55 protein-coding genes, 1 tRNA gene and 1 pseudogene (2 of these 57 only partly in view) are annotated in these 56,973 nt (G+C 66.0%); 26 read left to right on the forward strand and 31 right to left on the reverse strand.

Features of this window, described 5'->3' with window-relative positions; genetic code table 11:
- Positions 1-412 carry the 3' portion of a hypothetical protein gene (locus CLV54_RS07505; protein WP_100344294.1) on the forward strand. Its footprint begins 281 nt before the window's first position, so only the last 412 of its 693 coding nucleotides appear in the window; its start codon lies beyond the left edge, outside the window; its stop codon occupies positions 410-412.
- On the forward strand, positions 409-978 hold the full coding sequence (locus CLV54_RS07510) for an RNA polymerase sigma factor (RefSeq protein WP_245861467.1): 570 nt from the start codon (positions 409-411) through the stop codon (positions 976-978). Before CLV54_RS07505 ends, CLV54_RS07510 begins: the two co-directional genes overlap by 4 nt.
- Positions 979-1,064: 86 nt before the next feature.
- Here the strand turns inward: CLV54_RS07510 and CLV54_RS07515 are convergent, their stop codons facing one another.
- From CLV54_RS07515 to CLV54_RS07525, 3 genes are all read right to left on the reverse strand, one after another.
- Positions 1,065-1,661, reverse strand: coding sequence for a TetR/AcrR family transcriptional regulator (locus CLV54_RS07515; protein ID WP_157802869.1), 597 nt, complete (start codon positions 1,659-1,661; stop codon positions 1,065-1,067).
- A 28-nt stretch (positions 1,662-1,689) separates the two neighbouring features.
- On the reverse strand, positions 1,690-4,146 hold the full coding sequence (locus tag CLV54_RS07520) for an MMPL family transporter (RefSeq protein WP_245861469.1): 2,457 nt from the start codon (positions 4,144-4,146) through the stop codon (positions 1,690-1,692).
- 149 nt (positions 4,147-4,295) lie between these two features.
- On the reverse strand, positions 4,296-5,042 hold the full coding sequence (locus CLV54_RS07525) for an SDR family oxidoreductase (protein ID WP_100344296.1): 747 nt from the start codon (positions 5,040-5,042) through the stop codon (positions 4,296-4,298).
- A 137-nt stretch (positions 5,043-5,179) separates the two neighbouring features.
- On the opposite strand from CLV54_RS07525, the gene CLV54_RS07530 reads away from it, so the two are divergent.
- Entirely contained in the window at positions 5,180-6,019 is an 840-nt protein-coding gene (locus CLV54_RS07530) for a helix-turn-helix transcriptional regulator (protein WP_100344297.1), read from the forward strand.
- 222 nt (positions 6,020-6,241) lie between these two features.
- Complete coding sequence (locus CLV54_RS07535; protein ID WP_100344298.1) at positions 6,242-6,988, forward strand: SDR family NAD(P)-dependent oxidoreductase; 747 nt, start codon at positions 6,242-6,244, stop codon at positions 6,986-6,988.
- A gap of 93 nt (positions 6,989-7,081) precedes the next feature.
- Here CLV54_RS07535 and CLV54_RS17790 read toward each other — a convergent pair whose 3' ends face one another.
- On the reverse strand, positions 7,082-7,351 hold the full coding sequence (locus CLV54_RS17790; protein ID WP_211294469.1) for a hypothetical protein: 270 nt from the start codon (positions 7,349-7,351) through the stop codon (positions 7,082-7,084).
- A 103-nt stretch (positions 7,352-7,454) separates the two neighbouring features.
- Between CLV54_RS17790 and CLV54_RS07545 the strand changes: the two genes are divergently transcribed.
- The 4 genes from CLV54_RS07545 to CLV54_RS07560 all read left to right on the forward strand — a co-directional run bounded on the left by CLV54_RS07545 (position 7,455) and on the right by CLV54_RS07560 (position 10,793).
- Entirely contained in the window at positions 7,455-8,303 is an 849-nt protein-coding gene (locus tag CLV54_RS07545; protein WP_100344299.1) for an oxidoreductase, read from the forward strand.
- A gap of 49 nt (positions 8,304-8,352) precedes the next feature.
- The gene (locus CLV54_RS07550; RefSeq protein ID WP_100344300.1) at positions 8,353-9,225 is read left to right on the forward strand and encodes an aldo/keto reductase; all 873 of its coding nucleotides are present in this window, start codon (positions 8,353-8,355) and stop codon (positions 9,223-9,225) included.
- Positions 9,225-9,878 carry a TetR/AcrR family transcriptional regulator gene (locus tag CLV54_RS07555; protein WP_100344301.1) on the forward strand — a complete coding sequence of 218 codons (654 nt, stop codon included), beginning with the start codon at positions 9,225-9,227 and terminating at the stop codon, positions 9,876-9,878. Before CLV54_RS07550 ends, CLV54_RS07555 begins: the two co-directional genes overlap by 1 nt.
- Positions 9,879-9,947: 69 nt before the next feature.
- The gene (locus CLV54_RS07560; protein WP_100344429.1) at positions 9,948-10,793 is read left to right on the forward strand and encodes an SDR family NAD(P)-dependent oxidoreductase; all 846 of its coding nucleotides are present in this window, start codon (positions 9,948-9,950) and stop codon (positions 10,791-10,793) included.
- Between the two features lie 55 nt (positions 10,794-10,848).
- Here CLV54_RS07560 and CLV54_RS07565 read toward each other — a convergent pair whose 3' ends face one another.
- Both CLV54_RS07565 and CLV54_RS07570 read right to left on the reverse strand, forming a co-directional pair.
- Positions 10,849-11,223 (reverse strand): DUF2255 family protein, encoded by a 375-nt coding sequence (locus tag CLV54_RS07565; protein ID WP_100344302.1) that lies wholly within the window; start codon positions 11,221-11,223, stop codon positions 10,849-10,851.
- Positions 11,224-11,249: 26 nt separating this feature from the next.
- Complete coding sequence (locus CLV54_RS07570) at positions 11,250-12,227, reverse strand: aldo/keto reductase (protein WP_211294470.1); 978 nt, start codon at positions 12,225-12,227, stop codon at positions 11,250-11,252.
- Positions 12,228-12,291: 64 nt separating this feature from the next.
- On the opposite strand from CLV54_RS07570, the gene CLV54_RS07575 reads away from it, so the two are divergent.
- Positions 12,292-12,864 (forward strand): TetR family transcriptional regulator, encoded by a 573-nt coding sequence (locus CLV54_RS07575; RefSeq protein ID WP_100344303.1) that lies wholly within the window; start codon positions 12,292-12,294, stop codon positions 12,862-12,864.
- A gap of 528 nt (positions 12,865-13,392) precedes the next feature.
- Here CLV54_RS07575 and CLV54_RS07580 read toward each other — a convergent pair.
- Together CLV54_RS07580 and CLV54_RS07585 are read right to left on the reverse strand one after the other, a co-directional pair.
- A complete protein-coding gene (locus tag CLV54_RS07580; RefSeq protein ID WP_100344304.1) occupies positions 13,393-14,220 on the reverse strand; it encodes a helix-turn-helix transcriptional regulator in 828 nt (275 codons plus the stop codon).
- A gap of 10 nt (positions 14,221-14,230) precedes the next feature.
- Positions 14,231-14,992 (reverse strand): SDR family oxidoreductase, encoded by a 762-nt coding sequence (locus CLV54_RS07585; protein ID WP_100344305.1) that lies wholly within the window; start codon positions 14,990-14,992, stop codon positions 14,231-14,233.
- Between the two features lie 778 nt (positions 14,993-15,770).
- Here CLV54_RS07585 and CLV54_RS07595 point away from each other — a divergent pair.
- Together CLV54_RS07595 and CLV54_RS07600 are read left to right on the forward strand one after the other, a co-directional pair.
- The gene (locus CLV54_RS07595) at positions 15,771-16,409 is read left to right on the forward strand and encodes a TetR/AcrR family transcriptional regulator (RefSeq protein WP_157802870.1); all 639 of its coding nucleotides are present in this window, start codon (positions 15,771-15,773) and stop codon (positions 16,407-16,409) included.
- Positions 16,410-16,472: 63 nt separating this feature from the next.
- Positions 16,473-17,324: a mechanosensitive ion channel family protein gene (locus CLV54_RS07600; protein WP_157802871.1), complete on the forward strand. Its 852-nt coding sequence runs from the start codon at positions 16,473-16,475 to the stop codon at positions 17,322-17,324.
- A gap of 42 nt (positions 17,325-17,366) precedes the next feature.
- On the opposite strand, the gene CLV54_RS07605 is transcribed toward CLV54_RS07600, so the two are convergent.
- From CLV54_RS07605 to CLV54_RS07620, 4 genes are all read right to left on the reverse strand, one after another.
- Positions 17,367-18,866 (reverse strand): glycoside hydrolase family 43 protein, encoded by a 1,500-nt coding sequence (locus CLV54_RS07605; protein WP_211294471.1) that lies wholly within the window; start codon positions 18,864-18,866, stop codon positions 17,367-17,369.
- 33 nt (positions 18,867-18,899) lie between these two features.
- Positions 18,900-19,157, reverse strand: coding sequence for a hypothetical protein (locus tag CLV54_RS07610; RefSeq protein ID WP_100344309.1), 258 nt, complete (start codon positions 19,155-19,157; stop codon positions 18,900-18,902).
- A gap of 410 nt (positions 19,158-19,567) precedes the next feature.
- Entirely contained in the window at positions 19,568-20,767 is a 1,200-nt protein-coding gene (locus CLV54_RS07615; RefSeq protein ID WP_100344310.1) for an MFS transporter, read from the reverse strand.
- Positions 20,764-21,426: a GntR family transcriptional regulator gene (locus CLV54_RS07620; protein ID WP_100344311.1), complete on the reverse strand. Its 663-nt coding sequence runs from the start codon at positions 21,424-21,426 to the stop codon at positions 20,764-20,766. Before CLV54_RS07620 ends, CLV54_RS07615 begins: the two co-directional genes overlap by 4 nt.
- Before the next feature lie 124 nt (positions 21,427-21,550).
- On the opposite strand from CLV54_RS07620, the gene CLV54_RS17795 reads away from it, so the two are divergent.
- Positions 21,551-22,870 carry a glucose 1-dehydrogenase gene (locus tag CLV54_RS17795; RefSeq protein WP_211294472.1) on the forward strand — a complete coding sequence of 440 codons (1,320 nt, stop codon included), beginning with the start codon at positions 21,551-21,553 and terminating at the stop codon, positions 22,868-22,870.
- A gap of 148 nt (positions 22,871-23,018) precedes the next feature.
- Here CLV54_RS17795 and CLV54_RS07635 read toward each other — a convergent pair whose 3' ends face one another.
- Both CLV54_RS07635 and CLV54_RS07640 read right to left on the reverse strand, forming a co-directional pair.
- Complete coding sequence (locus CLV54_RS07635; protein WP_211294473.1) at positions 23,019-23,483, reverse strand: DUF1214 domain-containing protein; 465 nt, start codon at positions 23,481-23,483, stop codon at positions 23,019-23,021.
- A 151-nt stretch (positions 23,484-23,634) separates the two neighbouring features.
- A complete protein-coding gene (locus CLV54_RS07640) occupies positions 23,635-23,838 on the reverse strand; it encodes a DUF1254 domain-containing protein (RefSeq protein ID WP_100344314.1) in 204 nt (67 codons plus the stop codon).
- A gap of 108 nt (positions 23,839-23,946) precedes the next feature.
- Between CLV54_RS07640 and CLV54_RS07645 the strand changes: the two genes are divergently transcribed.
- Positions 23,947-25,254: a DUF1254 domain-containing protein gene (locus CLV54_RS07645; protein ID WP_100344315.1), complete on the forward strand. Its 1,308-nt coding sequence runs from the start codon at positions 23,947-23,949 to the stop codon at positions 25,252-25,254.
- Between the two features lie 272 nt (positions 25,255-25,526).
- Here CLV54_RS07645 and CLV54_RS07650 read toward each other — a convergent pair whose 3' ends face one another.
- Positions 25,527-25,766, reverse strand: a complete 240-nt coding sequence (locus tag CLV54_RS07650; protein WP_100344316.1) for a helix-turn-helix domain-containing protein — start codon at positions 25,764-25,766, stop codon at positions 25,527-25,529.
- A gap of 319 nt (positions 25,767-26,085) precedes the next feature.
- Here CLV54_RS07650 and CLV54_RS07655 point away from each other — a divergent pair, with 319 nt between their 5' ends.
- Positions 26,086-26,352, forward strand: a complete 267-nt coding sequence (locus tag CLV54_RS07655; protein ID WP_100344317.1) for a hypothetical protein — start codon at positions 26,086-26,088, stop codon at positions 26,350-26,352.
- Between the two features lie 124 nt (positions 26,353-26,476).
- Here the strand turns inward: CLV54_RS07655 and CLV54_RS07660 are convergent, their stop codons facing one another.
- Positions 26,477-28,885, reverse strand: a complete 2,409-nt coding sequence (locus tag CLV54_RS07660; protein ID WP_100344318.1) for a hypothetical protein — start codon at positions 28,883-28,885, stop codon at positions 26,477-26,479.
- Between the two features lie 127 nt (positions 28,886-29,012).
- Between CLV54_RS07660 and CLV54_RS07665 the strand changes: the two genes are divergently transcribed.
- The 3 genes from CLV54_RS07665 (at position 29,013) to CLV54_RS07675 (ending at position 31,583) form a co-directional block, all read left to right on the forward strand.
- Complete coding sequence (locus tag CLV54_RS07665; protein ID WP_100344319.1) at positions 29,013-29,624, forward strand: hypothetical protein; 612 nt, start codon at positions 29,013-29,015, stop codon at positions 29,622-29,624.
- Positions 29,621-30,664 carry a helix-turn-helix domain-containing protein gene (locus tag CLV54_RS07670; protein WP_100344320.1) on the forward strand — a complete coding sequence of 348 codons (1,044 nt, stop codon included), beginning with the start codon at positions 29,621-29,623 and terminating at the stop codon, positions 30,662-30,664. The genes CLV54_RS07665 and CLV54_RS07670 overlap by 4 nt, the downstream gene beginning before the upstream one ends.
- 64 nt (positions 30,665-30,728) lie before the next feature.
- Entirely contained in the window at positions 30,729-31,583 is an 855-nt protein-coding gene (locus CLV54_RS07675; protein WP_100344321.1) for a hypothetical protein, read from the forward strand.
- A 693-nt stretch (positions 31,584-32,276) separates the two neighbouring features.
- On the opposite strand, the gene CLV54_RS07680 is transcribed toward CLV54_RS07675, so the two are convergent.
- The gene (locus CLV54_RS07680) at positions 32,277-34,385 is read right to left on the reverse strand and encodes a hypothetical protein (protein WP_157802872.1); all 2,109 of its coding nucleotides are present in this window, start codon (positions 34,383-34,385) and stop codon (positions 32,277-32,279) included.
- A gap of 393 nt (positions 34,386-34,778) precedes the next feature.
- On the opposite strand from CLV54_RS07680, the gene CLV54_RS07685 reads away from it, so the two are divergent.
- Positions 34,779-35,630 (forward strand): hypothetical protein, encoded by an 852-nt coding sequence (locus tag CLV54_RS07685; protein ID WP_100344323.1) that lies wholly within the window; start codon positions 34,779-34,781, stop codon positions 35,628-35,630.
- A gap of 1,040 nt (positions 35,631-36,670) precedes the next feature.
- On the opposite strand, the gene CLV54_RS17475 is transcribed toward CLV54_RS07685, so the two are convergent.
- Complete coding sequence (locus CLV54_RS17475) at positions 36,671-36,814, reverse strand: hypothetical protein (protein ID WP_157802873.1); 144 nt, start codon at positions 36,812-36,814, stop codon at positions 36,671-36,673.
- Between the two features lie 139 nt (positions 36,815-36,953).
- Complete coding sequence (locus tag CLV54_RS07690; protein WP_211294475.1) at positions 36,954-37,481, reverse strand: Fic family protein; 528 nt, start codon at positions 37,479-37,481, stop codon at positions 36,954-36,956.
- Here CLV54_RS07690 and CLV54_RS17800 point away from each other — a divergent pair.
- Positions 37,366-37,677 (forward strand): hypothetical protein, encoded by a 312-nt coding sequence (locus CLV54_RS17800; RefSeq protein ID WP_211294490.1) that lies wholly within the window; start codon positions 37,366-37,368, stop codon positions 37,675-37,677. The genes CLV54_RS07690 and CLV54_RS17800 overlap by 116 nt on opposite strands.
- Before the next feature lie 14 nt (positions 37,678-37,691).
- On the opposite strand, the pseudogene CLV54_RS07695 reads toward CLV54_RS17800, so the two are convergent.
- Positions 37,692-38,342 (reverse strand): annotated as a pseudogene (locus tag CLV54_RS07695) (transposase); the annotation flags it as partial.
- A gap of 130 nt (positions 38,343-38,472) precedes the next feature.
- Between CLV54_RS07695 and CLV54_RS07700 the strand changes: the two are divergent.
- On the forward strand, positions 38,473-42,120 hold the full coding sequence (locus CLV54_RS07700; protein ID WP_100344325.1) for a DUF4365 domain-containing protein: 3,648 nt from the start codon (positions 38,473-38,475) through the stop codon (positions 42,118-42,120).
- Between the two features lie 127 nt (positions 42,121-42,247).
- Here the strand turns inward: CLV54_RS07700 and CLV54_RS07705 are convergent, their stop codons facing one another.
- The gene (locus CLV54_RS07705; protein ID WP_170061963.1) at positions 42,248-43,834 is read right to left on the reverse strand and encodes a recombinase family protein; all 1,587 of its coding nucleotides are present in this window, start codon (positions 43,832-43,834) and stop codon (positions 42,248-42,250) included.
- Positions 43,835-44,303: 469 nt separating this feature from the next.
- Between CLV54_RS07705 and CLV54_RS07710 the strand changes: the two genes are divergently transcribed.
- Entirely contained in the window at positions 44,304-44,570 is a 267-nt protein-coding gene (locus CLV54_RS07710; protein ID WP_100344327.1) for a hypothetical protein, read from the forward strand.
- 71 nt (positions 44,571-44,641) lie between these two features.
- Here CLV54_RS07710 and CLV54_RS07715 read toward each other — a convergent pair whose 3' ends face one another.
- The 3 genes from CLV54_RS07715 to CLV54_RS07725 form a co-directional block, all read right to left on the reverse strand.
- Positions 44,642-45,823, reverse strand: coding sequence for a tyrosine-type recombinase/integrase (locus CLV54_RS07715; protein ID WP_100344328.1), 1,182 nt, complete (start codon positions 45,821-45,823; stop codon positions 44,642-44,644).
- A gap of 4 nt (positions 45,824-45,827) precedes the next feature.
- Positions 45,828-46,067: a helix-turn-helix domain-containing protein gene (locus CLV54_RS07720; RefSeq protein WP_100344329.1), complete on the reverse strand. Its 240-nt coding sequence runs from the start codon at positions 46,065-46,067 to the stop codon at positions 45,828-45,830.
- Positions 46,068-46,249: 182 nt separating this feature from the next.
- Positions 46,250-46,323: transfer RNA gene (locus tag CLV54_RS07725), tRNA-Pro, on the reverse strand.
- A 93-nt stretch (positions 46,324-46,416) separates the two neighbouring features.
- Between CLV54_RS07725 and CLV54_RS07730 the strand changes: the two genes are divergently transcribed.
- Entirely contained in the window at positions 46,417-47,007 is a 591-nt protein-coding gene (locus CLV54_RS07730) for a GNAT family N-acetyltransferase (RefSeq protein ID WP_100344330.1), read from the forward strand.
- A gap of 174 nt (positions 47,008-47,181) precedes the next feature.
- On the opposite strand, the gene CLV54_RS07735 is transcribed toward CLV54_RS07730, so the two are convergent.
- Entirely contained in the window at positions 47,182-47,628 is a 447-nt protein-coding gene (locus CLV54_RS07735; protein ID WP_245861473.1) for an MSMEG_6728 family protein, read from the reverse strand.
- Between the two features lie 351 nt (positions 47,629-47,979).
- On the opposite strand from CLV54_RS07735, the gene CLV54_RS07740 reads away from it, so the two are divergent.
- The 4 genes from CLV54_RS07740 to CLV54_RS07755 all read left to right on the forward strand — a co-directional run bounded on the left by CLV54_RS07740 (position 47,980) and on the right by CLV54_RS07755 (position 52,056).
- Complete coding sequence (locus CLV54_RS07740; RefSeq protein ID WP_245861476.1) at positions 47,980-49,374, forward strand: DUF2252 domain-containing protein; 1,395 nt, start codon at positions 47,980-47,982, stop codon at positions 49,372-49,374.
- A gap of 155 nt (positions 49,375-49,529) precedes the next feature.
- Positions 49,530-50,627 carry a serine hydrolase domain-containing protein gene (locus tag CLV54_RS07745; protein WP_100344331.1) on the forward strand — a complete coding sequence of 366 codons (1,098 nt, stop codon included), beginning with the start codon at positions 49,530-49,532 and terminating at the stop codon, positions 50,625-50,627.
- Positions 50,628-50,686: 59 nt separating this feature from the next.
- Positions 50,687-51,037, forward strand: a complete 351-nt coding sequence (locus tag CLV54_RS07750) for a GntR family transcriptional regulator (protein ID WP_100344332.1) — start codon at positions 50,687-50,689, stop codon at positions 51,035-51,037.
- Positions 51,034-52,056, forward strand: a complete 1,023-nt coding sequence (locus tag CLV54_RS07755; protein WP_100344333.1) for a DUF1648 domain-containing protein — start codon at positions 51,034-51,036, stop codon at positions 52,054-52,056. The genes CLV54_RS07750 and CLV54_RS07755 overlap by 4 nt, the downstream gene beginning before the upstream one ends.
- A gap of 21 nt (positions 52,057-52,077) precedes the next feature.
- On the opposite strand, the gene CLV54_RS07760 is transcribed toward CLV54_RS07755, so the two are convergent.
- The 6 genes in view from CLV54_RS07760 to scpB are tightly spaced (at most 57 nt apart) and all read right to left on the reverse strand, a layout consistent with a single transcriptional unit that may run on beyond the window.
- Positions 52,078-52,563: a universal stress protein gene (locus CLV54_RS07760; RefSeq protein ID WP_100344334.1), complete on the reverse strand. Its 486-nt coding sequence runs from the start codon at positions 52,561-52,563 to the stop codon at positions 52,078-52,080.
- Positions 52,564-52,620: 57 nt separating this feature from the next.
- A complete protein-coding gene (der, locus tag CLV54_RS07765; RefSeq protein ID WP_100344335.1) occupies positions 52,621-54,150 on the reverse strand; it encodes a ribosome biogenesis GTPase Der in 1,530 nt (509 codons plus the stop codon).
- Complete coding sequence (cmk, locus tag CLV54_RS07770) at positions 54,140-54,829, reverse strand: (d)CMP kinase (RefSeq protein ID WP_100344336.1); 690 nt, start codon at positions 54,827-54,829, stop codon at positions 54,140-54,142. Before cmk ends, der begins: the two co-directional genes overlap by 11 nt.
- Positions 54,829-55,917, reverse strand: a complete 1,089-nt coding sequence (locus tag CLV54_RS07775; RefSeq protein ID WP_100344337.1) for a prephenate dehydrogenase — start codon at positions 55,915-55,917, stop codon at positions 54,829-54,831. The genes cmk and CLV54_RS07775 overlap by 1 nt, the downstream gene beginning before the upstream one ends.
- Complete coding sequence (locus tag CLV54_RS07780; RefSeq protein WP_100344434.1) at positions 55,914-56,714, reverse strand: pseudouridine synthase; 801 nt, start codon at positions 56,712-56,714, stop codon at positions 55,914-55,916. Before CLV54_RS07780 ends, CLV54_RS07775 begins: the two co-directional genes overlap by 4 nt.
- Positions 56,715-56,769: 55 nt before the next feature.
- A protein-coding gene (gene scpB, locus CLV54_RS07785) for an SMC-Scp complex subunit ScpB (protein ID WP_100344338.1) crosses the window boundary here: on the reverse strand, positions 56,770-56,973 show its 3' end. The gene runs 474 nt beyond the window's last position; 204 of the gene's 678 nt are visible here — the last part of the coding sequence; the start codon falls outside the window, past its right edge — the gene reads right to left on this strand; the stop codon is at positions 56,770-56,772.

Below are 56,973 nucleotides of genomic sequence, written 5' to 3' on the forward strand. Positions count from 1 at the left end.
CGACTGGGCTCAGAACCCCGACGGCGCCGTGCACATCACTCTGCCGGGCGGGGCGAGCTGCGAGCTCCGATTCGCCGTGAACTCCCTGCGCGACCACCCCGCGGACCCCGCGGTGCTCGCGCAGGCCCAGAACGCGCTCCGGACCTATCTGAACGGCGGCACGGTTCTCACGGATGCGAACATCGACGCGGTGCTGAGCGAGAACCGGACCGACAGGAACTGGGCGCAGGACGGCGACTCAACCGCCGTTCCGTTCGGACCCGGCACCCGGAACGACAACCCCGACGTCGATTACCACATCGCCGCACTGGAGGGGATCAGCAAGGCGATCCAGGCTCATGTGCCGGATCTCGGGACGGGTGGTATCGGTCTGCAGTCGCAGGAGAACTGCGACGCTGGTGTCGGACAGTGACCCGCAGCCGCGGAGACGACGAGGTGCGCCGCTTCACCGAGCTGATGGTGGAGGTCGGTCCTGCACTGCTCGCCTATTTCGAGCGACGAGTCGGACACGACGGCGCCGACCTGCTCGCCGAGACGATGGCAACCGCGTGGAAGCGCCGACGGAGCCTCCCCGCCGAGCCGGAACCCGCGCGGATGTGGCTGTTCGGCGTGGCCAGGAACATGCTCCGCAACGCCCACCGCACGGGGATTCGGCGGCAGCATCTCGCCGACAGTCTGCGTGCTCGAGCAGAGCACACCACGGCGAGCGACCCGTCCGAAGCGATCGAGATGCGCGATCTGATCGGCCGCCTCGACCCCGACCTTGCCGAGGTCGTGACCCTGGTCCACTGGGAAGGACTGTCACTGACCGAGATCGGCCGGCTCCTCGGAATCCCCGCATCGACCGCGCGAGGACGCTACCAGCGCGCACGGCAGACGCTGCGTGCTCAGCTCGAATCTCCCGCCCGGACTGCCGCCGCGCGATCTCGGCCTACACCAAGGCCGAACGTCTCCATCCCCATCGCGGAGGAGCCCTGATCGCGGGGCGTGGACCCTCCCGCGATCCGGCCACCCGGGACCATCTCGATCGACCGGCCGACCGCCACCGACATGATCGTGCGGAGTCAGCTATCCCTGCTCCCCAGCAGGCCGGCGAGCACGAACTCCGCCAATGCGTCGGCGATGGGCTCGTCCCTGTGATCGCCCGTACGCGTCCCGCCGAGCCGGTTGGCGAGCGGGGCCTGCACGATACCCGACAGAGCACCCGTGAGAACGAAGTAGAGGAGATGGACGGGGATGTCTCCCCACCCTCGTGAGCGCAGGGCTTCCTCCGCTCCCGGCAGCGCCTCGGTGACGGCGGGTCTGAGGTAGTTCTCGCAGAGGTAGTCGAGGCGTTCGGAATCACGGGTCGCTTCATCCCAGATCAGCCGGTAGAGCTGGGGACGCTGAGCCGCGGTGCGGTAAAGACCGCGCACCCGCCCGGCAATGGAGGACTGCTCGTCGGAATCGTCTTCGAGACTGCCGGGCTCGAGCTCGGCGATCGCGAAGTCGACGACGGCACGCCAGAAGTCGAGCTTGGAGCCGTAGCGGTCGTTGAGGAAGTTGTGGTTGACGCCGATCCTGCGCCCCAGCTCACGGACGGACGCCGCGTCGTAGCCGAGCTCGGCGAACGCGTCCAGGCCGCGACGAAGGATCTCCGCGTCTTTCATCCGAATGACCATTCCCGGCCTCCTCATATAGCTTTTCTCATCATGACGGCGAGGTGCGCGTCGTCGCATCGAACGTGCGCGTCGTTGTATCGAGTTTGGCCCCTTCGACGTCGAGGTCGGGGAGGATTCGGTCGAGCCATCGCGGCAGCCACCAGGCGGCTCGGCCGACGAGCGACATCAGCGCAGGGACGAGCAGGAGGCGGACGACGAACGCGTCGGCGAGGACGCCGGCGGCGAGGCCGATGCCGAGGGCTCGGACGACGATGGAGTCGGAGAAGATGAACCCTCCGAAGACGGCGACCATGATGAGACCTGCGGCTATGACGACGGTGCGGGCGGCGTGGAAGCCCTGCATAACGGCGTCGCGTGCGGGGGCGCCGTGGACGAAGGCTTCGCGCATACCGGAGGCGAGGAACAGCTGATAGTCCATGGCGAGTCCGAACAGGATGCCGATGAGGATGATCGGCAGGAAGCTCAGCACGGGGCCGGAGCTGTGGACGCCGAAGACGGTGCCCAGCCATCCCCATTGGAATACGGCGACGAGCACCCCGAAGGTGGCGAAGAGGGACAGCAGGAACCCGGCGGTCGCGATGAGCGGGACCAGGAAGGAGCGGAAGACCGCGATCATGATGAGCAGCGAGAGCCCGGCGACGACGACGAGATAGATCGGGAGCACGCTGGCGAGTTTCTCAGAGATGTCGATGTTGCCGGTGGCCTGACCTGCGACGCCGAGCGCGCCCTCGCTTCCGATCTTCAGCGCACGGAGGGAGCGTACGAGCTGCTCGGTCGAGTCGCTGTCCGGGCCCTCCCTCGGGACGACCTGGAATGCGGCGAGCCGATGGTCGTCGGAGATGCCGATCGGGGCGACCGCGACGACGTCGTCCTGGCCTCCGACAAGTCGTGCGACCTCGAGCTGCGCCGTCGCGGCATCGGCCTCGTCGAGGCCCGCCGGCAGGGTCGCAGTCACGAGGAGGGTGCCGTTGACCCCTGCTCCGAACTCGTCGGCGACGATGGCATGCGCCCGGTAGGTGGTGGAGTCCACCGGATCGGATGAGGCATCGGGCAGGCCGAGCCGCATCGACAGCGCAGGGAACGCGACGGTCAGGAGAACCCCGGCCGCCACGACCGCCGTCACGACCGCTCGCGTTGTTGACATCCGACGGTGGCGGACGCCCGGACGAGCGGCGGATGCATCCGTCCGACGGCGTCTGCCGAGTACACGCGTGCCGATCTTCCCGAGAAGAGCGGGGGTCAGCGTGACCGCGACCAGCACAGCCACGACCACGCAGCCGGCGCCAACGGTGCCCATGACGCCCACGAATGGGATGCCGGTGATGTTCAGGGCCAGCAGAGCGACCACGACGGTGGACCCGGCGAAGACGACGGCGTTGCCGGCCGTGCCGTTCGCGATGCCGATCGATTCATCCAGCTCCATACCCGCCCGCAGCTGGGTGCGGTGCCGATGGAGGATGAACAGCGAGTAGTCGATACCGACGGCGAGACCGAGCATAACGCCGAGAACCGGGGTGACGGAAACCATGTCGACCACACTGGACAGCGCCAGCGACGCGAGTACCCCAACGGCGACGCCGATCACGGCGTTGAGAATCGGCAGGCCGGCAGCGACGAGGCTGCCGAGCATCACCAGCAGCACGATCGCGGCGATGACGACACCGGCGATCTCACCCGGCCCGATGATCTCCGGAACCGTTTGGGCTATTTCAGACGAGAACTCGACCTCGACGCCGGGGATGGGATCGGCACTGAAGTGGTCCATGACCGCATGCCGCGACTGTTCGGACAGTTCCAGGCTCGGAACCGCGAAGGAGACACTGGCGATCGCGGCGGTGCCGTCGGCGGACACCGTGCGGATCTCCCGCGCGAGTGCCAACAGCTCTCCCCCCTCCTCGACGCTCCTCGCCTGTTTGTCGAGTTCGGTACGGTTCTGATCGACCGCATCCTGTTGATGCCGGAGGGCGGTGCGCCGGCTGTCCACCTCGTCCTGCTGCGCGATGAATGCCGCGGAGATCTGCGCGTAGCTGCCGTCCGCCTGCGCCGCTTCGATCGCCGCATCGAGCTGCTGCTGCGCCACCTCCAGCTGCTCCCGTCCTGCGGTCAGCTGGACCTGGGCCGCATCGAGTTGCGTGCGCGCATCGCCGATCTGAGCGCGGCCGTCCCCGAGGGACTGCTCCTGCTCGGAGCGTTGCGTCTCGACCGAGAACGGGTTGAGGACGGAGACGACGTCGGGCAGGTCCTCACCCGTCGCGAGGACGTCCGAGATCCGCGCCCGCTGGTCGGCGGTCAGGGCTTCTCCGTCTGTGCTGTGGAAGACGACCGTTCCCGAAGCTCCGCCGAAGTCCGGGAGCTTTTCGGAGAGCTCGGCGGCGACGCGAGCGGTCTCTGTGCCCGGCACGTCGAAACTGGAGCTCAGCGGGCCGCGCCCGAGGAGGAACCCGGTGGCGACGATGCCCAGCAAGAGCGCCCACGCCACCACCACCGACCATCCGTGCCGGGCAGAGAACCTGCCCAGTCTGTAAAGCGCACCTGCCACGCTCACGCCTCCTCTCGATCATGAGAACTATTCTGACACTTGTCAGAATAGCAGGGAAACGTGATCGAGGGATCCCGCTGATCTGTTCAGACGGCTCAGAGGCCGGGGTTGATGGCGGCGACCATCTGGTCGTAGGAGCCGTTGACCTCGGCGAACCGCATCCCCTTCACGGCGTCGACGAGGATCTCCTTCGCGTCGGACTGCTCTTGCAGGAGCGTGATCACCTCGTCGATGAACGCGTCGAGGGGCAGGAACGCCTCGAACTCGGTCTGTCCGGGGGTGAGCTCGGTGCGCACACCCGGCGGGACCAGCTCGACGACCTCCACGGACGATCCGGCGAGCTGCAGACGGATGGTCTCGGTGAAACGGTGGATGAACGCCTTGGAGCCGTTGTAGCTCGGCGAGATCGCCAGCGGCGTGTGGGCGAGGCCGGAGGACACGGTGATGATCGCGGCGTCGGGGCGGGTCTGCAGGTGCTCGATGAACGCGGCGATCAGCCGGATCGGGCCGAGCACGTTCGTGACGACCGTGTCCTCGGCGGCGGTGAGGAAAGCGGCGGTGTGCACATCCTCGACCGTCATGATGCCAGCCATGGCGATGACGGTGTCCAGCTCGGGATGCTGGGCGAGGACCTGGTCGCGGGCGGTGAGGATCGAGGCCGGATCGGCGGTGTCGATACGGACGGTGTGAAGACCGTGCTCGGTCGCGAGCTGCTCGAGCAGGTGAGTGCGGCGGCCGCCGATGATGACGGTGCTGCCGGCCTCTTTGAGGCGCAGAGCCAGAGCGAGGCCGATGCCGGACGTGGCGCCGGGGATGAAGATGGTGCGGGTGGAGATGTCCACGGGATGGATCCTTTCATTCGTTGTCAGGTCCACCTTCAGGCATCGCCCGGGCAGGCGGGAGAGGAGTGGTTATCGGAGGACTTCCGCTCCTCCCCTCCAGAGTGCCGCTGCCGGACGCGCGCCCGTATGGTAGATCTGTGGACCGTTTGCAACTCGCCGACTTCCTCCGTCACCGGAGGGGTGCCCTGCATGCCGAAGACGTCGGGATCGCGGCCGGGCCGCGTCGGCGAACGACCGGGCTGCGCCGAGAAGAGGTCGCCGCCCTCACGGGGATGTCGACCGACTACTACACCCGGTTGGAGCAGGCCAGGAGCACACAGCCATCCGAGCAGATGCTGAGCGCGCTCGCCCGTGCCCTCCGCCTCACCGCCGACGAACGCGATCACCTCTACCGGCTCGCCGGCCACAACGCACCGGCGCGGCGCGGCTTGGACGCTCACGTCTCACCCGCGCTCCAGCGGGTGCTGGACAGGCTGGACGACACTCCGGCGATGATCCTCTCCGGTCTCGGGGAGACCTTGCTGCAGAACCGGCTCGCCGCGGCCCTGTTCGGCGACCACTCTGCGCAGACAGGTCTCGCGCGCTCCGGCGTCTACCGATGGTTCACCGACCCGGCCGAGCGTTCCATCTACCCGCTCGCCGATCACCCCCACCAGAGCCAAGCCCAGGTCGCGAACCTGCGCGTCGCATTCGGCATCGCCGGCCCATCTTCACGCGCGGGCGAACTCGTCCGTGCATTGATGAAGGCCAGCGCCGAGTTCGCCGAACTCTGGGAACGTCACGAGGTCGTCACCCGCTTCGAGGACCACAAGACCCTCCTGCACCCCGAACTGGGCGAACTCGAGCTGGACTGTCAAGCACTGTTCACCGAGGACCAGTCCCAGGCACTCCTCGTCCTCACTGCGCCGCCCCGGTCGGAAGCATTCGAGAAGCTCCAGCTGCTGGCCGTGCTGGGCAACCAGCAGTTCACCTCCTGACACCGCGCGCATCCGAGCGGGCTGCTCGCGAGGCCACGCGCGGGCTGTCAGCACCGGTCCCGCCCGGCCGTTGCGCCCCGGCCTCCCGAGCAGGGAGGGACTCATAGTCCGCGGATATCCGCTCCTCTCGTGCCGTCGCCGGCCCGCTCGTACGGTGAGAAATCGAGCGACGAACCTACCCGGTAGTCGACCGGCCGCGGCGCTCACCACGAAAGGAAACTCATGACTGACATGACCGGCAAGGTCGTCCTGATCACCGGCGGCACCCGAGGAATCGGCCGCTCCGTCGGCCTCGCGTTTGCCCGAGAAGGCGCAACGATCGTCGCCTCGTACACGGCCGACGAGGCCGCCGCAGCGCAGCTCGGCACCGAACTGGACGCTCTCGGTGTGAAACACCTCACCGTCCGCAGCGACTCCGCCCGTCCCGAGGAGATTCGCAGCCTGTTCGCCCAGGCCAAGGAGACGTTCGGCCGGATCGACGTGGTGGTCTCCAACGCGGGGGTCGAGCTGATCGACACGCCCATCCTGGAGACCACCGACGCCCAGCTCGACCTGCTGCTGAACGTCAACATCCGCGGCACCTTCTACACCCTCCAGGAAGCCGCCAAGGCGGTCGAGGACGGCGGCCGGATCATCGCCACCGGGTCGACGATCGCCCTCAACGCACCCGCCGGCGCATCGCTGTACTCCGCCACCAAAGGCGCCCTTAAGCCCATGGTCCAGGCCGTCGCCCGCGAGGTCGCCACTCGCGGCATCACCGCGAACCTCATCACTCCCGGTGTCGTCGAAGGTGCCGGGGTCATCCGCGACCTGCCGCAGGAGACGATCGACCAGTACGCCGCGTTCAACCCCTTCGGTCGCCAGGCTCGCCCAGACGACATCGGCCCGGTCGCGGTCTTCCTCGCCTCGCCCGGCGCTGCGTTCATCAATGGCCAGGCGATCGCCGTCGACGGCGGCTCCTTCATGTGACCAGCGCATTCGTCGGCCCTCATCGGCGAATACACCGCGCCCGGCTGCTACCGAACCCGAACCGGCAGCAACCGGGCAGGGCCCGTCCCGCGTTCACCCCAACCTCGCGGCGCCCGGCAGAAGATCCGCCAAGCACGTGAAGGCATCGGCTTCGGGCACTTCGAGGACGAAGGAGAAGATCGCGCGATGGGTCTTGATCGTGTCCCGCCGCAGGACCAGGACGTCGGCTCCAGCGCGGATCCGTCCAGAATCCTGCGCTCGACGGAGCCGGTCGGCGGCGTTGGCGAAGATGGCCTGGCCGTCGACCCAGCGGGCAGGACCGGCGAGGAGGGCGACAGCCTCGGGATGACCGAGACGCTCCAACGGCTTGTCTACATCTGATCCGTGCTCTAAACTGAACTAGTCGTTCAGTTTAGTTAGTTGCCCGGCAGGAGCCTGCGGCGGCACATCGAGAGGACATACCCACATGAGTGTGTGGTTCATCACCGGCGCGAACCGTGGCCTCGGTGCGGAGATCGTCGAGAAGGCGCTTGCCGCCGGACATCAGGTCGTCGCGACCGCCCGCAAGCCCGAGCAGGTCGCCGAACGGTTCCCCGAGGCGGCTGAGAAGCTGCTCGCGGTCGCCCTGGACGTGACCGACGAGGCGCAGGCCAAGGCCGCGACGGCTGCGGCGCTCGATCGCTTCGGTCGCATCGACGTGCTCGTCAACAACGCAGGCCGCGGCCTCCTCGGCGCCGTCGAGGAGGCCAGTGACGCCGAGGTCCGCGCCGTCTATGAGACCAACGTCTTCGGGCTGCTCAACGTCACCCGCGCGGTGACCCCCGCACTGCGGGCACAGCGTTCCGGACACATCGTCAACCTGTCGTCGGTGGGCGGGTTCGTCGGCGCGCAGGGCTGGGGCGTCTACGCTTCGACCAAATTCGCCATCGAAGGCCTTTCAGAAGCCCAGGCGACCGAGCTGAAGCCCCTCGGCGTGCAGGTGACGCTCATCGAGCCGGGTTACTTCCGCACCGACTTCCTCGACGACTCGAGCCTGCACAGGGTCGAGGCAGCGATCGACGACTACGCCGACGGCCCCGCAGGGCAGATGCGCGAGATCGCTTCACAGGTCAACCACGGCCAACCCGGCGACCCGATCAAGGCCGCGCAGGTGATCGTGGAGACCATCGACTCCGGCACCGCACCACTGCGCCTCCAGCTGGGCGCGGACTGCGTCGCCGCCGTGGAAGACAAGCTCGGCTTCGTTCAGCACGAACTCGACGCCTGGCGCGACGTGTCGGTCTCGACCGGCTTCGACGAGGCGGCCTCAGCCTGACATCAGGACCCACCGACAACGACAACACCACGATCGAGGAGATATGAGTATGAGCGAGAGCGATGCGGACCAGGTCGCGCAGCACAGCGGGACCTTCGCCCTCGGAGGCGACCTCAGCGCGACCCGGCTCGGATTCGGCACCATGCAGCTGGCCGGTCCCGGCGTCTGGGGCCCGCCGAAGGATCACGACGAGGCGATACGCGTGCTGCGTCGCGCGGTCGAGCTCGGCGTGAACTTCATCGACACCGCAGACTCCTACGGGCCGAACGTCGCCGAGGAACTCGTCAAGGAGGCTCTTCACCCGTACGCCAGCGATCTCGTCATCGCCACGAAAGCGGGTTTCACCCGACAGGGACCCGGACAGTGGAGCGTCAACGGCAACCCCGCATATCTGCGCAGGCAGGCAGAGGGCAGCCTTCGCAGGCTCGGCGTCGACCGCATCGACCTGTTCCAACTGCACCGCATCGACCGCTCCGTCCCCTTGGAGGATCAGCTCAGCGAGCTCAAGGCGCTGCAGGACGAAGGCGCGATTCGCCACATCGGCCTGTCCGAGGTCTCCATCGCCGACGTAGAGACGGCATCAGAGATCGCCCCCATCGTGTCGGTGCAGAACGAGTACAACCTGGCGAACCGCTCCTCGGAGGCGCTGCTGGACTACTCGACGCGCAACGGCATCGGGTTCATCCCCTGGTTCCCGCTCGCGACCGGGGCGCTGGCACAGGGCGACGGACCGCTGGCCACGATCGCCAGGGAGAAAGGCGCCACGCCTTCGCAGCTCGCACTGGCCTGGCTGCTGAAGCGCTCGCCTTCGATGCTGCCGATCCCCGGCACCTCGAGCGTCGCGCACCTCGAGGACAACATTCGCGCCGCGGAGATCACGCTGACCGAGGCCGAATTCGACCGGCTGACCGAGGCCGTCTGATGATGAACAGCGCGGCCACCGAAGACGGGATCGTGGATCGTCCCCGCGGGGCGCGCAGTGACCGCCTCCACGCGCAGGTGATCGCCGCGACGCAGGAGCTGCTGCGCGAGGGCGGGCTGAACGCGGCGACGGTGGATGCGATCGCGCAGCGTTCCGGGGTGAGCAAAGCGACCATCTACAAGCACTGGCCCTCGCGTACCGCGGTAGCCGCGAAGGCGTTCGGACGGATGATGGCTGAGGCGCTGCCGCTGCCCGACACCGGCTCCACCCGCGAGGACCTGAGCGAGCAGGTGCGGCGGGTGAGCGCGTTCTACGACAGCGACCTCGGCGCCGTGTTCGCGCAGCTGATCGCGGCCTGCGTCGACGATCCGGCCGGTGCCGCCTATTTCCGGAAGTATTTCCTCGATGGCCGCCGCGCTGCGATCACCGATCTCTGGCAGCGTGGCATCGATCGCGGCGACGCCGACCCCTCGATCCCGATCGACGACGTCATCGACGTCCTCTTCGGGCCTTTGGTCTTCCGTCGGCTCACGGGCCACTACGCCTTGACCGACGAGCACGCCCGCACCCTCGCCCAGACGGCACTCGCCGGCCTCCTACCGATCGGCGACGGAATCGCAGCACGCACCGACCACAACGAGCAACTCGCATAACCGATGCCCGCCCACCAAACAGGCGAGGCGCACCGCATCACGAACGACATCGATAGCAGGGAGAACCTCATGACCACCACGGAACGCACATCCAAGACCTGGTTCATCACCGGCGCTTCGCGCGGTTTCGGCCGCGAATGGACCGAAGCCGCCCTCGACCGCGGCGACCGCGTCGCGGCCACCGCGCGCAACGTCGACTCACTCGGCGACCTCGTCGAGAAGTATGGCGACGCCGTCCTGCCACTGCGACTCGACGTGACCGACAAGGCCGCCGTCGACGTCGCGGTCGCCCACTCGATCGAGCGCTTCGGACATCTCGACGTCGTCGTCAACAACGCCGGCTACGGGCTGTTCGGCGCCATCGAAGAGGTCTCCGCGGAGGAGGCGCGCGCGCAGATCGAGACGAACCTGTTCGGAGCGCTCTGGGTCACAAAGGCGGTCGTCCCGCACCTGCGCGAGCGGGGCTCCGGCCACATCATCCAGGTGTCGTCTATCGGCGGCATCAACGCCTACGCCAACCTCGGCCTCTACCATGCCTCCAAATGGGGCCTCGAAGGCTTCAGCCAAGCGCTCGCGCTGGAGCTCGCCCCGTTCGGCGTGCACGTGACCCTCATCGAACCGGCCAACTACTCGACCGACTGGTCCGGGGCCTCGGCCGCGCACTCCGCGCCGCTGGACTTCTACGAGCCCGCCCGCGCCGCACGCGCCGCACGGATACGCCCCGGTGCGGTCGGCGTACCGTCCGCGACGCGCGCGGCGATCCTCGCCGTCGTCGACGCCGACCAGCCGCCGCTGCGGATCTTCTTCGGCCGCAACATGATCGAGCAGGCCACCACCGAGTACGAGCAGCGCATCGCCGGCTGGGAGGCCTGGCGGACGGTCTCCGAGGCCGCACACGGCAACCCCACCGAGTAGGGGGCTAAAGGTGGTCGACACCTGCCAGCGCCGCTCTCGTCTGCGTGGCTCGGGCCTACACCGGAAGGAGCCGGAAGGTGGTTTCGGCGGCGGTGCGGGTGAGCATCGGGTCGAGGTTGGTCGCGCCGTGGCTGTCGTACTTGGCATGGTAGGCGGTGTCGACGGCCCGATCGACGCCCGAGCCAGGCTCCTCGAAGATCACGTCGCGCTCGATCCCGCCCGCGCGCACGCGCCCGGCGAGCTGCTGCATCGCGCCGCTGAACCAGTTACTGCCCCGACCGTAGCCGGAGCGGACGTAGAGATCGTCGCCCACGCGCACGACCCAGATGGTCACGAATCGTCGAAGGCTTCCGTCACGTCGCACGGATGCGAGCCCCAGCTCGGTCGCACCGCCGATGCGGTCGAGCTCCTCAGAGGTCCAGGTCGTCATAGTCCATGCTCCTCGTCGTCTCTCGCTCATTCCCACTCGGGGACGAGCCCTTCGGGGAATCGCGCGCCGAAGCCGCCGCGGGGAAGGATGCGCGCGATCTCGGCAACGTCGGCGTCGGTGAGCACGACGTCCGCCGCGCCGACGTTCTCGGCCACGCGAGCGGCGCTGCGGGTTCCGGGGATCGGCACGATGTCGTCCGCCTGTGCGAGCAGCCAGGCGAGGGCGAGCTGCGACACGGTCGCGCCCTTGCTCTCGGCCAGCGCGGTCAGCTGCCGGACGGCGTCGACGTTGTGCTCGAAGTTGCCCGGCTGCCAGCGCGGGTCGCGGCTGCGCATGTCGTCCTCGCCATACTCGCCGGCCGGCTTCGCGGTGCCCGTGAGAAACCCTCGACCCAGCGGCGAGTACGGCACGAATCCGATGCCGAGCTCGCGCAGCACAGGGAAGAGCACCTCGACGTCACGCTCGAACAGCGAGTACTCGGTCTGCAGAATCGACACGGGCTGCACGGCGTGGGCGCGGCGGATGGCCTGCTCGCCCGCCTCGCTCATGCCGAAGTACCGCACGGTACCGGCGTCGATGAACTCCTTGACCGTGCCGGCGACGTCTTCGATCGGCACGCCGGGATCGGGACGGTGCTGGTAGAGCACATCGATATGGTCGGTGCCGAGGAAGCGCAGCGAGTTCTCCACGACCTCGCGGATGTGATCAGGCCTGCTGTCGACCCCGTAGTCGTGGGTGAAGCCGAACTTGGTCGCGATGACGATCTCATTCCGGAAGGGCTTCACGGCCTGCCCGACGATTCGTTCGTTCTCGCCCCACCCGTACATCTCGGCAGTGTCGAACATGGTCACGCCGAGATCGTATGCGCGGCGGATAGCGGCAGTGCCGCCCGCCGCGTCTCCCTCGCCGTAGGCGATGGAGATCCCCATCGCCCCGAATCCGATCTCGGCGACCTCGAGGCCTTGCTGTCCGAGTCGGCGCTTACGCAGTTGTTGTGTCGTCATATCGGCAGTCTAGGCCATACATGGCAGGTTCTGCCAACATTGACACGAGAGCTAGGATGAATGCATGTCCGATCTCCCTCGACCGAGTCTGCGCGATCACGCCCGTGATGCCGTGCGACGCCAGATCGCCGCCACCGCCGTAGAACTGTTCGACGAGCGCGGGTTCGCGAACGTCACCATCGAGGACATCGTGACCGCTGCCGGGACGTCACCACGGACCTTCCACCGCTACTTCTCCGCCAAGGAGGAGACCGTCCTCATCGACGCCGAGACGCACGGCACGCAGGTCCGTGACGCACTGGAACGACAGGATCTCGCCGACCCATGGGCGGCACTGCGAGGCAGCCTGGAGCCGCTCGTCCGCAACACCGCGCACGACGACGGCCGCTCGCTCCGCGGCATGCGCGTGATGCTCAGCGCCCCCACGCTACGCGCTCGGAACCTGCAGAAGCACCGCGAATGGGCAGAGTTCCTCATCCCCGCCCTCGGGCAGTCGGACCTCGCGCGAGCACGGGCGCTGGTGTTCGGCGCACTGTCGTGCTTCGACGCCGCACTCGAGACATGGGTCGAACAAGACGGCGTCGAACCGCTCGCGACGATCCTGAACCGCGCGTTCGACGCCGTCGGCTACCGCTGACCCGCATCGCGAACATGTCGGGCCCTGACGCCCCAGCGTTCCGGCGTCGCCACGGTCGCGGCATACGCCGAGCCGGCGGTATTCCGCGCACCGCCAATGTGCTTCATGGCGAAGGCAATGGTCCAGCGACAGACACGCGAGTGCCGTTCTGCGAGGCGCGGAGGGTGCCAGGTCAGCATCGAAACGGCCGAATGACGAATACGCCATTCGACTGCGCGCACGAAGCGAATGGGGTCAGCGCGCGTGAGTTCGCGGAACCCGAACCGAGCACGCCCCTCCCCTTCCCCGCGCGTACACACGCCGACCGAAACATCGCAGTAGGACTCAGCCGGACCCGCTTCGTCGGGCTGACAGGATTAAACCTGCGAACCCCTTGACTGCCAGGTAGCCCGGTCGACTCGCTTGCTGGATTCCCGCGATGACTCGCTCCGCTGTCATCGAAATCGCCGGAGTCTTCGCTCTGTCGTCGTCGCTTGCCCAAGCTCTCCTCGACCGCCTCTCGTAGATGGGCCGAGAGGGCCCGGGTCGTCATGACGTCTGGTTCGGTTGGATGAGGGACGAGAGGAGGGCGAGTTTTTCGGCGCTCTCACTGCCGGCATCGGCGTAGTAGAGCACAAGCAGGACATCGTCGATGGGAAGCTTGTCGCGGTGTAGTTTCAGTTCGCCGACCACGGGATGATTCACCGTGGTCGTGCCACCCTCGAGCATGCGCACGTCGTGCCTGGCCCACAGCTCGCGGAAGCGGCCGCTGGCGAGGGAGAGCTCCCCGACCAGTGCGACGACTCGGGGATCGCCGATGTCGTCACCGATCTGCTCGCGGAACGCGGCGATGAAGCCTGCCGCGGATGCGGTCCAATCCTTGTGGAACGCCTGTTCCTCAGGGTCGAGCAGGAGTGAGCGGAGCCGGTTCTCGCCAGGACGCAATCGGGGCGATAGCGCTGTGGCGAGGTCGTTGACAGCGAGGACATCGAATGTCCTGCCTTCGACGAACGCGGGCACACCGACCGCGGCGAGCAGCTGATCCAGCCGATCCGGCACCCGCTCACGGATCCGACGCCGGCGCACGGGTCGAGAGTCGACGACGAGGCCGCGCAGGTAGTCCCGCTCGACCTCGTCAAGCCGGAGTACGCGGGCCAGAGCGTCGAGCACCTGCGGTGATGGATGCGCGTCGCGGCCACGTTCCAAACGGAGGTAGTAGTCGGCGCTGACGCCCGCGAGCATCGCGACCTCCTCGCGGCGCAAGCCGGGCACCTTACGGTTCCCGCCCGGGGGGATGCCGACCTGTTCAGGAGTGATCAGACCGCGCCGGGCACGCAAGTACGCCCCGAGCCGGTTCGCCTCCGTGCCATCGCTCATGACAGAAACGTTAGCCCTGGGCGCGGTCAGGCAGCATCGCGAGGGCCTGCGAGCGTTGCGCGACGAGTTCGTGGTAGGTTCCGTCGCGTTCGGCCCAGCGGTGCATGAGCACCGCCTGCACGAGGATCTCATGCGGGGTCGGGTTCTGCCCGAGGAGGTCCATGACCTCAGCGCCGAACGCGTCCAAGGCCAAGGCGTGGGGATTGCTGCTTCCGATCCGTGTCGCCACGGCAGGCGGCACGAGTTCCGCGACCTCGACGCCAGTGCCATCCAGCTGCGCACGCAACGCTTCGCTGTAGGCATGAACCGCGGCCTTGGACGCGGCGTAGGTAGGCATGACCGGGAACGGGAGGAAGCCGATCCCCGAACTCACCGTGATGAACGTCCCGCCGCGGCGTCCTATCAGATGCGGGGTGAACGCGTCGATGACCCTGATCGTACCCAGCAGATTGACGTCGACAATGATTTGAGCGGCAGCGAAGTGGGAGGGGTCCCGAAGGTCCTCCGGAGCCCCCGTGCCCGACATGGTGACAACCGTGTCGAGATCGGGATGCAGCCTCAGCGCCTCATCGCGCGCCCGGATGACCGAGGCGGGGTCGGTGACATCGATCTCGACAGCATCGAGACCTTCGTCAGAGAGTTGAGCGAGCACCTCGGTGCGGCGGCCACCGACGACAACGGTGCTGCCAGCCGCTTGGAAGCGATGGGCCAGCTCAAGGCCGATGCCCGAGGTCCCACCGACCATGAAAACCGAACGAGAAGTGATATCCATGACTCCACGGTAGATCGACCCGCATCAGAGACAGGGGACCCTCCCAGGACCCCGGAACAGCCCTCCCCCCGCGAATTCTGGCTAGGTGAGCACGACACACTGTTCGGCGTGACGTGCCGTCGGTGATCGCGGACGCCCTGCTCCGGACACCCGCAATGAAGGATTCCAGGACGACCTACCGAAGTTATGCTCAGCGTGTTCCTCGCCGCGCGCAGTTCGGAAGTGGCGGGTTCGTCGGCGGTGACGTCGATTGGGCGAACAATGTGGTCACGATCGAGCGGCAGTGCTTTCCCGGCGCTTTCCAGGCGCTGGCGGCCTGAGCGTCGAGCCTCCGCAGAGCCGCAGGGCGCGCCGCGCGCCCATCATCGTCACCACCGTCGCATTGCGTGACGCAACCGCTTGGGGCGAAATGGTGCATCGCTGGGGTTGCCAGGGTTGCGCCGTCACGACCTCCGACATGCGGACGCCACGTAGTTCGCGAACGCCTGCGTCCCGATCGACGTCGTGAGCGACATCCTCGGGCATGCATCGGTCGAGACGACGCGTGCGTACCTTCACACCGACAACACAGCGTTGCAGAACGCCACGGCGCGGATGAACGCACACCTTCGGGAGGCCGCGATGAGCAGCGAGAAACATCTGAACCCCTCGACCATGTCGGGCCAAGGGTCCCGTTGTGGTGCCAGCAGCGTGGTCTTCGCTGCTGGCGATGTCAGGTGCTGCGAGAATCGCTGTTACTGCAGTTTGACGCGTTGGGGGGGGTGCGATGAGTCGAAGGTTGGCACCGGATGTGCGGCGGGCGGAGATCATCGATACGACGATGCGCCTCATTGCGGAGGACGGGCCGCACGGTTTGAGTCTTCGATCAGTGGCGCGGCGATGCGAGATGTCGGCTCCTGGGCTGATGCATCACTTTCCGACTCTCCGTGATTTGCTCCGCGCGGTGGTGGAGGAGCGCGCGCGGATCGGACGTGAGGCGATTGCGGAGATCGTGCGTGAAGCAGGCGACGGATTGACTCTGCAAATGCTCGCGGATGCGCTCATCCGCTTCTACTACACGGACAAGGCTGCGGAGACCCGCAACTTCGATGCCCTCGAGGCGGAGTCGTTGGCGCCGGGTCACCCGGCGCACGGGATCTACCCGCGATCAGCGATCCAGCCGCTGCCGATCACCCGTCGTTTGGCGGAGCGAGACTTCGAGGATCCCGATGCGGCGTTGACGATGCTGTCGTTGCTCGCGGACGCGTTGAGGTCACGGTGGTTGCGGGACTTGGAGCCCGTTGATCGGTGGAACGAATGGGTCGCCAGCCGCGATCACGTCTTCGGCACGCTCGAGCGCCGACACAAGCATGAACTGCCCGCGCCGGACACGACGAGCGATACGTCCCACCCCGATAATCTGTCACCTGACAGATAAGTCGGAGATTGCCGCATCGATGCGGTGGGGAAGGGATGGTCAGTAACAGTGTGGAATGACCTGATGGGCTTTCTCAACGCCTATCGCGTGCCACTTCTTATCGCGTTTGTCTGCTTCTTGGTCACGGTGAACACGATCGTTTTGGTGGCAGTGATTCGCAGAGCGACGGCGCGCCTGGTTCGCCGGACTGGAACGCGCGGCAAGGACGATGCTCGCGGTGTGGCCGCACACGAGCAGCTCGTGCGACGGGCGCGCACGGCGAGCACCGTTGCGGTCAACATCGTCATCTGGACTCAGGTCGCGATCGCTGTGATGGTGATCTTGGGCCTGCTCGGTGTGAATCTGACTGCGCTTCTCGCGTCCGCAGGTGTGCTCGCGGCAGTGCTGACCTTCGGTGCACAGAATGTGATCAAAGACGTGATGGCGGGACTGTTCATGGTCTTCGAGGATCAGCTGGATGTCGGCGATCTTGTCGATGCCGGCATGGCGACCGGAGTCGTGGAGAGCGTCGGTATCCGAGTCACGCAAGTACGAGATCTGACCGGGATGCTCTGGTCGATTCGCAATGGCGAGATCGTCAGAATCGGCAACGGCACCCGATCCTGGCGGAGGGTCGTCCTCGACATCCCTCTGACACCAGACACCGAGATCTCACTTGCCACGAAGATAGTCACTTCAGCGATCGTTGACACCCTCGCGCAACAGCTTCCATCGGATACCCCTTCCGCCTCGCCAGAGTGTGTGGGAGTAGTCGCGTTCGACGGCAGCGCCGTGACCGTGAGGTTCACCGCTGAGGTACCGGCGACCGACCTGTACCGACTGGATGTCGCGCTCCGAACCGCTGCGAGGCAAGCCATCATCGATGATCCTGCCCTGACGTTGGCCATTCCCCTGCGGGTCGCCAGCACCGTTTGAGACCAACGGGCAACGTGCGAAACGAACGCAGCCCGTGTGCGCCTACGCCTTGAAGGGGTTCTCCGCGGCGTCCCCATCGCCGGCCGGTGCAATCGGTTCGTAGCTGAAGCGATGAAGAACACAGCTGCCACCAAGCGTCCGCACACCGACAACTCGACCAGTGAACCCCGCGGTCACCTCGGTGGACAACAATCGCCCGTCGAAGCGAGCCACCTCGACCGGCCCGTCCGCCGTGCCCACCGAAAACACGAGCTGATCCGGCCCGCTGTTGAACCCCATTTCTGGGGTCCACTCCTGCGCGCTCACATGCAGAGCGGAGACGGTCGCATCTACCGGAACGGACGCGAGCGTGTGGCGCAGACCCACCGATGACAGTGTGACGGACGCCGTGCCGTCGGCCAGCGCGATCTCCGCCCAGTTGTCCGTGTCCATGTGAACCTGTAGCGCCCCGGCACCGGTGACCTCGGCAACCACGTTCCAATACTCGTCACGCGCCCGAACACTCAACGCCGGCAGGTACTCGTTCCGATCGACCGGGCGGATCGACAGCCCCTCCTCAACGGGACTGGTGGCGGACCACTGAGCACCGCCATGCGAAATCCAACGACCATCCAACTCCGCAGAGTTGAACCCATCGACGAAATCGGTCTCGAAGACGGCCGCTTCCCGTGCGTCATCGAACACCGGCCACCCTTCCACCCAACGCACGTCAGCAACGAAGGTCTCACGACCGTTGACATGGAACTTCGGGACGAATCCGCGTGGGCGGACCCCCAGATAAACCGCAGCCCACGTCCCGTCGGCGTTCTCGACCAGATCAGCGTGACCCACGTTCTGCACAGAGGACGCCGTTCCCCGATGGGTGAAGATCGGATTGCTGGGGCAGTCCTCCCACGGGCCGTCCAAGCTCTTCGCGCGTGCAATCGTCACGGAATGTGTCCTCGTCGTACCGCCCTCCGCGAGCAGACAGTAGTAGAACCCGTCGCGACGGTACAGGTGAGGCCCTTCCGGGTCAGTCAGAACACCGGTGCCCTGCCATAGTTGCCGCACCTCCCCGCGACGCTCGCCTGTCAGTGGGTCGATGGCAGACGACAAGATCCCGGATAGTCCAGTGTCAGAGACACCCTTCCACGTCAGATAGCAGGTGCCGTCCTCGTCCCAGAACAAGTCCGGGTCGATACCGATCGCGCCGGATGCGCGCACCGGGACACTCCACGGCCCCGCCGCTTCCTCGGCATGCACGATGAGATGCCCCTCGCGAGCAGAGAGCAGGTCACTGGTGACCACGAAGAACCGGCCATCACGATGACGGATGGTTGGCGCGTAAATGCCCGCGTTCGAGGGAGCCCCGCTCAAATCCAGCTGCTCCGGCCGAGAGAACGCATTCGCTACCAAACGCCACGTCCGAAGATCCGTGCTCTCGTGCACCGGAACGCCGGGCAAGTACTGGAATGTCGAGTTCGCGATGAAGAACGACTCGCCCACCCGGCAGATGCTCGGATCAGGATAAAAGCCAGGAATGGCAGGCAACAGCATCGCCATAAGTCTCCTCCGGTTCTATTTCCAGCACCGTTGTCAGCCTTCGGCAACCGACAGCCCGATGCCGAACCAATCTAACAGGTGACAGATATGCCGCGCGGAAAGCAACCCTGACCTTGCCGTTTCGAGTTCGAGAACGCTTCGGAGCGAGACGAGCGCCTGCTTGTAGAGTCCCATCCGCGCAAGGGTGAACGATGTGCGAGCCTCGTGCTCCGCCTCGAACGCCGGAGCAAGATTGCCCGAGAAAGCGTTCTGCGCCGTCATCGGGATCAGGTCAATGAGCGAGTGCAGCACTCGCCACGAAACCTCGGCGGGCCACCCTCGTACTGGCGTCAGAGATTGCATGTGGTATTGCCCACTCGCGATGACTCACAGCAATGGCCGAGCTCTACCGGGCAGCCAGACGATGAACCGAGATCGCGACCTGCGGGAACACGTGGATGCCAATCAAGCGGTTCGTGACGTCAGGCCCCACCGATGCTCGTCGCCATCATCAGCTGGCCTCGGCACCGCTGAAGATGATTTTGGCTGGGTCATGGTCAGTCATCGCTTTGCTGGCTTTGTGAATCGGCCTGACTTTCCTTCCGTTCTTCAGCTAAGAGACGTGACCTCTCGGGACATCACAGACAAGGCTCCCAATAGGAAAGTCAGACCGACTCAGAAGTCACCAGCGTGGCGATGAAACTACGGCGCGGGGGCGAACGTCATCCATCGAGCCGGTTCCTCGAGGTTCGCACTGTTACGAGTGCGAGGCACGCCGCGCAGGCGAGGGTGACGGCCGCCAGTGAGATCGCGTACGGGGTGATGGGGAGGAGCGCTGCGAGGAGGGTGGGGAGGAGGAACCCGGAGTAGGCCAGTGAGTAGTAGACGCCGGTGAGGCCGGCGAGGTCTCGGTCGGTGGCGATGGCTTGCACGTGGGCGAGTCCTGCGACGACGGCGATGCCGTATGCGAGACCGAGCACGATCGCGACCGCGAGGGCGAAAGCGGGTTCGGCGATGATACTGGCGATGACGGCGAGGGCCATGCCAAGGGTCATGAGCGCGAGCCCGATGGCGAGTGCGCGTCCGCGGGTGCGGGTGTCGATGCGGGCGACGAAGGGTTGGACGAGTGCGCCAGAACCGAGGGTCAGGACCGTGAGCATGGTGGCGTAGAGGGTGGTCCACTCACCGAGTTTCGGCGCGGCGATGGCGGGCATGATCGCGTAGGCGACGCCTGCGGCGGCGAACACCCACGGTGCGGCCGGGATCACCAGCCCGGTGAACCGGGCATGACCAACGGCGGGGACCCGCAGGTCGCGCCACCACGGGCCTGTCGCCCGCTTCTCGGGTCCGAGGGTTTCTGGGGCCCGCAACAGTGGGGCGAAGCAGAGAACGCCGAGAACCATGTGCACGAGGTACGGAACTTGTCCCGGGGCCGGGGCCCATTGGGCGAGCAGCCCCGTCACGGCAGCACCGATGCCGAATCCGAGCGTCAGGGTCAAGGACGGGCGCCGAGCGCCGGCCCCTGCGGGCGATGCGGGGTCGAACGGAGGCGTCGAGAGCTCCTTGATCCAGCTCGTGCCGACGGACATCGCCACCCCGACGCCTACGCCTGCGAGTGCCCGGCCGGCGCACAGCAGCACGAAGTCGTGCAGTCCGAGCGCGAGGAGTGCGCTACCGGCGACACCGGCGATGAGCCCTGCGATGAGGACGGGTTTGCGGCCGTGCTGGTCGGAGATGGCGGCGGCGATCAGAAGGGCGGGGATCAGCCCGAACACGTACATACCCAGGAGCAGGTTCGCCTGCCAGGGCGAGTAGTGGTCGAGGTTCTCGTAGAGGTGCAGAAGCGGCGTGAAGTGGTTCCCACCCCACGCCAGCACGAACACTGTGGGCGCGACTCGCACCCACAGCGGCAGGCGGCTCACCAGGCACTCGACGGGAAGTGCCCGGCTGTCACATGCGCTCTGACGGCGGCGGCGAACCCTGCGGCATCTCCTGCGGCAATGAACTCGACCAGTCGCTCATGCTCGTCTCGGAACACGGCGGCCGCGCGAAGGTTCCCGTCGATCGCCATGTAGGTCAGCCGTGCGAATCGTGGCCCGAGCTGGTCCATCAGCGTGTTCACGACGCCGTTCTGGCCCGCTTCGATGATGCGACGATGGAAAGCGAAATCGTGCGACGCGAACCCGAGTTGGTCGCCCTCGTCCAGGGCAGCCTGCTGGGAGGTGATCATCGCGTGCAAGGCGTCGACGAGGGTCTGTCGGCTCTCGGGCTGTTCGTTGATCACCTGGACCGAGCGGATCTCCCATGTAGTCCGCACATCCAGAAGATCGCGTCGTTCGGCCGGAGACACCGTTGTGATGAGAGCGCCTTTCTTCGGCATCAACCGCACCAGCCCCCACGCCTCCAGCTGCAGCATCGCCTCCCTCGCAGGGGTGCGACTCGCGCTCGCACCCTCTGCGAGGATCGCCTCCGTCAACACCTCACCAGGCGGTAACGCCCCCTCCGCGATGCGTTGCGCCGCTCGCGCGGCGATCCGCGCAGCAACGGGGCCGGCCTGCTCGCCCTCCCAGGGCAACTCCATTCGACTCGTCACACGCTCACCCTACTTCATAGATACATTGATGCATGCATTAGGATGATGATGTGTGCCATCGGTCTACCAGCCCAGTCGGCGCAATGGAAACGGCGAACCAGGAGGAGTGCACATGAGCATCCATACGACCATCACCCCAGAGGAAGCTGCCGATCGTCTCGCGATCCGCGAGCTGATCGACGCTTATGCGCACTGCGCCGACTTCCGGCAACCTGAGGCGCAGGCGGACCTGTTCACCTCTGATGCCCGGACCCTGGTCTATATGGGCGAGCCCGGTGAGCCGGTGCAGGTCCTCACCACCCGTGAGCAGCACGTCGAGGGCTTCTCTGGTCTGTCGCAATACGTGGCGACGACTCACTTCAACGGCCAGTTCACCATCGCCGTGGACGGTGAGCGCGACCGGCGAGGGCTACTGTCTGGCCCATCACCTCCTCGACGCCGAGGATGGCCGGAAGCTCATCCTGATGTCGATCCGCTACGAAGACACCTACACCAAGCAGAACGGTGCGTGGCTGTTCGCCGAACGCAAGCTCATCATCGTCTGGACCGACACCCGGCCCTCCCAGCCATGACCGCTTGGTGCGTCACGCACGCGCCCGCAGCACCAAGAACCCTGCTATCAACAACAGGACACGACAATCAAGGAGCCCACGCGATGACTGACCTCTTCGACCTCACCGGGACGACCGCCATCGTGACCGGCTCCAGCCGTGGGATCGGGTTCGCGATCGCGCGCACCCTGCTGAACCAAGGTGCGTCGGTCGTCGTCAACGGTTTCGATGCCCGTGAGACGGAAGACGCCGCACGAGCGCTCGGCGAGCAGATCGGCGACGCCACACGCGTCGCACCCCTGGCCGGCGATGTCACCGACCCGGCGGTGACCGCACGACTCGTTGATGCCGCCGTGCAGGCATTCGGACGCATGGATCATCTGGTGTGCAACGCAGGGATCGACATCATCAAACCCGCGATCGACTACACCCCCGGGGAATGGGATCGCGTCCTCACCGTGAACCTCCGCGGCGCGTTCCAACCGGCCCAGGCCGCAGCCCGTCACTGGCTCACGACCGGGCAGCCCGGGTCGATCACCTTCACCTCGTCCATCGCCGGGAGCGTCGGCATCCCAACACTCGCGCCGTATGCAGCAAGCAAGGGCGGCATCAATCAGCTCGTGCGCACCCTCGCCGCCGAATGGGCCGAACACGGCATCCGTGTCAACGCCGTCGCACCCGGTTACGTCGCGAACATCATGAACGGCGTCACCGCCCACGACGACCCCGAGTCCGACCAGCGCATCAACACCTTCACGCCACTGCGTCGCCGCGGGAGCACCGACGAGATCGCCGCCCCATACGCATTCCTCGCTTCCCCCGCTGCGAGCTATATCACCGGCTCCATCCTTGCCGCGGACGGCGGATACACCGCCACCTGAGCGAAAACTAGCTGTGCGGGTTCAGCACGCGCCACCGGTCAGGGTGTTCGAAGCCAGGATTACTGGCGTCAGAGATTCCATGTGATATGGCCGGTCCGCGAAGACTCGCAGGGCTGACCGCCTGGCTTGTCGCTGGTTCGGTGAGGGATTAGGCCACGCGTTGGATGGCGGGAAGTGTGATTCCCCGGCGCAGGGCCTCCGGCTTCGGAGAGTAGATGCGCAGCATGGGCTGGAATACCACGGCGGGTGTGGGTAGCCAGTTCGATTCTCGTTCCGGGCCTGGCGTGTCCGTCTGGATGTACAGTTCCAGCGATCCGTCCTCACCGAATCGGAGGTCGTCGCGATCGCCGATCGCGAACCGGTCGATGGGGTTCGGGACTTGGAACCCGGCCGCGTCGTACATAGTCAGTGACCAGAACGCATCCGCCTGCGGAAGTTCTCCCGCCTCGAAGCGGAGGACATACTTGTGCGCCCCGGTCAAGAGTTCCCCAGTCCCATCGACGGCGGTGCCAGGGTAAAGGGCGTCCTCGGGGAGGTTGCAGCCCAGGCCGGCCATCGCGACCATCGCGCGCCTACGGTAGTCGGTCCCATAGGTGCCGCCCTGGATGGTCATCCACGTTCCCGACCACGTGCCGAGGCTCCCATCCGTGGTCGAGGCGACCATGTCTTTCAGCGCCGAAACAGCACCTTCGTTGATCGCGTCGCGAACCTCCGGGCGAGCTGGTCGGCGTCGAACGACTCACCGACGACGAGACCGATCGCCTTCATCCGATCCCACCGGTGGTTCGGGTGGCGGGCACCGCGAAGACGTCACTCCACATGTCCAGCATCGGCGTCAGGTAGAACCTGCCGCCGGAATCAGGAACAGAGATCACAACCGGCTCCGCAGCCACGTCCACCCAGGCGAACGAGTAGAGCGTGTCGAAGTTGAATCGCACCACATCCCGAGCGGATCCCTCCGGGCGCACCCACTCGCCACCCTGCTCGCACGACTGAGCACCGCCCCTGTAGAGTCAGGCGAGGCGGGATCCTTGCTCAGAACCGACTCACGGTTCCGTCGGAAGACGGAGAGAACTGTGAGCATCCTGGCTGACGACCTGCGCACCCTGAGTCGCGAGGCATACATGTACCTCTATCCTTTGGTGACGATGGAGATATCCAGGCAGCAGGTCATCAATCTCGAAGCGGATGCTCGACCGGGGTTCGGGCCGGCGAACGAGTTCCACCACCTGCGGACATTTCCCCCGGCCGACTTCCGCGCCGTGGTGCGGCCCAACTTCGACACGCTCTACGCGAACGCGTGGTTCGATTTGACGAGCGGACCCGTGCTCCTGCGCGTGCCGGACACGGACGACCGCTACTACATGCTGCCGATGCTGGACATGTGGACCGATGTGTTTGCGACCGTGGGCAAGCGAACCACCGGCACCGGCGCGCAGGAGTACGTGCTAGTGGGTCCGGGCTATGCCGGTCCCCTACCAGAGGGCGTGACGGTGATCGCCTCCCCGACGTCGTACGGGTGGATCATCGGTCGTATCCAGACCAACGGCCCCAGCGATTACGCGGCGGTGCACGCCGTGCAGGACGGACTCTCGCTCACTCCCCTCGTGGCGTCGCCGCCGCACGTCATCGACCCGGACCATGACTCGCAGACCGAGGCACTCACGATCGCAAACCGGATGGATGCGTTCGAGTTCTTCACCTACGCAGCGGAAGCGCTGAAGACCACCCGACCCCACGCAACGGACTTCTCGATCCTCGCGCGGATCGCCAACCTCGGAATCATTCCCGGACGATCGTTCAACGCCGACCGGTTCGACCTTGGCCAGCGAGAGCAGATCCAAGCGGGCGCATCCGACGCCCTACACACGCTGATTGACTCGATCCCGACGATGGGAACCGCGACGAACGGGTGGACCAACTTCTCCGATACCACCGGTGTCTACGGCAACGACTACTTCACCCGCGCAGGAGTCACCCTCGCCGGGCTGGGCGCGAACCCACCCGAGGACGCCATCTATCCGCTGCTCGTCGATGACGCCGACGGCGACCCGGTCGTCGGTGACCGCGACTACGTCCTGCACTTCGACGCCGATCGACTTCCTCCAGTGGCAGCGTTCTGGTCGGTCACCATGTACGACGCCGAGGGATTCCAAGCAGCGAACGAGCTCGACAGGTTCGCGATCGGCGACCGCAACCCCCTCACCTACAACCCCGATGGTTCCCTCGACATCTACATCCAGCACACGAACCCCGGCCCCGACCGCGAACCGAACTGGCTCCCGGCACCCCTAGGCCCACTCGGCATCAACATGAGGCTCTACGCGCCAGCACCCGAAGCCCTCGACGGACGCTGGAACCCACCCGCCGTCAGAAAGGCATAGCCGACACGCCCACGCCGGAAAAACATACGTCCACACGGCCAACAGAACAGCCCAATACGAGGGTCATAGATCCCATGTGGCATTCGCTGCAATCCCCCCTATATTTTCCGCCCCAAATATGCCACTTGACCGGGCTTTTTACGATCACCCGACTGCGTCGTCGAACTGTCAGCCGCGCCATGACGCGCGCCGCAGTTTCGGGGCCACCGGAGGCGGACAAGAAGCCGATGTCGCCGAAAGTGCCGATGGTCAGGCGCTGCCGGCTCATCGGATCACCTCCCGTCCGACGATGAAGGTGGTTCGGGATCGCGTTGCTGCTCGATCCAGACCCGCACGTCGGACGCCGCGAACTTCAGATGCTTCCCGAAGCGGTAGGCGCGTGGGCCGAGGCCCCGGGTCCGCCAGTCGTAGACGGTGGAGATCGGCACGCGCAGATAGGCGGCGAGTTCGTCCACGTCGAGCAGGGGCTCCAGCCCCCAGGGGTTGTCTGCGGCGGTGTGGTCGGTGTCCATACCGAACAGGTGCGCTGCACTCCCCCGCACGAACCGGAGACAACCAAAGTGGTCGGCCGGCTACCGGAGCACAGCAGCGGCGGAACGGCGTGGGGAGGTCAAAAAGATGGGTTTTCGACGACCGGATCACATCTACCTACAGAAAAAATCCCGGAAACCCTTGAGTTTCCGGTACCTCTCGGTCGGCGTGCTGCGAAACTACTGCAATAATTCACGCAGAACCGCGGAAATACGCGAACTTCTGGGCTCTGCTCGATCCTCGAAGCGGTCCCCCGATAGCCGGCTACTCCCCCAGCCGAACGCACTGCACCGGTCAGTCGTGAAGCTCATCGTCGATGACTACCAGGCCGGAGCATCCACCTACGAACTCGCTGAACGCTACAAGGTCAGGCGCAACACCATCCGGGACGTCCTCAAGCGCAATCACGTTCCGATCACGGGAGCCAAGGTCAAACTCCTCACCGACGATGACAAAGAAGACATCCGCAAGCGGCGACAGGATGGCTCAATGGTGGGTGAGCTCGCAGTCGAGTACGGCGTGAGCGAGAGCACCATTCGACGCGCCGGATTGTCAAACGCGAGTTGAGCCACTCCGGCCGTCCGAACCGAGTGCCAGCGACGGGCTCGTCTCAACGCGGCTGCGCCGACGAGTCACACAGCAGTGCCCTTCCACACCGACTCCCGTCCGACAACAAACGCTACGCCGACACTCACTCGGCAGAAACCTCGACATCCTCCTTGTACGAGGGGCTGCCATCGGCGGACTTGACTCCAGGGCCGCTCCTGCGTCGCTTGGGGAAATCGGACCAATCCGAGGAAAAGTCGCTGTTGTGGCGGCGAGTGAACCGCAGCACCTCGTTCGGGTCGTCGAAGCTCGCCGCGCGCATCAGATACTGCGGCTCATCGAGTCCAGGCAGTCCCATCCAGTCCAGCGTCGTCGGCCTCGAGAATACGTGCTCGTAGCTTCGCGGCCCGATGAACTCGTGTCGCGCGTGACCCCATCGGTCGCTCTTGACGGCGGCGGGCACGAACACGATTCGGCAGAACCCGAGATGCTCCAGACGCGTGATACTTCGCCCAATGGCCTCCAGCGCACTCTCAACCTTGGCGATATCCGGGGCATTTCTCCGGTAGTGCGCGTAGTCGTTCCGAACCGAGAAGACATCGGCCGCGACCATGACCTCAGAGATTGAGTGCAGTCCAGCGATGATGCGATCCTGACTCGGTCGCGATAGATCAATGAACGGGAGCGTGGAGCGAAGCACGAAGCTCTTGAGGGAAGTCTTGCCGTCATAGTCCGGGAACTCAGGTCTCGGGCGCGTGTATTTCTCGGTTTCCGACCGACACGATTCGAGGTGCTTCGCTAGCCGTCTGAAGCTCTCGACCAGATTACGAAGCTCAACCTTCTCAGACACGAAGTCCGGCGTGAAGGTGCTGTCCCCTCCCTCCTGATCTGCAATGCTCTGCAGCAACACCAGCCCTGCCTCACGGTCCGTTCCGTCGTCGTAGGAGAACGGTCGGAGACTTCGCGTGTGATCTGACATGAGTGCCCATGCCGTGTAGGCGAGCGAATCGAGGAGAATCCCTTCAAGTCCGGTGAAATATGGGTTCGCGATCTCGAGGAAACGCTCGGAGTTACCCATCGTTGAGGACTGCGCAAGCGCAGAGAGCTGCTGATGCCGCAGCCAGAATGACGCATGGGGATCTTCATCAACGTCAATCGGGAAGCCCAGCTTCCAAAGAATCGCTTCGATCAGCTGCTCGTCTTTGAGCCCATCCGCATCGTCGATGCCGACCTCGTGACAGGCAGTCACCACGTTGATCTTGCGAGCCAGGACGAGCCGCTCGAGCGATTCCTGTGGTGTCTTGGTACGGAAGTATCTCTCGAGCTTCTCGTCCAGGTCTTCGACATCAACGCCGCGAAGCTGCCACTCCAGCTCCTGGACATCCGATGCCTCATCACGCAGGTAGAGCTTGTTGAGGAGCCGCCGCTCACGCAGTATCGCCAGTCCTGGGTCGTCGGACACGAACCGCGTCCCGTGAATGCCGAGCTCCGCCCGCAAGTGAAAGGCACCCGAGCGAATCTGGTGGTTAATGACTGGCCGGCGAACATCACCACGCGGAACGACGATCGTCCCTTTCCGAACGAGCTTGTCTAGGGCTACCTGAACGGCCCGCTCGTTGGCGATCAAACAGAGCTGCAGAAGTTCGGCCCTCGACCTCTGGTCGACGAATTCGCTTGCGCTCTTGACTGCTGCGAACTCCGAGACAGCATCCCGAAGCTGCCCACTCTTGGTTTCGAGGACCTCGACAACAAGACTGCGAAGCTCCCGGTCGGAGAGCACGTCGCCGATGAGCGGGAGAAGAACTCCGACCTGCTGATCGCCATACCGAGCATCGGCTGAGCCACTGAGGCTGTCTGCAAATGCCCACCAGTCGGACGGGTCGTTCGCATCCTGCTGAAGGTAATCTCCGAGCTTTTCACGATCCCGGTTAATGGCCGCACCCTGGCCGGTTTGCAGCATGACGGGGTGGATGGCGTGACAGCTCGGCACGGCACAGTGATAGGCGGCGACTCGGCGCCGACCGTGGATACCGCGGTTGCTGAGCGACCGGCGCAGTCCGAATGGGCCGATAGTGAAGGGACCATACTGCGCTACGCCTGGCGGGAGATCCCGCAACAGCTTGAGCGTCTCTTCATTCGTCAGAACGTCCTTCTCCTGCTCGTAGGTAGACGCGTACAGGTCATAGAGATCCCGGCCCCACACGAAGGGAAACTGGATCTCCCGTCCGAGAAGCTCCTTGTGGAGCACGGCTACCAGCCGATCAAGGTCGGTGGCGTCTATGTCAACAAACAGCTCGACGTGTCCTAGTGTCAGTGCGCACATCAGTCGGGCGTCTTTGGCGTTGACCTTGTCTTTGCGAGTGAGACGGTCGAGCACGGCGTGACCAGATTCGGTGAGCTTGATCGCTGCGTTGACCTCGTCGGGAACGACATATGAGTCGCTGATGATGCAGTCACCGAGGAGTTCCATCAAGTCACTGAACTCGGCGAACTTCTCGCGCCATTCCGGGTCTGTGAACTCGGCGCTTAACTCTTCGACCGATCGACCTACCATTCACTGCTCCCTGATTCGGTTCTACGCGCCCTCGACATCAAACCTTCAAGAGCTGCTCCGTGATCGAGCACGGTGAATCACAGTTTGGCGTAGCATCACGCTCGCCGGAGATGGTATATTTTCTGGCATGATTTCATCTGGATATCCGGACAGCGATCAGGTCCTCGGCGACCTGGGCGGCAGCTTCGTGCACGCGTTCATCGACGCGGTCGACGGGGCACGCGCTGACTTCGCCGCGTTCAAGCAGTGGCAGCCAGGCTGGTTCCCGAGCTTCACCGGCCGCTTCACCGCGAACTTCCTACACGAACGGATTTGGGACCGACTGGTCCGGGTCGTCGACGGGATGGAGGGCATCCACGTCAACGACCGCGAGCCAGTCCGTGAACTGCGCAGCGGAACCACCTATCTCATCCGCATCAAGCGGCACCACCCGGGCGACCGCATCTCCGCCTATCCGACCGAGGCGTCGAGCGCATTCTGGTCCAACAGCATCCTCACCCTCGAAGGACTCGAGTCCTTCAGCCTCGCCCTCGGCTACTACTGGGACGCTGACCTGCGCGCCGTCGGAGACGCAATCCTGTCCTTCCGCGACGGCAAGGACAACCCCATCTGGGCGATCCAGCTTCGCCGAGACGCCGGCAACGCATCCGGGTTCTCCTGGACGCCGGTCGCGCCCGACCTGCCCGAGATCGACCTCAGCGGCGTCATTCGCGAGGCCGAGGAGGAGTCCGGGTCATGAGCCGCAGAGTCGGCGACGTCATCCTCGTTCTCCGGCGCGCCGCAGACATCACCCAAGAAGAGCTCGCCACACGCCTCGGCATCACTCAGGCCGCTCTCTCCAGGTACGAGAACGATCTGCGCGAGCCTGATGACGAGATGCTCGAGAAGCTCGGAGAAGCACTCGGTGTCACCGCGGAGTTCCTCCGGCACGAGTTCCGAATGCACGGCGCGATCGCGGCCGACGCGCACATGCGCCGGCAGAAGACCACCAAGCCCTCGGACTGGAAACGCGTCGAAGCCCGCCTGAATACGCTGCGGATGCACTCCTCGTACCTGCTGGAGCGGGTGCCGTTGCAGCTACAGAATCACGTTATCCAAGTCGATCCTGACGAACATGGTCCCGATCAGGCCGCGGCAATGCTCCGCGCCGCCTGGCGGATGCCGATCGGTCCTGTACGGAACCTCATCCGCTGGCTCGAGTCGGCCGGCGTCATCGTCATCGAGGAGGACTTCGGCACCCACCGCATCGACGGGATGTCGCAATGGGCAGGAGAGCACGCCGTCATCATCCTCAACGGTTCGCTCCCCACGGATCGGAAACGCCTCACGGTCGCGCACGAACTCGGCCATCTCGTCCTCCACAGCCAATACATGGACCTCGACGTCGAAGACCAGGCGAACCAGTTCGCCGCCGAGTTCCTCATGCCCGCCCACGTGATAGGTACTCAGCTGACGAACCTCACCCTCGGCAAACTGTCCGACCTGAAAGCGGAGTGGGGCGTCTCCATGCAGGCGATCTTCGAACGCGCCTACCGGATGGGCAAAGTCACCTCAGATGAGCGTCAGCGCTTCTACCGGCAGATGAACAGCAGAGGCTGGAAGACCCGCGAACCCGGCAGCGAACTGCTCCCCCCAGAGGAACCCGAACTCGCCGCATCCGTAGGCCGACGGCTCGATCAATCCGGACTCACGCGACGAGAAATCCAGGTCCTCATCGGCGCGCGCGACGGTCACCCGACGCCCTTCGATGTGCCACGACGTGCACTGAGAGCGGTCTGAACTGAACCACCGTGACCGCCGGTCACGGCACAGTGTGCAAAACAGCCGGGACTAGGAGCAACGCATGGACACACCCTGGTGGAACATCGACGGAGCGCCGACCCCAGATGAATGGACGGCCCTGTTCGCCGGCCTCACACTAGTAGCGGCCATCATCGCCGCCGTCATCGCCCTTCGTCAGCTCCGCGCTCACTTCGAGACCGCCAGAGCACAAAGCCGCCCATACGTCATCGTCGACTTCGCGTTCAAGTCGATTCTGATGCAAGTAGAGATCAAGAACATCGGCGCAACCGCAGCAAGCGAACTGACACTTCGAGTCACTCCGCCGTTCGAATCCGGCCTGCGAGAGCAGGCAGCGACCCTGAACGCGGTCTTCTCGGAGCCCGAGCGGATCTCGATGCTCGCCCCCGGCAGACGCATCCTCTACACATTCGATCGAGCACCCGACTACCACGAAGCGAAGCGACCCGAACGATACGCCGTAACCGCCTCGTACACGGACATGCCGGTGCAATATCACCGGCCGTGGCGGCAAGGCTGGCATCGACAGGAGATTCGCTACACCGAGACGTTCGTCCTCGACTTCCGGCAATGGAGCCAAGCCACCACCGAGTCCGACTACGACAACATGAACTGGAACATCGCGAAACGCCAAGAACGACGCACCGAGAAAGCAGTAAACGCGCTCACATCGATCGCTGCGACCATCAAGCGCCGCAGCGAAGAGCTACAGGGTGCGGCGGTCACACTCGATGTCGTCGAGCAGAGCGAACTGAGGTCCAACGCCGCAATCGAGCATCCAGTAGATGTCCCTCCACGCGAACCCGAACCTGCCGACTTTGAGCTCGAGAGAAACACCGAAACACCGAACAGCACCACTCGAGGGCTCTGGAGCAAGATCCGGCAATTCTTGCAGTAGGGATCAGCAGGTCTCAGGATTTCGGGCTGACAGGATTTGAACCTGCGACCCCTTGGAGGATCCGGTCAATTTCCGGTCTCCGCCGATCATCTCGGGAACTCGCGGATTCCCTTGTGTTTACAGGGAACCGGGCGGTTCGCTTGATCCGAGTGTAGCCGGTTGGTGGCGAGTCGTGGCGGGTGATTGAGATGGGTAAACGGTGAAGCGTCAACCGCTTCCTCTGTTGCGGCGCCAGGAGCGCGGTCTTCGCTGCAGTACCCCCTACATTTTCGTCTCAGAATAAACGCCTGAACAGGTATTTCAGAGGTTGCGCGCACGCCCTATGGCTCGTTGCCTGCCTCCATTCTCTAGCGGTGGGGCGACGTGGGCCGGGTCGTTCCGGAAGCCAGGGAATGTCAACGAAGGAAAGCTGCGGCAGACCGCAGGGTTTTCGGAACTCGGAGTGCACATCGGATAGCCGACGCGCTGTAAACGGGTAGCGTAGGCTTCAAAAAGAAGATCAGCGAGCGGCCGGTTTCGGTATTGCAGGTGGCACCCGTTCGCCGGTATTTCATCGGGCGGGTCATACGGGCATCTGCGACTCGCGGAATCTCGCAGGCAACGATCGGGCGACTGCGTCGTACGCTGGGCGAACCTCCCGCGACCACCCCGCGCCAGGTTCGCGTGGCTCCACTTGGTCAGTGACGTCGGCCCTCACGTGCCCGGCCACCAACCAAGTCGTATCGCGATATCGATGAACCCGAGCACTTCCGGCACGGCGGTCCAGAAGAGGGTGCCGATCCCAGCGTCCGGGTCCTTAACCCAATGTCGAGAGAGGATGGCGAACACGATCGCGCTAATCACCGTGCCCGCAGCAAACGCCCAGAAGTGAAGCACCACAAAAACCACCGCGACTCCAACGATCGCCGTGAGAACCACCGCAGCAATAATGCGACGATCGGTCAGCTTCGCAGTAGCTTCGAGCGCCCGCACTTTGCTCTCAGCGGCTTCGCGAGCAGAGTGCTCATGGTCGACGACTGCGGTGGTTCGAGTTATCGCTTCATCCAGGCGCGAGCGCTCCAGTGCGGCCATGTCGATTTGCTGCTTGCCTGCGGCGGCCAAACGGTTTGTGCGTCGTCCAGCCAATTCGGATGCCAGTCGTTCTCCTGTCGGACTCTGCCCCGATGCTGTCCGCTCGAGGAGTTCGCCCAGCGTTGGAAGCTGCGCAACTCTGACGTCCGTCGCGGACGTGTATTCGCCAGATAGAGATCGCGCGAGAGTGAGCGCTATGGCGGGCGGGTACTTTGTCGCGATACGCAACATCGACTCTTGGCGCAGGTAGGCAGCAGCAGACGCCACCAGCTTTGGAATCTCTACCGCCGGAGCCGACTCTGTCATCAGAGTCGCCCACTGAGCGGGAGTCAGAACGAGCTGTTCCCGGTCGAGTTTGTTGACGCGAGCGTATGTCGGACCAGCGTAGCGGTCGTAACTTATCATCCAGCCACCCGGCCACAGCCCCATGCGCTTGCCGCCATTTGCCAGGCGGCGCCGAGCCCTCCAAATCATCTCGATCGACTCCGCGTCGCGAGCGATTGCCTTCGCGCCCCGACCTGAGTTCGACGCGGCCAGCTCCTCCGTAAGCGTTTGGTCGAGCCACGCAACGTTCGACCGGTTCTTGTTGTGATGAGGCCTCACCGCGACCCCAAGTTCGGCGAGTTCTGCGCGGAGCCCCTTCACGCGCGAGGTCAGGTCGTTCCAGTTTCTGTACTTCTTGGCCGCCACTCCCTCCAGAAAGAGTTCCAGGATTTGCTCGCCGACTATCTGGGCGTATGAGCGCGGATCCACGCCGTTCTGAAGCGCGCCGGTGAGTCCGTTGAGGTGCTCGTCGGTCACGCGCTGAATCACATCGTCGAGCTCATCCAAGACATGCTCGGGCGTCACGACTTGCATCCCGAGCGACACCGCTTGCGCGATCATGCCGCGTAGCCGCTGTTCCGTACCGTTGCTGCCAAGGAGCGAGACGAGGATCGGGGTGTCCAAGAGCACCCGCTTGCCTTCCAGCGACCCAAGCGCGGCCTGTGCCTGGGCGCGGCCACGTCTCGCCGCAATAGCGTGGAGGACACAACTAGTCGCAACCTGGCCTACGAGCTCGTTTCCAAAAGGGTCGGCCTCGTCCACCGCAGCGAGCAGACATGCCTTCAGAAAGTCGGTGGTACCCGGCTGTAGGGAGAGGCGGTCCAACGTGCGCAGCATAGCTTTGCCGTCGAGAACCATGGGGCGAATTGTGCCTGCCGCACCGCGCTCGACTTCACCTGCATAACTCGCAGCACTACGCGCAATCTCCAACGAGAACACGCGCCGCAAGACCTGTGCCCAGTTGGAGGCAACCTCGAAGCTGGGCTCTCCGAAGTCGTCGCGGGCACGGTCCTGAATCTGCCGCGCGAGGCGATCCATCGCATTCGCAAACCACGCGCGAGTGGAATCTATCTCGTTCTTGCCTTGCGTTCCGAGCGTCCACCCTTCCCCCACGAGATCGGCGGTACGGACAACCAGGTCGAGTTCCTCGGCTTCCTCGAGCGCCGCTCGCACGGCGTCGTCGGATATCTCCGATGCGGGCCAGATTTCGTTGCACGTCCGCGCCAACGCGGAGGTGCCGGACGGACCGTTGTCGAGGGCCTCCAAACATGTCGAGATGAGCAGGTCACGCTCATCTGTCATTCGCTCGGAGCTTAGAAGGACGTGCGCCGCCGAAAGCATGTCAAGGCCTCGGTCCGTCTGCTCGTCTGGACCCAGCTCCTCGAGTGCCATATCGGGATCAGTCACATCCTCGAGTATTGCGTCTGTGCGCCGATTCTCCACGCGGCAAGCCGCTTGCGCCAGATACTCGTGCGGCGCGAGTCCCCCTTGTGTCTGCGCCGCACCGAGATCGCGCGCCCGGATTCCGGCGCTCTGTCGACGACCACACGAATCGCATCCCTCCGGACCTGTCCGCTATGGACGCTGCACGGGCAGTGTTCGTACACCCGCTTCACACCGCTCAACCCTGCATCGGCTCGCGTACGTAACGACCCACCATCGCGCAATGCCCGGACAGGGATACTCGCTGCCGTCGGCGCACCCTCTGCCACTCCCAGCGCCGAGAAACCAACGCGAACTGCTCAGTGCAACTGTGGCGCCTACACCATCACCGGAATCTCGTCCGCTTATCGTTACTCCATGACGCTCATCGCCGCGGTCGCCCACGACTCCAGAATATCTATCGCTGCCGATACAAAGGTGACCTACGAGGACGATGCCATCGCATCGGCGCGTGTCTTCGACCTCGCGCTCCCCAAGATCGTCCTTCTACGAGATGAGCTTGCCGTCGCTATCTCGGGCGCCCGCCCGACCGAGCTAATTCGACAGCTGGTTGTCCGCCGTGATCAGGAGCTGGGCGAGATCATCGAACATCTTCGTGGCGTTGAGGACGCCGGATTTATTGTCGCCTCGCTTGGCGGACCATCTATCTGGACCGTAAGCGACGGAGCCGTAGAACGCGTGGCGGCCGGTGAACTCGAACTAGAAGGCGACGACACGGCATTCGATGATTTCACCATGCTGTTCGAGGACTCGCGGCGCGCTTCCGGAGCCGGACCCGGGCTATACATGGCCATGGACAGTCTCGCGGGGCCGGGCCCCTGGGGCCGACACCCAAGCGTCGGCGGCTACAGCCTGGTGGCAGCGACTAGCGACGACGGCTTCCGATTTGCCAGCCGTCCGACAACTATCGCACCCCGCGCAGAGGAGCCGGCCCGGGCGTCATCCGGTGATTCCGATCTTCGTGTCAGTATCCGGCTACCAGCTGGGAACTCGTCCTGGTACCAGTCGTTGGTGCTCGGTGGCCGAGGTCGAACGCCCGGCGCGGTGGGCATCTTTGTGCTCCAGGCTCAGGCAGGTCGGCTGTTCACCCACGACCGCCCCTACGAAGGCGTGACGCTCTCCGCCTCTGACGCCGATGACTTCGCAAGGCTCGCACGCGAGCGTGGTCAGGAGCTGCACCTCATCCAGAATCCCCTGCCACCGCTGTGAGCGAGGCCTTACCACCCCAGTCCGCTGGACCCAGGCTTGACGACATCACGCCACCCTACGGAACCGTCGCGCTCACCGTACGTTGACCGGGCGAGGTGTCGGGGCTCCCATCATCTGGCTGGGCTACATGGCGTCAGTCCTTCTCGGCGGGCCCGAGGCGGCTCAGTGACGCTTCAACGAAACGGAGAGCGACATCCTTGGAGGCGCCTTCCGCCATCAGTACCTGCCCGACAAATCCACACATCATTACGGAAGCGAGGGACTGCTGCGTGTCAGTCGCATGGGATCATCGGATATGGATCTTCAGGCAGCCATCGACAACTTCGATCGAGCGATGACCCACTGCGACAACATCGTGGCGGTTCATCGTGCTCACGGGGGTGGTGGCGGTGGGCGCCGCTATGCCGAGATCTCGCTCGATAGGGCAGTAATAGTGCTGGCCATCGCTGCTTGGCAGGCAGCAGTCCAAGACATGACAAACGCGACACTCGACATGGCGGCGCCGTCCTCTGTTCCGCCAATCGAACACGCGCGGTATCAAGCAAGCATCGGCCATGTACGCAAAGCGGCCGCGGACTTCGCAACGCCGAATGCGCAGAACACTCGGCGACTAATGCACAGCGCGGGCTTTGATCCACGCCCATTCTGGACCTGGACCGCCTCTGGCGGTCGAGGTAGGCCACAGGTCACTTGGACTCCACAATCCGTCGACGCTCGCCTTGATGAGTGGCTTAAGGTCCGACATGCGATTGCTCATGGTCATGACGAGTTGCCAGTCGTGCAGGCACTACAGTCGGTTCGGCTCGACGGAGCAACCTCAGACCCATCGATCCGCCTTGCGGACGCAGAGCAGTGCATCGCGTTCGTGAGCCGATTGGTCCGGCTTACGACGCTTGGGCTAGCCGCGCACCTGGGCGTCACCGTCACCAACGCCCGATAACTCACCTACGTCGCACAGCTCCCCTCCCGAAAGCTCCTCCCATCTCAGAGGAATCTGCGACCCGAAGACCAGACCAACGGCCGCTTTCCTGACTGTTCCGTCAGTGTGCGTCCTGGCGGGTCTGCTCAAGCTCGTCCTGGTCGAGGTAGTTGTGACGGCTCCAGGCTTGCTCAAGGATCGGGTTCTTGCCGAGGTCGCGGAGGTTGTTCATCACACTCGGGTCTGCCCCGAGTTTGGTTGACATCTGACGGGCTCGGACCAGGTGACGCCAGAGCGTCGATCCGGCAAGAATCCGCGTGATTCCGCGGTTCTCACGACCACCACACTACCGGTGAAAACCGGCTGACGCCGGCCAATCCGGGGGTTTCTGGTCACCAATCTGGTCACCCGTTCTCGACGTCGTCGAGCCGCCGGACGGGGACAAACGCGGCAAGCGGTTTCGGGTCTCTGGTGAGGTCGTACTCGCGCAGCAGCGCGATGTACGCCTTCTTGTCGATGCGCCAGTCGTACGTCTCCGCGATCGCCTCGGCGTCTTGCGCCGCGAGCAAGACGAGGTCAGCGAGCAGACGCGTGCTCCGCCCGTTCCCGTCGACGAAGCCGTGGAAGCGAACGGTCTCGGCGTGCACCGCGATGCCGAGCTCGCGCGGGGTCCAGTCATCGGTGTGTTCCCACCGGTAGCGGATGTTGTCGAGCGATCCGCGGAGTTCGACGGCGATGCGCGCAGGGTCGACGCCGAGGTTGAGGTCGCGTGTTCGGTACCGGCCTGCCCACGTCCACAGATCGCCGTAGAGTTTCTTGCAGATCGCGGAGGAACGCGTCCGTGAGGATGTCGGCGAGCACGAGCCGCTCCTCGGCGATGTCGTCGAGAAGCGCGATGCTGACCTCGTCGTTAATCGCCTGCTCGGCCTCATACAGGTCGATCTTCTTCGGCTGGTCACCGAGGATCTCGCGGGCCTGCGGGGTGAGAGCAGCCGCTTCTTCTGGCTCCAGCGGTGTCTCACCGTAACGGGACTCCGATGTCCTTCAAGCGCGCTGTGCGCGCACCGCGAGGAACCGTTCTTGCCGAAGGTCGCGTCGGCGCAACGAACGGGACCGCTGCACGAATAGGTGACAGGTTATAGTCACGCCGCCAGTGCGACGGTGATCTTCATGATGGCCTTGAACTCGATGGGCGTCAAACGCCCAGCCGGGCCTCATGACGCCGTCGGTGGTAGGTCCGCTCGATCCAGGTCACCATCGCGATTCGTAGCTGCTCGCGGGTGATCCAGGTGCGGCGATCGAGAACGTTCTTCTGGAGCAGCGCGAAGAAGCTTTCCATGGCGGCGTTGTCGCCGCTGGAGCCGACCCGACCCATCGATCCGACCATGCCGTGGCAGGCCAGAGCACGCAGGAACTTCCGACTGCGAAATTGGCTGCCCCTGTCGCTGTGCACGACGCAGCCGGCGACATCGCCGCGCATCGCGACGGGGTTCTCGAGCGCCTGAACAGCCAGACGCGACATTATCCTCGAGCCGATCGAGTACCCCACGATCCGGCCGGAGCACGCATCCTTGATGGCGCAGCCGTAGAGCTTGCCCTCCGCGGTCTTGTGCTCCGTGATGTCCACGAGTCAGAGCTGATTCGGCGCGTCGGCGAGGAAGATACTCCGGGTCCGACCCTCCTCGTCGACGACCGCGCATAGATCGTCGTGGACCGGCGGGCCCGGCTTCTTGCCGTTGCGGCCCCCGTTTCTTCCCGGATGCGGACCACCAGCCCTTGCTCGACGCGATCCGCCACGCCGTCCGGTCCGACATGCCCTCGCCCGCGTCGCGGGTGTCGTCTCCCGGGCAAGCCAGATCCGATGTCACCTACTCGCGCAGCAGACCCGCTTGCGATGACGGCAGCTCGTGATGAAATACAACTGTGGCCTCCCAGATTGCGACCGAGCTGACGAACCGGCGATCCGTCGCGCTAACCGAGACGGTCGTACTCGACGGCCTCGGGTGGCTTTTCCGTAGCCAGGAGACGAGCGACTTCGGCATTGACGCACACGTCGAAATCACGACAGACGAACGGGCAACAGGGGAGCTCATAGCCCTGCAGATCAAGGGCGGGTCCAGCGCGTTCAAGACTCCGACCGAGGACGGCTGGTACTTTTCGGTCACCGCTAAGCACGCCGATTACTGGCTCAATCACTCGCTGCCTGTGCTGCTGGTGCTGGCGGATCTCGATTCGAGTCGATGCTTCTGGCAAGTCATCGATTCGAACACCTTGGAGTCAACGGGCAAGAACTACAAAGTCCTCGTACCGCAGGTGAATGACGTTTCCGCGGCGTCAGACGAGTGGCAAGCGCTCACTCGTAGATACCTTGAAAACACAGACCTGCTTTATGAGACGAACAGCCAACGGCTGCCGCCCGCCTCAGTCGTTCGACTTGACGAGCTTCGGAGGACGGACTCGCTCGCCGCGGCCTCCCTCGCTGCGGACCTTGCAGCCGGGCGGGGTAATCCCCGGGAGGCGATAGCGGAGCTCGTGCGATCTCGGCGTACGTGGCTAGACCGGCATGGTGTGGTCGCATGGGCAGTGGTCGCGCTCTACGCGCGCGACCATGGCCTTTCCCGGGAGGCTGCGGACGCCTTCGTCCATCTCGCCGATCTTCGTCCGGAGAGGCGCGCGACCAATCTCGGCGATGCGGCTCTCATGCTGTTAAACATCGACGACGCTAAGGCACTCAAGCTCGCCGAGTCCGCGTACGCTCATGACCCGTCCGACTCTGCCGCGCTCGTCGCGATGGCCTTTCTCCGACCTGACGATGCGCACTTTGCAGAGGAGCTCGAAGGGAGGGTCGATCTGCGTTCGATCGCCTACTTCGCCAACATGGCCTCCCGTCGTGGAGAAGACTCCGACGCCATCCGCTTGTTCACGTCGGTCTTGGATGGGTCCAACGAGCAGAGTGGGGTGCGCCTTGAGCTGTCCAGGCTCTATTGCCGACGGTATCTCTCCGCCCACTCCGACCCGGGCGATTTGAAGGCAGCCCGCGACTTCGCCTTCGAGGCGCTGACAGCCCGACGGCGGTGGACGAACGCGACAGACGGCGCACTTGCCGCGTACGCGCGTACGCTGGCTCTCGACTCGAGATATGACGAAGCACTGCAGACAGTCACGCGGCCACCAACCGGAACCGCGTCCAAGACTGAAGCCGAGTCGGCGGAGGTCGCGCTCATCGCCCTTGACGTAGCACGCCGCCTTGAGCGGTTCGACCTACTTCCGGGGATCGTCGAAATCATCGCCGACCCGACCGATCGTGAGCTAGCAGCTGAGGAGGCGCGGCTCTCACAGGGTGCCACGCGCGAGGAGCTCATCGCTCACGAACGAATGATGCTCAGCCGCGCCCTTGACGCCCGTGACGCGCAGATGGCTTTTCGAGCCGCGCTGAATCTCGCACTGTATGGGATAGACGAGAGCGTCCAGATGACCGAGTTGGAGCCGCTGAAGGCATACGTCCAACTGGTCAGAGTCATTGCAGCCACCCGCGAGGATCCCACTGGCAACCTCCCCAAGCTCCGCTCGCTTGCAAAGACCGAGATCACCGCCGCCGAGCTAGTCATCCAGGTCCTCATCGACCTTGACCGTTATCAGGATGCCGCCGAAGCCTGCGACCTGTACTTCGCGATCTTCGCGAACGCCTCGTTCATCTCGAGCAAGGTGAAGGCGCTGTTCCTCAATGATGACAAGGAGGGCGCGCTGGCGCTGCTCAACGATGCCCTCGCCAAGAACTTGCTCGCGGGCCAGCCCCAGTACGAGGCGCACCGGCTGCTGGGCCAGCACTACGCCGACCTCCGGCAGTGGGAGCTAGCAGTCCATCACTTCCGTGAGCTCATCGCACAGTCGCCCGTCCTCCCTCGCGACGGATTCTGGAATCTGCTGCAGTGCCTGGTCGCAACGGGAGACCCCGTGGGCGCCCGTGGGCTTCTCGACGAGCTTCGCGTGGATCCGGAGACGGAACCCGAGATCATTATCTGGTTACGAGTCGTGGCTGCGACGGGCTGGACGGAATCCACCGCCAGCTTCGCGGTGACGCTCTCCCTCTCGGAAGGGATCACTCCGCAGCTGGCCACGTCTTTAGTAGGAACGGTCATCCTCGATACCCAAGGGACGCCTCCGTCGGGCGAGGATGATGGTTCTCGGCCTGGCGATGCTCGTCCCCTCGTGAACGGAGACATTCATCGCCAGGCGTTCGAGGTGATGCAGGATCTCATCGACGAACATGGGGACCACCTCGCCATCCGCAGCATCGATGCGGACGTAGGCACTCTCATCGACGAGCTGAAGCAGACGTTTCCGCCGGAGAGAGTGAAACCGCTGCGCGCGCTCGCTCGTCAAGTGGCCGCCGGCACTATTCCTATCGGCTTCATCAGCGAGGTTCGAAACGACCCGTATGGGCTTCTGCTGGCGGGGAGATACCGTCAGGCGCGGATCGCGTCCTCACCGGATTCTGCCGACCACGCGAGCGAGACCGACGCCGCGCTCGCCGCTCTCAACGGGCGCGTCGTCGTCGATCTGTCGGCAGTGGAACTCGCCATCCACCTGGATGCGTGGAGCGAGTGCGAGGGCCAGTTCAACGTCGTCGCAATCTCCACCGCGCAGCGCACCGATGCTCAGATGTCGGTGGCCACGGCTCGGAGCGCGACCGGTTCGAGCGGAACCCTCGGAGTCGACGCCGATGGAAACCCGTACATGACCGAGTTCGACCCGGCCGCGCAGATGGCGACGCTTCGTCGATGCCAGGACGTCGAACAGGCCACCCGCGGTCTGCATACGATCGACGTCGGAGATGAGCTTACCTTCGCGAACGCGTTGAACGGTCTTGGCCTGTCAACCTGGGTGACGTCTCTCGAAGCAGCCGGCAGACAAGGGGTTGCGCTATGGTCGGACGACCTGGCGCAGCGACAGCTTGCGAAGGACCTCGGCATCCCAACCTTCGGCACCGTCAACCTACTCGAAGGTCTTCGCTTCTCTCGCCTCGATGAGCCAGCCACCGGCGACTCCGCGGACGAAGTCTACGAAGAACAGCACGCGTTCGTTCGGCGTCTTCTGGAAATGCGCGTTGTCGACCAGCCCGTGACGGTGGACGACCTCATCGAGAACATTGCTCAACATCCCGGCGACCTAGCGCCAGCGTCCGACGTCATCGCTCGAGCCGCGTGGTGGCGGACGGAGGCACCGGCTGAAGGATGGACCCGGGTCCTCCAGGCGGTGCGGCTCCATGCTCCGGACTACCTCCGCGTCTGGCAGGCGCGTGCAATGAGCGGGATCCTGATTGCGGCGCCGGCTGAAGCCGCGCCTCGCCTCGTTGCCGCCTTGGCGGTCCAGGGGACCTTGGCGCAAGTTTCCGTCGCTGACGTTGTCGAAGGCTTCCGCGTTGGCGACCAGGTGTGCACTCACCATGAGCTATCCCCGGCATCAGCGCACATCGCCTGGGCGGTCACCGCGGTCGCGAGCAAGCTGGACGGGCTCGATCTCGAGGAGTTCACGGCGCAGATTCTCGCGGGGCTCCCGTCGCCTGACTGATCGACCCTATCCAAAGAACATGAGCCCACTCGTGAGGCGATCAGCACTGCGCAGGCAGGAGAGGCAGGTTCTGGTGGCTGCGTGAGGCCGTGAAGATATTCACGGCGGCGCTCGATTTCGGACATAGTCACCGGGATTCCGCGAATGGAGGGAGAACGTCTCCGCTGACCGTGGCATCGGCCTGGACGTTGATCTCGTCGAAGAGGGTTCGGCAGAGCGTACGTTTCTCGTCCTCAGTGCCGGTGTTGAAGCGTTGGTCAACGTTCTCGAGCTGGTCCAGCGCCTCCGTGATCTGTGAAGCCACGTGCCGCGTCTGCTGCGCGATGACGGTGAGCTGTTGCGCGATGCCGAGGAGTTCCCGGCGGATGCGACCTTGCTCACGCTTGAGCATGTCGGTGCTGATCGCATCGACGTAGTAGGCGCGGAGCACACGCTCCTGCTCCCCACGCAACTCCTGCTCGCGCTCCTGGAGTCCCGCCCGTCCAGCGTCGGCCTCATCCAGGCCCGCATTGGATCCAGCGAGAAGCCGCTCCTCCACGCCCTGCCGCTCCTCCGGGGTGAGGCTAATCTGTTCGATCAATCGATGCACGGCCTTCTCGATCAGATGCACCTGCTGCGCTCTCAATGTGCAGGTAGTGCGGCCGCTGTGTCGGCCGAGGCACACGAAGTAGAAGTACAGCGTCCCCCGGTTGTTACGCGTCCGGTTGTACATAATCGACGACCCACACTCCCCGCACTTGAGCAGCCCCTTGAGGTAGTGGGTGTGCACGTCGCGGGTGCTCGTGTTCCGCCTTGCGGTGAGCGCATCCTGCACCCGCTGCCACAACGCCGGCTCCACGAGCGGTTCGTGCGTACCGGGGTACTCGACACCGACATAGGTAACGACCCCGCAGTAGTACGGGTTCCGGAGCATCTTCTGCAGCGAACTCACCGTCAACGCCCGGGGCGGCTTCCCTACTCTGGATGCGAGGGTAAACCCGAGCTGAGTCATACCGCGGGCGAGGCGATCAAGGCTCCACTCCCCTGTCGCGTACATCGTGAACGCCCACCGGATGATCTGCGCACGCTCCTCATCCACTTCCACGATCCGCACCTCACGACCCTGCGCGTCGAAGGTGCGCACGTTCCGGTATCCGACCGGCGCGCGGTTCGGGGTGCCGCCGCGCATGGCCTTCTGCCGGAGCCCCTTGCTGACCTCGGTGGCGAGGTTGCGGGAGTAGAACTCCGCGATCGACGCCATGATCCCGTGCACCAGCCTTCCCGACGGCGACTCATCGATCGCCTCGGTACTCGACACCAAACGGGCACCCGCGTCGGCGATCGCCTGCGTGATCTGCACGTCATCAGCACGGTTCCGGGCGAGCCGGTCGAGCTTGTGCACGACCACGATGTCGACCCGGTTGGCACGGATCCACTCGAGCATCTCCGTCAGCGCCGGACGCGCAGCAGAGCGCGCTGACTCACCGGCATCGACGAACTCCTTCAACACCCAGGCACCAAGTCCGTACGCGGTCTTCCGGTTCGCCTGCCGCTGCGCCGGGATCGAGAACCCCTCCCGCTGCCCCGCACGCTCCGCCTGCTCCCGGGTAGACACCCGCAGATACGACACCGCCCGCAACACTAGATCCGGCGAACCAGACGGCCCATCGACGTAATCGAGAAGGACCACGGGTGAGGGCGAAGGAGCGGACGGAGCGACGGCAAGCAGCGACATACGGGATGGGAACTTTCTCCGGCGCACCGGCCGGGCACGAGAACGGCCCCGCAGATGCGGAGCCCCACCCAGCATGCCCACCACGCGCCCGAGCCCGGGTTTGAGCGTCCCGTTAGATCCAATGCGCAAGGCTGTCACTCACGTCTGAAACGCGAGAAAACTGCCAGAAACAACGCGAAACGGCCAAGAATCGGCGTGAGACAGCACCCAAACAGGCCGAAAGCCCCCAACTTTAGAGAGTTGGAGGCTTTCCATGGGTGGACCTAAGGGGATTCCAACCCCTGACCTTCTCGCTGCGAACCTGGCCTGCCCATCGCTACCTGGCGCCACTCACCAGCCATCAGTCTCACTCGTCCCGAGTGGCGGATCGTGGCACCGTCACCGCTTCCATCAGAGCTTTGGGATGGCGGCGCGCACCTGTCGTGAAGGGCATGAACAAGACTCGTCCGATGATCTAAGGAGAAGCAACATGCGTTTCGACAATGATGAGGCCCGGCTCAACGCGGTGCGAGGATTCGCGTATCTCCTTGAGGACCGCGATCGCTGGGCGGAGTTCCTCACCGCAGCCGTACATGAGGCCCCTGCGCTCTGGAGGTTCCTGAAGTTCGCAACCGAGACGTACGACCGGTTCTGGGACAGTGTCAATGGCGCAGACGAGTTCGCGCCTGAACAGATCGTCGCCGAGTTCCAGGCAGTACTCACCCATATGGCGAGTTCTGAGCGCTCCGAGCAGTGACACCATCGGTTCATCCGACCGCTCTCCCATATGGAGTTCTCCGCCTTGAGCACCGCGATGGAGAGCAGTCCTCACTCTTTCTTCGAGAAAACGCGGTCGAGCATCTCTGCGGTAGCCGGGTTCACCATCTCATTGCGGCGGATGTAGTGCTGGATCGTGATCTTCGGATCAGTGTGCCCGAGTAGCTCGGCGGCGAGCCCTACGCCGCCCTGCTCGTTGATCGCGGTCGCAACGGTCCGACGGAACATGTGTGGGGTCACGCCGGTGATCCCGGCGAGGTCCAGCACGTGCCGAAGCTGACGGCGCACATTGTTCGTCGTCAGCGGTGTTCCCTCGCGACTACAGAACAGCAGGGCGTCGAGAGACGAGTCTTCCAGCCGTGTCATGCGGCGCCGCACAGCTTCTGCGGTGAACGACGGGATCGCCACGGTCCTCCGCGACTTCGCTGTCTTTGGGTGGTCCTGTCGCGTGGTCGGCTCGCCGCGGTGGCTGACGATCGTGCCGGTGATTCGGATGGACGGGGTCGGGCTGGTGACGTCGATGTCGCGGCGTCGGATGGCGAGGACCTCGCCGATGCGGGCGGAGGTGCCGAGCATGACCTCGACGATCGCGCCGAGCTGCCTGTCGGGCTTCGGACCGAAGATCGAGCGTCCGGCCTCCCAATATGCGATCGCGGTGCGGATCGCATTCACCTCCGCTGGTGTCAGCGCATTCGGCGTCGACGCCGGCCGGTGCAGTCGCGAGACGTGGTCCATCGGGTTCCGCGGCAAGACCTCATGCCTGACAGCGAGACCGAGTGCGAGACGGAGTACGACGCGGGCCTGCTTGGCGCGGTTGTAGCTCTGCTTCGCGAGCTGTTTGAGGAAGTGGTCGCAGCGGGCGACGCCGATCTCCCGCAGGGTCAGGTTCCCGAAGGCGGGCATGACGAGGGTCTGCATGTTCCGCTCATACAGCTGCAGGGTTCGCTTGGAGAGCCGGTCTTCGAGCTCCAGATCTTCGAGCCAGTACGCGACCATGTCCGGGAACGGGCTGTCCGGCGTGAGCGCCGAGGACGACGGCTGGAAGAGGCTCCGGTCGGCGAGCTTCGCCTTCAACGCCCGCTCGGCGGACTTCCGTGTGTCCCCGGTCGCCTGGACGAGCCGGGTCTTGCCGTCCCAGTCGCGGTAGCGGGCGCGCGCGACGATGCGTCCGCTCGGACCGTCGAGGTACCCGATCTCGCCGAAGGTGCCGATGGTCAGACGCTGCCGGCTCATCGGGTCACCTCCCCTCTGGAGAAGCAGGCGGTTCGGGGTCGCGTTGCTGCTCGATCCAGATCCGCACGTCCGAGAGCGCGAACTTCAGATGCTTCCCGAAGCGATACGCCCGCGGACCAAGGCCACGGGTGCGCCAGTCGTAGACCGTCGATACGGGCACGCCCAGATAGGCGGCGAGCTCGCCGACGTCGAGCAGCGGCTCCAGACCCCAGGGGTTGCCGGCCGGGCTGTGTTCGGTGTCCATACCGAACAGGTGCGTCCTGCTCCCACCCACGAACTTGGAGCAACCGGCACGGTCGCTCCCCTACCGGAGCGCGGCGGCCCCAGCGGGCCGTGAGGGCGTCAAAGTGATGGGTTTTCGATGACCGGATCACATCCACCTACAGAAAAAGTCCCGGAAACCCTTGAGTTTCCGGGACCTCTCGGTCGGGCTGACAGGATTTGAACCTGCGACCCCTTGACCCCCAGTCAAGTGCGCTACCAAGCTGCGCCACAGCCCGTTGTCGTTTCGGACAACTTGACTATCTTAGCGCGACTCGCAGGGCCCCGCGCACACCCTCCCCGGCGTCGGCGGCCCGATTTAGAGTGGTCGCATGCAGGGGGCGGGCGAGGTCAGAGCACTGGCGGTCGACGAGGTGCCGTGGAGCGACGTCGAGCAGGTGTTCGGCACGCGCGGGGATGCCTCGCGATGCTGGTGCCAGTGGTTCAAGATGCCGGCGAGCGGGTGGGATGCCGCGACATCCGACACCTGCAGGAACGACTTTCGGCGGCAGGTCGACACCCTCCGCCCCTCCCCGGGTGTGATCGCCTACCTCGGCGACGAGCCCGTGGGCTGGTGCGCTGTCGAGCCCCGCACCGGCTACCCGCGCCTGCTGCAGTCGACGGTCGTGAAGAGCAGCCCCGAGCGCGAAGACGACAGCACGGTGTGGGCCGTGACGTGCTTCGTGGTGCGGGTGGGGTTCCGCAAGCGGGGCATCGGCGGCGAACTGCTCGCGCGAGCCGTCGAGCACGCGCGCGACAACGGCGCCCGGCTGGTCGAGGGCTATCCGGTCGACACGGCGGCACGCACCGCGGCGAGCTCCGCCGAGCTCTACCACGGCACGCTGTCGCTCTTCGAGAAGGCCGGCTTCACGATCACCTCCCGTCCGACGAAGACGCGCGCGGTCGTGACGCTCGCGCTCTAGGCTCCCGCGGTTCGGGGTCCAGCGGGTTCGGGGGGGCTCACCGGGTTCGGGGGCTCAGCGGATTCGACGGCTCAGCAGGTTCGGCGGCTCAGCGGGTTCGGGGGCTCAGCGGGTTCGGCGGTTCAGCAGGTTCGGCGGCTCAGCAGGCTCGGGCGAGCCCGCACGGCGCCGAGGCTACTCCCCCGCGACCCGCTCCGGCGGCCAGATGTACGGAAGGTCGTCCGGAACCCCCGGGAACAGCGGCCCGTAGTGCTCCGGATCCTTGCGCAGCAGGTTCGACTGGTGCGCGCGGTGGAACGCCGGGTCGCCCACCCACCCGGGCAGCTCCAGCTCGTCCTGCGACAGCGCCTCGACCTCGGGCGCGAACGGCACGAGCTGCTCGCGCACCGTGTCGGCGTGGCCGGCGGCGATCCAGGCATCCGTCATCACGAGGCCGTACTTGGTGAGGGCGGGCACGTAGCCGCGCCACATCTTCGCCGCCGGATGATGACGCCACCCGTACGTCGGGATCGTGATCGCCCGCAGCAGCTGCAACGTCTCCACCCGCTGCTTGCCGAGCCGCGAACGGTCGAGCGCACGCGCGCTCTCGGCGAACGAGGGGTACGGGAGGAAGGTCTGCACCGCGCTACCGTAACACGCCCCGATCAGCACAAACCGGCGAGAATGACGGATGGCGCGGAGAGGTGCTCCCCGCGCCATCCGTGTCTAGCGGCCCGTGCGAGCTGGCCGGAGGTCACGGCCAGGTGAGCGCGGCATCGGTGACGCGCCTCCCCACGTCGGGCAAGACGACCCGAGAAAGGCGTGTTCGAGCGGCGCGATGCTGCGGAGGGGTTCGGCGAGTCAAGCCGCGAGAGTTGAATCAGGGGCGACTCATCGGTTCACGAGAGATGTCTCACGACTTAACGAGGCTCAACTTGTCGTGGCGGTACTCTTGCGACACCCCTGTCACGCCGACCGAGCGGAGAACGACCCGTGCCCACCCACCTCAGCAGGCTGCAGAGCGAGCACACGCGCTACGCGAAGCAGCAGGATGCGATCGCGGTCGGCCGCGACATCCGCCATCGGCTGCCCCGCTCGGAGCACGGGCTCTTCGCCGCCCGCGACCGTGACCCGCTCGCCATCCTCGCCCAGCAGAACGCCAGCAGGGTGCAGCATCTCGTGCCGCTGCGGATGGGGCGGATGCTCGCGAGCCCGTTCGCCTTCTACCGCGGCACCGCCGGCATCATGGCGGCCGATCTCGCCTCCGAGCCGAACACGGGCATCCGGGTGGTGAGCTGCGGCGACGCGCACCTGAGCAACTTCGGGCTCTTCGCCTCGCCCCAGCGCTCCATGGTCTTCGACCTCAACGACTTCGACGAGGCCGCCTCCGGCCCCTGGGAGTGGGATCTCAAGCGTCTCGTCGCGAGCGTCGTCATCGGCGGGCGCGAGGCCGGCCACGGCGAGAAGCAGGTGCGCCGCGCCGCCCGCCACGCCGCCGAGTCGTATCGCACGGGCATGCTCGAGATGATGAAGCTCGACGTGCTCGAGCGCTACTACTTCCGTATGGACGTCGACGCCATCCACCCCGAGATCGACTCGAAGACGCAGAAAGTCATCGACCGCGCCACGGCTCAGGCCCGCAGGCGCACCTCGCGCTCCTACCTCGAGAAGGTCACGACGCGCGCGGCCGACGGCACCCGCATGCTCATCGAAGACCCGCCCGTGCTCACCCACCTGCCCGAGGCCACCGAGACCGACCTCGAGCGGCTCTTCGAGCGCTACCGGCGCACCGTGCCGAGCGACATCAACCAGCTGCTCTCGCAGTTCACCCTCACGGATGTCGCGATGCGCGTCGTGGGAGTCGGCAGTGTCGGCACCCGCTGCTACATCCTCATCCTCACGGGCCCGCAGCAGGAGCCCCTCGTGCTGCAGGTCAAGGAGGCGCAGACCTCGGTGCTCGAGAGCTACGGGAGGATCGAGCCGTCGCCCGAGGACGAGGCGAACCGGCCCCTCCACGCCCGCGAGGGGCATCGGGTGGTCTCCAACCAGCGCATCCTGCAAGCCGTCTCCGACTCCTTCCTCGGCTACCTGAGCGTCGACGGACGCGACTACTACGTGCGCCAGTTCCGCGACATGAAGGGGTCGATCGACGCGACGGAGCTGCGTTTCAGCGGTTTCCTCACCTACGCCGACGCCTGCGCGACCCTGCTCGCGCGCGCCCACGCCCAGAGCCACGACGCTCCTATGATCGCCGGATACCTGGGCTCCTCGAGCTCCTTCGACCGCGCGATCACCGAGTGGAGCATCGCCTACGCCGAGCAGTCGCTCGCCGACTACCACCGCCTGCGCGACGCGGTCGCCACCGGAGAGGTCGAGGCGCAGCTCTGAGAGGGCGCGCCCGGCGGGCGCGAAGGGGCGGCTGCGCAGATTCGGGCGACACGCCGCGCAAGCGGGCCGCTGCACGGCGCGGCGCGCAGAAGTTGCGCGATCGCGCACATCCGCTCCGACACCTCGAGCGCGACCCGCCCTGCTAGCGTCGCAGCGTGCGCAGAAAACGCTGGCCCTGGGTCGTCGCGGGTTCGGCGGCCCTCGTCGCGGCCGTCGTCGTGAGCACGACCCTCACAACGCCGCGAACGTCGATAGCACTCGACCCGCCCGATGACCTCGATGCCGTGATCGTCCGCATCGAAGCCGCGGTTCCCGTCGCGCTCGCATCGGCGACAGTGCCCGGCGCCTCGGTTGCGATCGTGCAGAACGGGCGGCCCGTGTGGAGCGCGGGCTTCGGCGTGGCCGGGGGCAGCGAGCCCGTGGCATCCGACACCCTTTTCCCGGTGGGCTCGATCTCGAAGCCGGTCGCCGCCGCGACGATCCTCGAGCTCGTGCACGCAGGCACCCTCGACCTCGACGCACCCGTGAGCGACCATCTCGGCGACTGGCGGCTGCCGGGCGGCACCGACGACGTCACCCTGCGCCGGCTGCTCAGCCACACCGCGGGCATCGACGTTCCCGGCTACCTCGGCACCCCGGCCGACGAGCCTCTGCCCTCGACGGTCGGCTCTCTCGACGGCGGCTCCTCGGCATCCACTGGCGACGCGGTGCGCATGACCTCGGATGCCGGCCACTACGCCTATTCGGGCGGAGGCTACACGATCGCGCAGCTCGTGGCGGAGACGGCGACCGGCCGCCCCTTCGCCGAGCTCGCGGAGGAGCTCGTGCTGCGACCCCGGGGCATGACCGCGAGCGGTTACGCCTGCACGACGACCAGACCGGCGGATGCCGCACCCGGCCATGACCGCGACGGCCGGGTCGCCCCGCAGTACCTCTACGCCGAGGCCGCGGCAGCCGGCCTCTGCTCGACGGCAGACGACCTGGCGCTCTTCCTCGCGTCACTCACCGAGGACACCCCGCAGACGCGGCTCATGGAGACCGCCGCCGAGGGCACCGACGGCGCCTACGGTCTGGGGCTCGAGCTCGGCCGCACCCCCGACGGCCGGGCGGCGGTCGCGCATCCGGGTGTGAATCGGGGCTACACGGCGTATCTCGCGGCCGTGCCGGGCGAGGGCTTCGGCGTCGCGATCCTCACGAACGGCGACGGCGGGCAGGCCGTCGTCGACGCCGTGCTCGACGCGATCGACCCCTGACGGGGTCGACGGCGACCCGCTAATTGTTCTAATGACAACTAGAACAATAGAATCGAGTCGTGCTCCTCACCATCCAGCCCGCATCACGCGAACCGCTCTTCGAGCAGCTCGTGCGCGGCATCCGCTCGCAGATCGCCGAGGGCACCCTCGTCACGGGTGAACGCCTGCCGCCCGCGCGGGTTCTCGCCTCGAGCCTCGACATCAACGTGCACACCGTGCTGCGCGCCTACCAGCTGCTGCGCGACGAGGGGCTCATCGAGCTGCGCCGAGGCCGCGGCGCCTCCGTCGCGGCGCCCGCCGAACGCGGGGAGCTCCCCCGCCTGATCGAACAGCTCACCGACGAGTCCCGCAGGCTCGGCGTCGCCCCCGCAACCGTCATGGCCATGATGAGACAGGAACTCGAACGATGACCTCTCCCCGCCCCGAGCCCCGCCACCGCGCGCGCTTCGCGATCGTCGTGTTCGGCGTGCCCGCGCTCCTCGGCCTCGTCGCGCTCGTGCTCGCTCTCGTGTGGCTGCCCGAGCTGCCCGACCCCGTCGCCGTGCACTGGGGAACGGACGGCGTGAACGGCTACGGCCCGGCCTGGGTCACGATCCTCCTCATCCCCGTGCTCGGCATTGGCCTGCCCGCGCTCCTCGGGCTCATCGCGCTCACCTCGGCGGGCACGCGCCTTCCGCCCGTCTCCGCGCGCTGGACGGGCGCGTTCGTCCCCGCCCTCTCCACCTTCCTCGTGGTGCTCGCGACCGGCACCCTTGCCGTGCAGCGCGGGCTGAGCGACGCGCACGACGCCGGCGGCATCGGCGGTGTCGCCCTCGTCGGCGGCGTCGCCGCCGTGGCAGTGGGGGTGATCGCCTGGTTCGCGCTTCCCGCCGACCCCCTGCCCGCCCCGGATGCCGCGACCGGCGCATCCGCCGGAGCCGCCGGTTCCGCGGGCTCCTCCTCCCCGGCCATCCGGCTCGGCCCGGGCGAACGCGCCGCCTGGACCGCCGTGACCTCGTCGCCGCCGCTCGTCGTCTGGCTGATCATCGCCGTCGCGCTCGTGCCGGTCGTCGTGTTCCTCATTGTGCCCGAGGCCTGGTCGGCCATGATCGTCACGGCCGTGATCCTCGTGATCGCGCTGTGCCTGCTCAGCTGGCGGGTCACCGTCGACGCACGGGGGCTGCACGTGCGCGCCCTGCTCGGCGTGCCCGTCTTCCATGTCGCCCTCGACGAGATCGCCGCCGTGCGCACCGTGCAGGTCGATCCCCTCGCCGAGTTCGGCGGCTGGGGCATCCGCCTCGGCACGGGTGGCCGCCTGGGCATCGTCACGCGCAGGGGCCCGGGCATCGAGGTCGAGCGCACGAACGGGCGTCGGCTCGTCGTCACGGCCCCGGATGCCGCGACCGGCGCCGCGCTGCTCACCGGCCTGCGCGACGCCGCGCGCGCCTGAGCCCGACGCGTTCCGGCCGAGCTACTGCTGCGCGCGGGGTCTCGCCACGAGCACCGGGCAGCTCGCGCGGTGCACGCACTCCGTGCTCACGGAGCCGAGCAGCGTGCCCGCGATGCCGCCGAGGCCACGCGAGCCCACCACGAGCAGCCGCGCGCGGGCGGAGACGTCGATGAGCGCCTTCGCGGCGTGCTCGAGCACGGCCAGATAGTCGACCGCGACCGTCGGGAACGTGCCCACGGCCTCGCGCACGTCGGCGACGAGCATGTCGCGCACGACCTGGTTGATCTCCTCGAACGACGACACGTAGCCGCGCTCGGCCATCAGGCCGCGCGGAGCGGTGTCGATCGTCCACGCCCGCACGATCGCAAGGGGCGCGCCGAGGTCGTTCGCGTACTCGAGCGCGAGGGCGAGGGCGCGATCGGCGCCCGGCGAACCGTCGTGGCCGACCACGATCGTGTTGTCGGGAACCGGCTCGAGGCCGTTGTCGGTGCTGTCTGCGGCATCCATGTGGCATCTCCTTCGATGTCACCTACGACACTACGACACGACGGGCCTGCGCGCCTCCTAGCGCTTGCGCTTCTCGCGCACCCGCATGTTGAGTGTGATGGGCGTTCCCTCGAAGCCGTACACCTCGCGCAGCCGACGGGTGATGTAACGCCGGTAGCCCGGGTCGAGGAAGCCCGTCGTGAACACGACGAAGGTCGGCGGCCGCGACGAGGCCTGCGTGCCGAACAGGATGCGCGGCTGCTTCCCTCCGCGCACGGGGTGCGGGTGGGCGGCCGTGAGCTCGGCGAGGAAGGCGTTGAACTTGCCCGTCGGGATGCGTGTGTCCCACGAGTCGAGCGCCGTCTCGAGCGCCGGGACGAGCTTCTCGAGGTGGCGGCCGGTGCGGGCCGAGATGTTCACCCGCGGAGCCCACGACACGTGCGCGAGGTCTTGCTCGATCTCGCGCTCCAGGTAGCGGCGGCGCTCGTCTTCGAGCAGGTCCCACTTGTTGAAGGCGAGCACGAGGGCACGGCCCGACTCGAGCACGAGGTCGATGATGCGCACGTCCTGCTCGCTGATCGGCGCCGAGACGTCGAGCAGCACGACGGCGACCTCGGCCTTCTCGAGAGCGGCCGAGGTGCGCAGCGAGGCGTAGAAGTCGGCGCCCTGCGCGAGGTGCACCCTGCGGCGGATGCCGGCCGTGTCGACGAAGCGCCACACCTTGCCGCCGAGCTCCACCTGCTCGTCGACCGGGTCGCGAGTGGTGCCCGCGAGCTCGTTGACGACGACGCGCTCCTCGCCCGCCGCCTTGTTCAGCAGGCTCGACTTGCCCACGTTCGGCCGGCCGAGGATGGCGACACGACGCGGCCCGCCCACCTCGTTCTTGGCGACGGCCGACTCGAGCGGGAGCTTGCCGACCACGAGGTCGAGCAGGTCGGCGACGCCGCGGCCGTGCAGGGCGGAGACCGGGTACGGCTCCCCCAGGCCGAGCGACCAGAGAGCGGATGCCCCGGGCTCCTGCCGCACGTCGTCGACCTTGTTCGCCGCGAGGTACACGGGCTTGCCCGCCTTGCGCAGCAGGCGAACGACGTGCTCGTCGGTGGAGGTGGCGCCCACGTTCGCATCGACGACGAAGAGCACGGCGTCGGCGAGGTCGATCGCGACCTCGGCCTGCGCGGCCACGGAGGCGTTGATGCCCTTGGCGTCGGGCTCCCAGCCGCCGGTGTCGACGAGGGTGAAGAAGCGGTTGTTCCACTCGGCACGGTACGAGACGCGGTCGCGCGTGACACCGGGGGTGTCTTCGACGACGGCCTCGCGGCGTCCGAGGATGCGGTTGACGAGGGCGCTCTTGCCCACGTTGGGGCGGCCGACGATGGCGAGCACCGGCAGCGCGGGTAGGTAGATGATCGCGTCGGGGTCGTCGGTCGCGGCATCCAGCACCTCGAGGTCTTCCTCGTCGAGGTCGTAGTCCTCGAGGCCGGCGCGCAGGGCGGCGGCACGCTGGGTGACGAGGTCGTCGTCGAGCTCCCCGAGGCGGCTCGCGAGCTCGTCGTCGGTCTCGAGCTGCTCGTCGTCGAAGTCGGGCGTGTTCGGCTGATCAGTTGCCATGCGAGATCCTCGCTGTGTGGGAGTGGATGACCTCGATCACCGCGTTGACGGTCTGGTCGAAGTCCAGGTCTGTGGAGTCGACGGTGGTGACACCGTCTGCGGCGTTCATGAAGTCGACGACCCGGGAGTCCGCCCGATCGCGCGACCGCAACTGCTCAGCGACGGTCGACGCCGTCTGTGTCGTGATCTCAGCGGAACGCCTGCCCATTCTAACGTGTTCCTCGGCCGTCAGCAGCAGTCGCACGGGGGCATCGGGGGCCACGACCGTCGTGATGTCGCGCCCCTCGACCACGATGCCGGGTGCGTCGGCCGAGCGGATGATGCGCCGGAACAGCTCCACGAGGTGCGAACGCACCTCCGGCACCCGCGACACGTACCGCACGGTCGCGGTCACCTCGGGGTCGCGGATGGCCTGCGTCACCTCGTGCTCGCCGACGAAGACCGCGTAGCCGTCGGGGTCGGTTCCGATGCGGTAGTCGAAGTCGGCGAGCAAGCGGATGACGGCGGGCTCGTCCTGCACGTCGATCCCCCGCTGCACCACATACCAGGCGAACGCGCGATACGCCGCGCCCGAATCGAGGTACGCGTAGCCGAGTTTCTTCGCCACGGCCTTGCTCACACTGGACTTGCCGCTGCCCGCCGGTCCGTCGACGGCGACGACGATGAGGGTGTCTGCCACTAGCCTGCGATCCTCCAACCGCGTTCCGCGAGCTCGTCGCTCAGACGCTGCACGACTTCGGGCAGCACCGAGATCTCGGCGAGGCCGATCTGTGCGCCCGGCGAGTGCTCGAGGCGCAGGTCTTCGAGGTTGACCCCCGCTTCGCCGATCTCGGCGAAGAGCCGCGCGAGCTCGCCCGGCCTGTCGTCGACGAGCACCACGAGCTGGGCGAAACGGCGATCCTGCCCGTGCTTGCCGGGGATGCGCGCGACACCGGCGTTGCCGGCAGCGAGCTCCTCGGCGAGACTGCGCCGGGCTCCGGGAGCAGTCGGGTCGTCGAGCACGCCGATGACCGTGTCGAGGTCGTCGCGGTAGGCGCGCAGGATCTGCACGACGGAGGGCGCGTTGGAGCCGAGGATCTGCACCCACAGCTCGGGGTCGCTCGCCGCGACCCGCGTGACGTCGCGCACGCCCTGGCCGGCGAGGGCGATCGCCTGCTCCGAGGAGCCGACGAGCCGTTTGGCCATGAGCGTGGAGACGAGCTGCGGAACGTGCGAGACGAGGGCGACGCTCGCGTCGTGGCCGACCGTCGTCATCTCGACGGGCGCGGCGCCGAGGTCGAGCACGAGGCTCTCGACGAGACCCGTGTGGCGGCGGCTGAGATCGGGGCGGGTGCAGACCACCCAGGGCCGCCCGATGAAGAGGTCGGCGCGCGCCGAGATGGCTCCCCCGCGCTCCCGGCCGGCGAGCGGATGGCCGCCGACGTAGCGGGAGGTGTCGGCCCCGGAGGCCTCGAGCTCGGTGAGGGGCGCGACCTTGACGCTCGCGACATCCGTGACCGTGGCGTTCGGGAAGGCGGCGAGCTCGGCCGCGACGACGGAGGCCGTGAGGTCGGGTGGCACGCACACGACCACGAGGGCGGGCGCGTCGTCCGGCCGGGGGGCGCGACCGGCGCCGTAGTCGATCGCGAGGTTCAGGTTGGCGGGCGAGGCGTCGCTCAGGATGACGTCGACCCCGTGAGCGCGCAGGCCGAGCCCGATGCTCGCGCCGAGGAGGCCGGCCCCGACGACCCGCACCGGGCCGGTCAGGCGAGCCGTGCTGTCGTTCACTCGTCCTCCTCTGCGGAGCCGCCGGCACCGCCGGCCGGGGTGGTCGTTGCGGCCGCGGCGGTCGTGGCACGATCGGCGGCGGCGGTCTGCTCCGCCCCCGTACGCGACAGCGTCAGCAGCTCGCCGAGCTCGGCCTTGCTGAGCTCGCGAGTGGCGCCCGACTGCAGCGTGCCGAGGTGCAGGGGCCCGAACTGCCGGCGCACGAGCTCGACGACGGGATGCCCCACCGCGGCCAGCATGCGCCGCACGATCCTGTTGCGCCCCGAGTGCAGCGTGATCTCCACGAGCGACTCGGTGGCCGAGGAGCCCGGCAGCACCCGCGCCTTGTCGGCGTGGATGGGGCCGTCGTCGAGGTCGAAGCCGGCGAGCAGCTTCGCGACCGTCTGCGCCGACATCCGGCCCTCGACCTTCGCGATGTAGGTCTTCATAACGCCGAACGAGGGGTGCGCGAGCACGTGTGCGAGCTCGCCGTCGTTCGTGAGGATGAGCAGGCCCGAGGTCTCGGCGTCGAGACGGCCCACGTTGAACAGGCGCTCCTCGAACTCGCGGGTGAACCGGCGCAGGTCGGGGCGGCCCCGCTCGTCGCTCAGACTGCTCACGACGCCCACGGGCTTGTTGAGCATGACGTAGCGACGGCTCGTGTCGAGCTGCACGGCCTGGCCGTCGACGGCCACGAGGTCGTTGTCGGGGTCGATGCGGCGGCCGGGCTCCTTCACGATCGTGCCGTTCACCTGCACGCGGCCGGCCGCGATGAGCTGCTCGGAGACCCGTCGGGAGGCGACACCGGCCGCGGCCATGACCTTCTGCAGGCGCACGCCGTCGGGTTCGGGAGCGGGCTCCCAGAGGGGCTTGTTATCGGTAGTCACCGTCGAAACCTTCCGTGCCGTCGGGGAGAAGCGGCGAGATCGGCGGCAGCTCCTCGAGCGAGTTGATGCCCAGATTCACGAGCAAGGTGTCCGTCGTCGCGTAGTGGATGGCACCCGTCTCCGGATCGCTGAACGCCTCCGTGATGAGGCCGCGGCCGAGCAGGGTGCGCACGACCGAGTCGACGTTCAC

This window comes from Compostimonas suwonensis, assembly GCF_002797855.1.
In the GTDB taxonomy this organism is placed as follows: domain Bacteria; phylum Actinomycetota; class Actinomycetes; order Actinomycetales; family Microbacteriaceae; genus Compostimonas; species Compostimonas suwonensis.

What these genes read in the sequence shown, in the direction of transcription:
- CLV54_RS07605 (WP_211294471.1), bottom strand. Translation starts at nt 18,866, where the DNA reads ATGGCGATGCTGTTGCCTGCCATTCCTGGCTTTTATCCTGATCCGAGC.
- CLV54_RS07730 (WP_100344330.1), top strand. Translation starts at nt 46,417, where the DNA reads ATGCAGGGGGCGGGCGAGGTCAGAGCACTGGCGGTCGACGAGGTGCCG.
- CLV54_RS17475 (WP_157802873.1), bottom strand. Translation starts at nt 36,814, where the DNA reads ATGTCAACCAAACTCGGGGCAGACCCGAGTGTGATGAACAACCTCCGC.
- CLV54_RS17795 (WP_211294472.1), top strand. Translation starts at nt 21,551, where the DNA reads ATGAGCATCCATACGACCATCACCCCAGAGGAAGCTGCCGATCGTCTC.
- CLV54_RS07705 (WP_170061963.1), bottom strand. Translation starts at nt 43,834, where the DNA reads ATGTCGCTGCTTGCCGTCGCTCCGTCCGCTCCTTCGCCCTCACCCGTG.
- CLV54_RS07720 (WP_100344329.1), bottom strand. Translation starts at nt 46,067, where the DNA reads ATGGACACCGAACACAGCCCGGCCGGCAACCCCTGGGGTCTGGAGCCG.
- CLV54_RS07560 (WP_100344429.1), top strand. Translation starts at nt 9,948, where the DNA reads ATGACCACCACGGAACGCACATCCAAGACCTGGTTCATCACCGGCGCT.
- CLV54_RS07755 (WP_100344333.1), top strand. Translation starts at nt 51,034, where the DNA reads ATGACCTCTCCCCGCCCCGAGCCCCGCCACCGCGCGCGCTTCGCGATC.
- CLV54_RS07555 (WP_100344301.1), top strand. Translation starts at nt 9,225, where the DNA reads ATGATGAACAGCGCGGCCACCGAAGACGGGATCGTGGATCGTCCCCGC.
- CLV54_RS07650 (WP_100344316.1), bottom strand. Translation starts at nt 25,766, where the DNA reads ATGGACACCGACCACACCGCCGCAGACAACCCCTGGGGGCTGGAGCCC.
- CLV54_RS07665 (WP_100344319.1), top strand. Translation starts at nt 29,013, where the DNA reads ATGATTTCATCTGGATATCCGGACAGCGATCAGGTCCTCGGCGACCTG.
- CLV54_RS07620 (WP_100344311.1), bottom strand. Translation starts at nt 21,426, where the DNA reads ATGGAGTTGCCCTGGGAGGGCGAGCAGGCCGGCCCCGTTGCTGCGCGG.
- CLV54_RS07585 (WP_100344305.1), bottom strand. Translation starts at nt 14,992, where the DNA reads ATGGATATCACTTCTCGTTCGGTTTTCATGGTCGGTGGGACCTCGGGC.
- CLV54_RS07635 (WP_211294473.1), bottom strand. Translation starts at nt 23,483, where the DNA reads ATGACCATCCAGGGCGGCACCTATGGGACCGACTACCGTAGGCGCGCG.
- CLV54_RS07660 (WP_100344318.1), bottom strand. Translation starts at nt 28,885, where the DNA reads ATGGTAGGTCGATCGGTCGAAGAGTTAAGCGCCGAGTTCACAGACCCG.
- der (WP_100344335.1), bottom strand. Translation starts at nt 54,150, where the DNA reads ATGGCAACTGATCAGCCGAACACGCCCGACTTCGACGACGAGCAGCTC.
- CLV54_RS07600 (WP_157802871.1), top strand. Translation starts at nt 16,473, where the DNA reads ATGGGCTTTCTCAACGCCTATCGCGTGCCACTTCTTATCGCGTTTGTC.
- CLV54_RS07565 (WP_100344302.1), bottom strand. Translation starts at nt 11,223, where the DNA reads ATGACGACCTGGACCTCTGAGGAGCTCGACCGCATCGGCGGTGCGACC.
- CLV54_RS07690 (WP_211294475.1), bottom strand. Translation starts at nt 37,481, where the DNA reads ATGAGGCCGAGCAGGCGATTAACGACGAGGTCAGCATCGCGCTTCTCG.
- CLV54_RS07675 (WP_100344321.1), top strand. Translation starts at nt 30,729, where the DNA reads ATGGACACACCCTGGTGGAACATCGACGGAGCGCCGACCCCAGATGAA.
- CLV54_RS07780 (WP_100344434.1), bottom strand. Translation starts at nt 56,714, where the DNA reads ATGGCCGCGGCCGGTGTCGCCTCCCGACGGGTCTCCGAGCAGCTCATC.
- CLV54_RS07670 (WP_100344320.1), top strand. Translation starts at nt 29,621, where the DNA reads ATGAGCCGCAGAGTCGGCGACGTCATCCTCGTTCTCCGGCGCGCCGCA.
- CLV54_RS07545 (WP_100344299.1), top strand. Translation starts at nt 7,455, where the DNA reads ATGAGTGTGTGGTTCATCACCGGCGCGAACCGTGGCCTCGGTGCGGAG.
- CLV54_RS07715 (WP_100344328.1), bottom strand. Translation starts at nt 45,823, where the DNA reads ATGAGCCGGCAGCGTCTGACCATCGGCACCTTCGGCGAGATCGGGTAC.
- CLV54_RS07580 (WP_100344304.1), bottom strand. Translation starts at nt 14,220, where the DNA reads ATGAGCGATGGCACGGAGGCGAACCGGCTCGGGGCGTACTTGCGTGCC.
- CLV54_RS07515 (WP_157802869.1), bottom strand. Translation starts at nt 1,661, where the DNA reads ATGGTCATTCGGATGAAAGACGCGGAGATCCTTCGTCGCGGCCTGGAC.
- CLV54_RS07570 (WP_211294470.1), bottom strand. Translation starts at nt 12,227, where the DNA reads ATGACGACACAACAACTGCGTAAGCGCCGACTCGGACAGCAAGGCCTC.
- CLV54_RS07710 (WP_100344327.1), top strand. Translation starts at nt 44,304, where the DNA reads ATGCGTTTCGACAATGATGAGGCCCGGCTCAACGCGGTGCGAGGATTC.
- CLV54_RS07760 (WP_100344334.1), bottom strand. Translation starts at nt 52,563, where the DNA reads ATGGATGCCGCAGACAGCACCGACAACGGCCTCGAGCCGGTTCCCGAC.
- CLV54_RS07550 (WP_100344300.1), top strand. Translation starts at nt 8,353, where the DNA reads ATGAGCGAGAGCGATGCGGACCAGGTCGCGCAGCACAGCGGGACCTTC.
- CLV54_RS07575 (WP_100344303.1), top strand. Translation starts at nt 12,292, where the DNA reads ATGTCCGATCTCCCTCGACCGAGTCTGCGCGATCACGCCCGTGATGCC.
- CLV54_RS07535 (WP_100344298.1), top strand. Translation starts at nt 6,242, where the DNA reads ATGACTGACATGACCGGCAAGGTCGTCCTGATCACCGGCGGCACCCGA.
- CLV54_RS07685 (WP_100344323.1), top strand. Translation starts at nt 34,779, where the DNA reads ATGACGCTCATCGCCGCGGTCGCCCACGACTCCAGAATATCTATCGCT.